The 49980-nt window shown below is 53.9% G+C and carries 52 protein-coding genes and 2 pseudogenes; 21 read left to right on the forward strand and 33 right to left on the reverse strand.

Features of this window, described 5'->3' with window-relative positions; all coding sequences use genetic code 11:
* The 3 genes from C8R21_RS16690 to C8R21_RS11740 all read left to right on the forward strand — a co-directional run.
* Positions 1 to 106, forward strand: a 106-nt coding sequence (locus tag C8R21_RS16690) for an integrase core domain-containing protein (RefSeq protein ID WP_146162448.1), incomplete at its 5' end; no start/stop codon positions are given.
* Between the two features lie 76 nt (positions 107 to 182).
* Complete coding sequence (locus C8R21_RS11735; protein ID WP_107762908.1) at positions 183 to 2171, forward strand: multicopper oxidase family protein; 1989 nt, start codon at positions 183 to 185, stop codon at positions 2169 to 2171.
* A gap of 161 nt (positions 2172 to 2332) precedes the next feature.
* A complete protein-coding gene (locus C8R21_RS11740) occupies positions 2333 to 3214 on the forward strand; it encodes a c-type cytochrome (protein WP_258192376.1) in 882 nt (293 codons plus the stop codon).
* Positions 3215 to 3255: 41 nt separating this feature from the next.
* Here the strand turns inward: C8R21_RS11740 and C8R21_RS11745 are convergent, their stop codons facing one another.
* From C8R21_RS11745 to C8R21_RS11785, 9 genes are all read right to left on the reverse strand, one after another.
* Positions 3256 to 3921, reverse strand: a complete 666-nt coding sequence (locus tag C8R21_RS11745; RefSeq protein WP_107762871.1) for an ABC-type transport auxiliary lipoprotein family protein — start codon at positions 3919 to 3921, stop codon at positions 3256 to 3258.
* A complete protein-coding gene (locus C8R21_RS11750; RefSeq protein ID WP_107762872.1) occupies positions 3918 to 4859 on the reverse strand; it encodes an MlaD family protein in 942 nt (313 codons plus the stop codon). Before C8R21_RS11750 ends, C8R21_RS11745 begins: the two co-directional genes overlap by 4 nt.
* Before the next feature lie 3 nt (positions 4860 to 4862).
* On the reverse strand, positions 4863 to 5750 hold the full coding sequence (locus C8R21_RS11755; RefSeq protein ID WP_258192377.1) for an ABC transporter ATP-binding protein: 888 nt from the start codon (positions 5748 to 5750) through the stop codon (positions 4863 to 4865).
* Positions 5744 to 6901 carry an MlaE family ABC transporter permease gene (locus C8R21_RS11760; protein WP_107762873.1) on the reverse strand — a complete coding sequence of 386 codons (1158 nt, stop codon included), beginning with the start codon at positions 6899 to 6901 and terminating at the stop codon, positions 5744 to 5746. Before C8R21_RS11760 ends, C8R21_RS11755 begins: the two co-directional genes overlap by 7 nt.
* A gap of 9 nt (positions 6902 to 6910) precedes the next feature.
* Positions 6911 to 9526 (reverse strand): PEP/pyruvate-binding domain-containing protein, encoded by a 2616-nt coding sequence (locus C8R21_RS11765; RefSeq protein ID WP_258192378.1) that lies wholly within the window; start codon positions 9524 to 9526, stop codon positions 6911 to 6913.
* A complete protein-coding gene (locus C8R21_RS11770; protein ID WP_107762874.1) occupies positions 9516 to 11468 on the reverse strand; it encodes a S41 family peptidase in 1953 nt (650 codons plus the stop codon). The genes C8R21_RS11765 and C8R21_RS11770 overlap by 11 nt, the downstream gene beginning before the upstream one ends.
* 18 nt (positions 11469 to 11486) lie before the next feature.
* On the reverse strand, positions 11487 to 13067 hold the full coding sequence (locus tag C8R21_RS11775; RefSeq protein WP_107762875.1) for an amidohydrolase family protein: 1581 nt from the start codon (positions 13065 to 13067) through the stop codon (positions 11487 to 11489).
* Between the two features lie 63 nt (positions 13068 to 13130).
* The gene (locus C8R21_RS11780; protein WP_107762876.1) at positions 13131 to 13961 is read right to left on the reverse strand and encodes a uracil-DNA glycosylase family protein; all 831 of its coding nucleotides are present in this window, start codon (positions 13959 to 13961) and stop codon (positions 13131 to 13133) included.
* A 53-nt stretch (positions 13962 to 14014) separates the two neighbouring features.
* Positions 14015 to 14452, reverse strand: coding sequence for a hypothetical protein (locus C8R21_RS11785; protein ID WP_107762877.1), 438 nt, complete (start codon positions 14450 to 14452; stop codon positions 14015 to 14017).
* Between the two features lie 239 nt (positions 14453 to 14691).
* Between C8R21_RS11785 and C8R21_RS11790 the strand changes: the two genes are divergently transcribed.
* From C8R21_RS11790 to C8R21_RS11800, 3 genes are all read left to right on the forward strand, one after another.
* Positions 14692 to 15507 carry a potassium channel family protein gene (locus C8R21_RS11790; RefSeq protein ID WP_107762878.1) on the forward strand — a complete coding sequence of 272 codons (816 nt, stop codon included), beginning with the start codon at positions 14692 to 14694 and terminating at the stop codon, positions 15505 to 15507.
* Positions 15508 to 15598: 91 nt separating this feature from the next.
* Positions 15599 to 15988: a LapA family protein gene (locus tag C8R21_RS11795; RefSeq protein WP_107762879.1), complete on the forward strand. Its 390-nt coding sequence runs from the start codon at positions 15599 to 15601 to the stop codon at positions 15986 to 15988.
* Between the two features lie 96 nt (positions 15989 to 16084).
* Positions 16085 to 17323, forward strand: a complete 1239-nt coding sequence (locus C8R21_RS11800; protein WP_107762880.1) for a PA0069 family radical SAM protein — start codon at positions 16085 to 16087, stop codon at positions 17321 to 17323.
* Positions 17324 to 17534: 211 nt separating this feature from the next.
* Here the strand turns inward: C8R21_RS11800 and dnaQ are convergent, their stop codons facing one another.
* The 3 genes from dnaQ to C8R21_RS11815 form a co-directional block, all read right to left on the reverse strand.
* Positions 17535 to 18239: a DNA polymerase III subunit epsilon gene (gene dnaQ / locus C8R21_RS11805; protein WP_107762881.1), complete on the reverse strand. Its 705-nt coding sequence runs from the start codon at positions 18237 to 18239 to the stop codon at positions 17535 to 17537.
* A 120-nt stretch (positions 18240 to 18359) separates the two neighbouring features.
* On the reverse strand, positions 18360 to 18827 hold the full coding sequence (gene rnhA, locus C8R21_RS11810; RefSeq protein ID WP_107762882.1) for a ribonuclease HI: 468 nt from the start codon (positions 18825 to 18827) through the stop codon (positions 18360 to 18362).
* Positions 18824 to 19600, reverse strand: coding sequence for a class I SAM-dependent methyltransferase (locus C8R21_RS11815; RefSeq protein ID WP_107762883.1), 777 nt, complete (start codon positions 19598 to 19600; stop codon positions 18824 to 18826). Before C8R21_RS11815 ends, rnhA begins: the two co-directional genes overlap by 4 nt.
* A gap of 160 nt (positions 19601 to 19760) precedes the next feature.
* Between C8R21_RS11815 and gloB the strand changes: the two genes are divergently transcribed.
* From gloB to pgl, 8 genes are all read left to right on the forward strand, one after another.
* Complete coding sequence (gene gloB, locus C8R21_RS11820; protein ID WP_107762884.1) at positions 19761 to 20555, forward strand: hydroxyacylglutathione hydrolase; 795 nt, start codon at positions 19761 to 19763, stop codon at positions 20553 to 20555.
* A gap of 240 nt (positions 20556 to 20795) precedes the next feature.
* Positions 20796 to 21929 carry a transaldolase gene (gene tal, locus C8R21_RS11825; protein WP_107762885.1) on the forward strand — a complete coding sequence of 378 codons (1134 nt, stop codon included), beginning with the start codon at positions 20796 to 20798 and terminating at the stop codon, positions 21927 to 21929.
* A 50-nt stretch (positions 21930 to 21979) separates the two neighbouring features.
* Positions 21980 to 22885, forward strand: a complete 906-nt coding sequence (gene gnd / locus C8R21_RS11830) for a phosphogluconate dehydrogenase (NAD(+)-dependent, decarboxylating) (RefSeq protein WP_107762886.1) — start codon at positions 21980 to 21982, stop codon at positions 22883 to 22885.
* A gap of 496 nt (positions 22886 to 23381) precedes the next feature.
* A complete protein-coding gene (locus tag C8R21_RS11835; protein ID WP_258192379.1) occupies positions 23382 to 23819 on the forward strand; it encodes a hypothetical protein in 438 nt (145 codons plus the stop codon).
* Positions 23820 to 24318: 499 nt separating this feature from the next.
* Positions 24319 to 24510 carry a hypothetical protein gene (locus C8R21_RS11840; protein WP_133669155.1) on the forward strand — a complete coding sequence of 64 codons (192 nt, stop codon included), beginning with the start codon at positions 24319 to 24321 and terminating at the stop codon, positions 24508 to 24510.
* A gap of 371 nt (positions 24511 to 24881) precedes the next feature.
* Positions 24882 to 25358, forward strand: a complete 477-nt coding sequence (locus C8R21_RS11845) for a hypothetical protein (protein ID WP_107762887.1) — start codon at positions 24882 to 24884, stop codon at positions 25356 to 25358.
* 403 nt (positions 25359 to 25761) lie between these two features.
* Positions 25762 to 26166 carry a DoxX family protein gene (locus tag C8R21_RS11850; protein ID WP_107762888.1) on the forward strand — a complete coding sequence of 135 codons (405 nt, stop codon included), beginning with the start codon at positions 25762 to 25764 and terminating at the stop codon, positions 26164 to 26166.
* Between the two features lie 63 nt (positions 26167 to 26229).
* A complete protein-coding gene (gene pgl, locus C8R21_RS11855; RefSeq protein ID WP_107762889.1) occupies positions 26230 to 26946 on the forward strand; it encodes a 6-phosphogluconolactonase in 717 nt (238 codons plus the stop codon).
* A gap of 52 nt (positions 26947 to 26998) precedes the next feature.
* Here the strand turns inward: pgl and C8R21_RS11860 are convergent, their stop codons facing one another.
* Positions 26999 to 27640: a helix-turn-helix transcriptional regulator gene (locus tag C8R21_RS11860; RefSeq protein ID WP_107762890.1), complete on the reverse strand. Its 642-nt coding sequence runs from the start codon at positions 27638 to 27640 to the stop codon at positions 26999 to 27001.
* 323 nt (positions 27641 to 27963) lie between these two features.
* Between C8R21_RS11860 and C8R21_RS11865 the strand changes: the two genes are divergently transcribed.
* A complete protein-coding gene (locus C8R21_RS11865; RefSeq protein WP_107762913.1) occupies positions 27964 to 28392 on the forward strand; it encodes a hypothetical protein in 429 nt (142 codons plus the stop codon).
* A gap of 59 nt (positions 28393 to 28451) precedes the next feature.
* On the opposite strand, the gene C8R21_RS11870 is transcribed toward C8R21_RS11865, so the two are convergent.
* The 4 genes from C8R21_RS11870 to C8R21_RS11885 form a co-directional block, all read right to left on the reverse strand.
* On the reverse strand, positions 28452 to 29234 hold the full coding sequence (locus tag C8R21_RS11870; RefSeq protein ID WP_107762891.1) for an N-acyl homoserine lactonase family protein: 783 nt from the start codon (positions 29232 to 29234) through the stop codon (positions 28452 to 28454).
* Between the two features lie 55 nt (positions 29235 to 29289).
* On the reverse strand, positions 29290 to 29544 hold the full coding sequence (locus C8R21_RS11875) for a hypothetical protein (protein ID WP_107762892.1): 255 nt from the start codon (positions 29542 to 29544) through the stop codon (positions 29290 to 29292).
* Between the two features lie 84 nt (positions 29545 to 29628).
* Positions 29629 to 30678 (reverse strand): bile acid:sodium symporter family protein, encoded by a 1050-nt coding sequence (locus C8R21_RS11880; RefSeq protein WP_258192380.1) that lies wholly within the window; start codon positions 30676 to 30678, stop codon positions 29629 to 29631.
* Positions 30638 to 31342 (reverse strand): class I SAM-dependent methyltransferase, encoded by a 705-nt coding sequence (locus tag C8R21_RS11885; RefSeq protein WP_107762893.1) that lies wholly within the window; start codon positions 31340 to 31342, stop codon positions 30638 to 30640. Before C8R21_RS11885 ends, C8R21_RS11880 begins: the two co-directional genes overlap by 41 nt.
* 247 nt (positions 31343 to 31589) lie before the next feature.
* Between C8R21_RS11885 and C8R21_RS11890 the strand changes: the two genes are divergently transcribed.
* Positions 31590 to 32309 carry a hypothetical protein gene (locus C8R21_RS11890; RefSeq protein ID WP_107762894.1) on the forward strand — a complete coding sequence of 240 codons (720 nt, stop codon included), beginning with the start codon at positions 31590 to 31592 and terminating at the stop codon, positions 32307 to 32309.
* Positions 32310 to 32348: 39 nt separating this feature from the next.
* Here the strand turns inward: C8R21_RS11890 and C8R21_RS11895 are convergent, their stop codons facing one another.
* The 8 genes and pseudogenes from C8R21_RS11895 to C8R21_RS15930 form a co-directional block, all read right to left on the reverse strand.
* Complete coding sequence (locus C8R21_RS11895) at positions 32349 to 32801, reverse strand: sensor histidine kinase (RefSeq protein WP_258192386.1); 453 nt, start codon at positions 32799 to 32801, stop codon at positions 32349 to 32351.
* Between the two features lie 96 nt (positions 32802 to 32897).
* Positions 32898 to 33038: pseudogene (locus tag C8R21_RS16465) on the reverse strand (histidine kinase dimerization/phospho-acceptor domain-containing protein); the annotation flags it as partial.
* A gap of 12 nt (positions 33039 to 33050) precedes the next feature.
* Entirely contained in the window at positions 33051 to 33179 is a 129-nt protein-coding gene (locus C8R21_RS11900; RefSeq protein ID WP_107762896.1) for a HAMP domain-containing protein, read from the reverse strand.
* Positions 33180 to 33251: 72 nt separating this feature from the next.
* Positions 33252 to 33869, reverse strand: coding sequence for a PqiC family protein (locus tag C8R21_RS11905; protein ID WP_219906652.1), 618 nt, complete (start codon positions 33867 to 33869; stop codon positions 33252 to 33254).
* A gap of 26 nt (positions 33870 to 33895) precedes the next feature.
* The gene (locus tag C8R21_RS11910; RefSeq protein WP_219906653.1) at positions 33896 to 35551 is read right to left on the reverse strand and encodes a PqiB family protein; all 1656 of its coding nucleotides are present in this window, start codon (positions 35549 to 35551) and stop codon (positions 33896 to 33898) included.
* Positions 35544 to 36230 (reverse strand): paraquat-inducible protein A, encoded by a 687-nt coding sequence (locus C8R21_RS11915; RefSeq protein WP_258192381.1) that lies wholly within the window; start codon positions 36228 to 36230, stop codon positions 35544 to 35546. The genes C8R21_RS11910 and C8R21_RS11915 overlap by 8 nt, the downstream gene beginning before the upstream one ends.
* Before the next feature lie 3 nt (positions 36231 to 36233).
* Positions 36234 to 36902, reverse strand: coding sequence for a paraquat-inducible protein A (locus C8R21_RS11920; RefSeq protein ID WP_258192382.1), 669 nt, complete (start codon positions 36900 to 36902; stop codon positions 36234 to 36236).
* 171 nt (positions 36903 to 37073) lie between these two features.
* Complete coding sequence (locus C8R21_RS15930) at positions 37074 to 37244, reverse strand: hypothetical protein (protein ID WP_181258923.1); 171 nt, start codon at positions 37242 to 37244, stop codon at positions 37074 to 37076.
* A 150-nt stretch (positions 37245 to 37394) separates the two neighbouring features.
* On the opposite strand from C8R21_RS15930, the gene C8R21_RS11925 reads away from it, so the two are divergent.
* Positions 37395 to 37607 (forward strand): hypothetical protein, encoded by a 213-nt coding sequence (locus tag C8R21_RS11925; protein WP_107762899.1) that lies wholly within the window; start codon positions 37395 to 37397, stop codon positions 37605 to 37607.
* 80 nt (positions 37608 to 37687) lie between these two features.
* Here the strand turns inward: C8R21_RS11925 and C8R21_RS11930 are convergent, their stop codons facing one another.
* Together C8R21_RS11930 and C8R21_RS16470 are read right to left on the reverse strand one after the other, a co-directional pair.
* Complete coding sequence (locus C8R21_RS11930) at positions 37688 to 38722, reverse strand: sulfite exporter TauE/SafE family protein (RefSeq protein WP_107762900.1); 1035 nt, start codon at positions 38720 to 38722, stop codon at positions 37688 to 37690.
* Positions 38723 to 38840: 118 nt separating this feature from the next.
* Positions 38841 to 38972, reverse strand: coding sequence for a hypothetical protein (locus tag C8R21_RS16470; RefSeq protein ID WP_258192383.1), 132 nt, complete (start codon positions 38970 to 38972; stop codon positions 38841 to 38843).
* 24 nt (positions 38973 to 38996) lie between these two features.
* Here C8R21_RS16470 and C8R21_RS11935 point away from each other — a divergent pair, with 24 nt between their 5' ends.
* Positions 38997 to 41555, forward strand: a complete 2559-nt coding sequence (locus tag C8R21_RS11935; protein ID WP_107762901.1) for a cation-translocating P-type ATPase — start codon at positions 38997 to 38999, stop codon at positions 41553 to 41555.
* Between the two features lie 374 nt (positions 41556 to 41929).
* Here C8R21_RS11935 and C8R21_RS11940 read toward each other — a convergent pair whose 3' ends face one another.
* The 4 genes from C8R21_RS11940 to C8R21_RS11955 all read right to left on the reverse strand — a co-directional run bounded on the left by C8R21_RS11940 (position 41930) and on the right by C8R21_RS11955 (position 47931).
* The gene (locus tag C8R21_RS11940; RefSeq protein ID WP_107762902.1) at positions 41930 to 42268 is read right to left on the reverse strand and encodes a P-II family nitrogen regulator; all 339 of its coding nucleotides are present in this window, start codon (positions 42266 to 42268) and stop codon (positions 41930 to 41932) included.
* The gene (locus C8R21_RS11945) at positions 42265 to 45345 is read right to left on the reverse strand and encodes an efflux RND transporter permease subunit (RefSeq protein WP_107762903.1); all 3081 of its coding nucleotides are present in this window, start codon (positions 45343 to 45345) and stop codon (positions 42265 to 42267) included. The genes C8R21_RS11940 and C8R21_RS11945 overlap by 4 nt, the downstream gene beginning before the upstream one ends.
* The gene (locus C8R21_RS11950; protein WP_107762904.1) at positions 45342 to 46496 is read right to left on the reverse strand and encodes an efflux RND transporter periplasmic adaptor subunit; all 1155 of its coding nucleotides are present in this window, start codon (positions 46494 to 46496) and stop codon (positions 45342 to 45344) included. The genes C8R21_RS11945 and C8R21_RS11950 overlap by 4 nt, the downstream gene beginning before the upstream one ends.
* Positions 46497 to 46608: 112 nt before the next feature.
* Positions 46609 to 47931, reverse strand: a complete 1323-nt coding sequence (locus C8R21_RS11955) for a TolC family protein (protein ID WP_258192384.1) — start codon at positions 47929 to 47931, stop codon at positions 46609 to 46611.
* 199 nt (positions 47932 to 48130) lie between these two features.
* Between C8R21_RS11955 and C8R21_RS16130 the strand changes: the two genes are divergently transcribed.
* The 3 genes from C8R21_RS16130 to C8R21_RS11965 all read left to right on the forward strand — a co-directional run bounded on the left by C8R21_RS16130 (position 48131) and on the right by C8R21_RS11965 (position 49241).
* Positions 48131 to 48313, forward strand: coding sequence for a hypothetical protein (locus tag C8R21_RS16130; protein WP_107762906.1), 183 nt, complete (start codon positions 48131 to 48133; stop codon positions 48311 to 48313).
* Between the two features lie 172 nt (positions 48314 to 48485).
* Complete coding sequence (locus tag C8R21_RS15675; protein ID WP_146162486.1) at positions 48486 to 48773, forward strand: hypothetical protein; 288 nt, start codon at positions 48486 to 48488, stop codon at positions 48771 to 48773.
* A 267-nt stretch (positions 48774 to 49040) separates the two neighbouring features.
* Positions 49041 to 49241, forward strand: a complete 201-nt coding sequence (locus C8R21_RS11965) for a hypothetical protein (RefSeq protein ID WP_107762907.1) — start codon at positions 49041 to 49043, stop codon at positions 49239 to 49241.
* A 390-nt stretch (positions 49242 to 49631) separates the two neighbouring features.
* Here C8R21_RS11965 and tnpA read toward each other — a convergent pair.
* Positions 49632 to 49886, reverse strand: a pseudogene (gene tnpA, locus C8R21_RS11970) (IS200/IS605 family transposase); the annotation flags it as partial.
* Positions 49795 to 49980: hypothetical protein (locus C8R21_RS16695; protein WP_219906654.1), on the reverse strand; the 186-nt coding region annotated here is incomplete at its 5' end. The gene C8R21_RS16695 and the pseudogene tnpA, both read right to left, overlap by 92 nt.

The following is a 49980-nucleotide window of genomic DNA, read 5'->3' on the forward strand; positions in this document are numbered from 1 at the left end:
CTGGCGGCGGGACTACAACGAGAGTCGGCCTCACTCGACTCTCAATGACCTGTCGCCGGCTGAATTTGTACGCCGGGCGGGGCTTCCAAGTCCCGTCCCAGCTTAACCAACGCCGAAAACTAACTCTCGGAATGGTCCTGGAAACCCAAGCGGATCACCAACGCCGAAAACTAACTCTCGGAATGGTCCTGGAAACCCAAGCGGATCATCCCGGCGGGTCACTCAACCCAGAACTTGTCGACAAATTCCGGACACCACTCTTCATTCCACCGGCGATGCCTGCCGCTGGAAAAAAAGTCATTGGGGATGGACGCCATGTGGATTATTACGAAATTTCGGTAAAACAGTTTTCCCAGCAGATATTACCTCGCGGGTTTCCTCCGACGACCGTATGGGGATACGGTCCAGCCTTTCCTGGAAAGCGGCGATCTTTTGCTCATCGCGCCCCAGGTTTCACTATTGAGGCAAAATGGCGGGAACCGGTGATCGTAAAATGGATCAACGACCTCAAGGATGAGGCTACCGCCGGCTTCCTTCCGCCCTTGCTGCCGGTCGATCCCACACTGCATTGGGCAAACCCGCCAGGCGGTACAGCACATCGCGACATGAGTCCCTCTTTCAAGACTACACCCGCCTCCTATCGCGGACCTGTGCCGATTGTCGCCCATCTGCATGGCGCGGTTGGGGTTGCCGGCCATAGCGACGGCTACCCTGAAGCGTGGTACCTGCCGGCGGCGGCAGGTATTCCTTCGGAATATGCCATGTTTGGAACCTGGTATCAATTCTTCAATCGCGAGGCGGGCCTCGATGTGGGGGCCTGGGAGCCGGGCAGCGCTACGTTCACTTATCCCAACATGCAGACTTCGACACTCTGGTACCACGATCACGCATTGGGGATGACGCGCACAAATGTCTATGCCGGCCTCGCAGGCTTCTATATCATCCGCGGCGGCCCCGAAGGAGATGGGGCGATAAGGGATGCCCGAAGCGGCATGCGCGGCATTCTGCCTCGCTCCACTTCCCCGCACGGTCCAGCGCATCTTCCACAGCACAGGAATATCCGTGAAATTCCCCTCGTGATACAGGATCGGTCATTCAATATCGACGGCTCTCTCTTCTATCCTCATTCGCGGGCCTTTTTTGACGGGATTCCGGGGCCGTTCATTCCTGACACCGATATTCCACCTATCTGGAACCCGGAGTTTTTCGCCAATATGATGGTGGTAAACGGCACTACATGGCCCTTCCAGACGGTTGAACAGGCCCGTTACCGGTATCGGCTGTTGAATGCCTGTAACTCGCGTTTTCTCATTCTCGACTTTGACAGCATTCCCGGTATCGAGGTCTGGATGATAGGTGGCGACAGCGGTTTTCTTCCTGCTTCCGCAAACATGACGGCAGTGAATGCAAACCGCATTCTCCTGGGCCCTTCCGAGCGGGCAGATGTGATTGTGGATTTCACCCGGGTGCCCATCGGACGACATGTACTGAAAAATATCGGTCCGGATGAACCATTTGGCGGAGGAGTACCGGGCACCGATTTTCAAATGGCGGACCCTCGCTCCAGCGGACTGATCATGCAGTTTCACGTTACTCCCGCTCAAGGCAAGGACCATTCGACGCCGCCACAGTATCTGCTGCTTCCGAATACCCCTCCCCTCCCGCGAGAAACATTTGTCCGCCGCCTGGCGCTGCTTGAAAAGGAATCCTCAAGCTTCGGCGAGTCCCCCGCCGCCGCCTTTTTAGGTATCGTTCAGGGTGATCCTGGAGCGGGTCCGGCGCCCTGCATCGCCCGAGAATGGAAGGATCCCGTTACCCAGAACCCGGTAGTGGGGACAACGGAAATCTGGGAGTTCTACAATACGACGGAAGATGCGCATCCCATGCATGTCCACGCCGTGTCCTTCGAATTGGTCAACAGACAGGCCATACTTGTAAATGAAGAAAGTGGGACAGTCCAACTGGAAGCGGGATCATCTCCTGTATCCCCTGAACCCTGGGAGTTGGGGCGCAAGGATACGGTTATTGCCTACCCCGGCCAAGTCACGCGCTTGCGCATGACCTTCGTCAGAGAAGGGCAGTATGTCTGGCATTGCCACATCCTCGAACACGAAGACAATCAAATGATGCTACCGTATCGCATCAGTCAGACGAAACAACGAATAACTTAGCAGCTTGCAGACGGCAGACGGCAGACAATCGCGGACATGCGAGGCCAGGTGTCCCGGTTAAGGGATTTCTGCAGATAAGAAGAATCCGATGCAGGAAAAAGGTGTTTGCCTGGCAGCTGATTAAAAGGTATAACAGTTCAGTCCATCTCCCTGTCATGCATATGCGTATTCAAAGGACTGTGCAATATCTGTTGCTATCCGCAGGTTTTCTTGCGCTTCCCCTTCCTGTTGCATCGTTTGCAGCAAATCCCGATAAGGTGGAGTTCAAAAAAGAGGGCAAAGCTGTCAAGACTATCTCCGTGGATGATCTTCGCGCTATCACCCGTGAACGCTCGCTCGAGGTGTTCGAGCCGCATGAGCGGCGGAATCGGGTTTATCGCGCACTCCCCGCAAGAGCGATATTCGATGAGGTGTTCGGCAAGGATTGGGAAAAAGCACGGGAAATCGTCTTTACTGCGATCGATGGATTTCAGCCGAGCGTGCCTGTAAAAAGATTCCTGCATCATGATGGTTATTTCGCCTTTGCCAATGAGAACAAGGGACCATTCACATTGACCAACAAGCTGCAGAACGAGGAAGCTGTAACGCTCGGTCCGCTCTACCTGGTTTGGGATAATATCGGCTCAAAGGAGTTGCTGGAGACATGGGTATCTGATATGCCCTACCAGATCAAGACTATCGACCTCAAGATGAAAGAAGGGTTTCCGAACATGCTTCCACCATCTGGATCCTCAGAAGACGTGCAGCGGGGGTTTGATCATTTCCGCACGCAGTGTGCGGCGTGCCACACGATAAACGGGGACGGGGGCGGCAAGGCGCCGGAACTCAATTATCCGGAAAGCGTCGTGGAGTACATCAAGCCCGAATACCTCAAGCGCTGGATATTGGCGCCGCAAACCATTCGATACAACACCCACATGCCGGCGCTTGCGGAAGAAATTTCGAACAGGGAAAAGGTTGCGGGTGAAATTATTGTCTATCTCAAGGCAATGAGCGGGGCGAAACGGGCTCCGTCAGGAAATCCAGGGGACATTTCCAGGTGACACAGTAGAAATGCCTGAATGTTGTTATTCTGGCTCAAGACTCATTTTTTTGCTTCGGTTTGCAGGACCATGCCCTGCTGCACTGTCCAGTCGATGATCTCCGCGGCGAGTCTGTCGGCGCTCAGGCCGAAAGCCGTAATGATTTCCGATGTACCCCGGCTCTGCACGGGTTCGCTGATTTCGAAGCTGCGTGCTGCCACGATGCGATTGCGCAACGGCTGCGACAGGGTGGCGTAGAAGCGGATGGTGGCCTGCGGCCCGTCATTTGTGTACTCCACCTGGAATGCACTCAGGTCGCCACCAAGCTCCAGGTCGGTAGCAAGATTGTTGCTGCTGTTGCCGTTGCTGACGGAATTGAACCTGCCATCTGTCCGGAAAGCCGCTACCAGCCGGTTGCGCAGCAGAACCGGCGCGGGATCGCTCCAGCGAATGCCCTTGTACGAACTGAGCTGGTTACCCTGGCGCAGCGCCAGCACGCGTGGGCTGTCCGTGATATAGCTGCTGTAGGGTGTTGCAAGGCGCAGCGTCCAGGGCAGGGAGTCGCCGGACGAATGGGAGGCAGACTCGGCAGCAGGCAGTAGGTAGATTTCCAGGTTTTCGGTCGCAGGCAATATCGAGCATGAGGACACGAAGAGAAGTATCGTCGCTATCCCGAAACAGCGGAGCAGGTGCAGACGGAAATAGCTCGCGCCCAGCGGTGGGTTCATGGTTCAAGCTCCTCGATTTTTTCCCGCCCTGTGAGGTAGGCAGCAGGATTCTCATCGAGCCGGCGTACGGTTCTTGCCAGTGCAGACATGGTGTAACGTAGTTCCTGCAGGGCAGGCCCCAGTTCGTTCATGCCCTGCATGCCTCCGCTCAACGCCGCCTGATTCTCCAGCAGCAACTGATCCACGGACGCGCTGACCTTCGCCAAAGAAGCTGTGGCGCGATCGAGGTTGCCAAGAGTTGGAGCGCCCTTCTCGCTCACGAGGGTGTTCGTTGCCACTATCAGTTGCGTAGCTTCCCGCAGGGCGGAATTCGCCTGTGCGCTGGCGGCAGCCAGTTCGCCCACGATTCCCCGCACGTTATCGTTCTGGCTGGCGATCACCCCGGTCGTCTGCTCCAGGTTCTTCAGCATCCTGCTCAGCCGCTGGGCATTTTCCTGGGAAAGAATCTCTTTGGCCCGCATCACCAGCTGGGTGACATCGGCCATCATGTTGTCGCTGTGCTCCAGCAGTTTGGCGATGGGCGATGGGGTGGCCACGATGACCGGGTCCTTGTGGTCATCCTTTGCCGCGAGATCGGGGCTGTCGGGCGATCCCCCACTGAATTCGATCACCGAATTGCCGGTGATACCTGTTAGCGCAAGCCGTGCCTGGGTATCCTCTTTGATCGGCGTGTTGCCCTGCACGCGCACCCGCGCGATCACTTTGCGAGGGTCTCGCGGGTCCAGCGCGAGATTGATCACGTCACCGACCGTGATGCCGCTGTATTGAACGGCGCTGCCTATGGAGAGACCCCTGACTGCTTCATTGAAGACCACGGTGTAGTAGCGCTGCATGGAGTCGCCCGAGGCCTTGCTCAGCCACAGGGTGAACAGCAGTGCGACCGTTACCGTCATAACGGTAAAGAATCCGATCAGTACATGGTGCGCGCGCGGTTCCATTGGCTATCTCCTTATCTCTCTGGCTCTGACCACCGTATCGCTCGTCTCCGCCGCATGGCTGGCGGCGCGTCCGCGTGGTCCGTGAAAATATTCCTGCACCCATTCGTCCTCCGCGGCTTCGACCGTTTCGAGCGGGCCCGCCACGAGAACATGTTTCTGCGACAACACCGCAACGCGGTCGCAGATCGTATAGAGCGTATCGAGGTCGTGGGTCACGATAAAGACCGTGAGGCCCAGCGCATCGCGCAAGGTGATGATGAGCTGGTCGAATTCCGCCGCGCCGATGGGATCGAGCCCGGCGGTGGGCTCGTCGAGAAAGAGGATATCGGGGTCCAGCGCAAGCGCGCGCGCCAACGCCGCCCGCTTGATCATGCCTCCCGACAGGGAGGATGGATATTTCGTGGCTGCATTCGCCGGCAAGCCGGCGAGCGCCAGCTTCACGATCGCCAGGTGCTCGGCATCGGCCCGGGTGAGGCCGGCATTTTCGATGAGCGGGAGCGCAATGTTTTCCACGACGGTCAGAGAGGAAAACAACGCCCCGCCCTGGAAAAGCACACCGAAGCGCTGCTCCAGTGACCCACGCTGTTCGGGTGCGAGCTGGAGCAGATCCGTACCGAGAATACGCACGCTGCCCGCAGCGGGTGTTTGCAGGCCAACGATAGAGCGCAGCAGGACTGATTTGCCCGAGCCGGACCCACCGATGACGCCGAGGATCTCGCCGCGATGGACGTCGAGATCCAGCTTGTCGTGCACGAGCTGCTTGCCAAAACGGTTGGTCAGACCCCGCACCTGGATAATCGCTTCACGGCTTCGCGCCGAAGTGTCGGTTGCCTGGTTGTCAGGACTCGCCAGCCCGGCTTTCCGCGGAAACAGCGCTTCGTCCGTCACCATCCCATCTCCATGAAAAACAGGGCCGCCATTGCGTCCAGAAAAATAACGACGAATATGGAATGTACCACACTGGCTGTCGTATGCTGTCCCACGGACAAGGCGCTGCCGCTGACCTTGAGCCCTTCGAGGCAGCCGATGACCCCGATCACGAAGGCGAATACGGGCGCCTTGGACATACCTACCAGGAAATGCCGCAGCTCGATCTGATCCTGAAAAATGGTGAGGAACATCGCCAGTGAAATATCCAGTTGCAGAGCGCAGACCAGCGCGCCGCCCAGGATTCCCGAGATCATCCCTACGAAGGTGAGGATAGGCAGGGATACGAACAATGCCAGCACGCGCGGCAGCACCAGCAGGTTGGCGGGGTTCAGGCCCAGCACGCGTGTTGCGTCGATCTCCTCGTTGATCTTCATGGAGCCGAGCTGAGCGGTGAACGTGCTTGCGGTGCGGCCAGCCATGAGGATGGCGGTAAGCAGGACGCCCAGCTCCCGCAGGAAGGCGAAGGTCACAAGATTGACGGTGTAGATGCTTGCCCCGAAATTGGCCAGCACGGTTGCGCCCAGAAAGGCGATTACGGCGCCCACCATGAAATTGAGCAGGGCGATTATGGGTACGGCATTCAGGCCGGTTTCGTGGATTTGCGCCACGACCGATGTGATGCGCCAGCGTGCCGGATGCAACAGGCCCCGGGCCAGCGCATCGAGCGTGAAACCCATGAAGCCCAGCAGTGCCAGTATTTCCAGCCGGAAAATATCCAGCGCAACTCCGGCGTGACCGAATATATCGATAAAGGCGCCACGCTGCCGCTTTTCGGATGCCTCGCCGGCAGCCTCCATTGCGTTGGCTACCGTTAGCAGCAGCGCGCTCCGTTCGCGGCTCAATGCCGGGCTGGAAACGGCAAGCTCTCCCGCGAGTTCCGCGCCGAGCAGTTCGTAAAGGCGTGCGGCACCCGCGGTATCCAGTGCCGCAAGCCCGCCCAGGTCTACGTTGCGCCGTGCTGAGGCCAGCCCCCCTGAACGGTGCCGGAGCAGGGCGATCTGCTCGCCCAGCGCGGCATAGTTTTCGAGTGTCCAGTTGCCACGCACATTCAGCCGTGGGGGATTTTCAGAAGCATCCCAGAGCAGGAGTTCTGAATCGGTGCCAGATGTCATGGCGGTCCGTTACTGTCCATTTCGTTCAAGCAACGTCACCACGCCACTCATGCCATCGACTTCCACTCTATCCCCATCCTTCAGTTCGGCCAACACTCCTGTCAGGTTAACGACGGCGGGGATAGCAAACTCACGGGCAACGATTGCTCCGTGCGAGAGATAACCGCCCGTCTCTACAACCAATCCTGCCGCTCTTAGGAAAAGCGGCGTCCAGCCGGGATCAGTGGAGGGAGCAACCAGAATATCACCCTGCTGCAATTTGTAGCCGTCGGACGGGTGGAGCAAAAGGCGCGCTTTACCTCTCGCCAAGCCTGTGCCGGTCGGTATGCCCTGGTAGCGAGGTGAATTATTTGAGGCTGTGGCTGAGGCGGACTCATGTGCCTGCCAGCCCTGCCTTGAATACCTCGAAGCCTCGACCAGAACATCCGGTGCTGTTTCCCGCGACCATTGTTCGAAAAGCCTGTTCCGTTCGCTCACGCGAGCTCTTACGCCGGCCTCGGGAATATCGCCATCCAGCACACGCAATATCTCGGAGAGCATGAGTTGAAAAATATCCGCTTCCTGCACCAGCACTCCCCGTTCAACCAGATAGCGTCCGGCTGCGAGCAGCAGATTGCGTCCCGGCTCCATCAGTGCTGTCAGGGCGCTGCGTGCAGCTTCACGCTGGTTGCATTCCTGCGTCGCTGCTTTTGCCAGTTTCAGGATAAATGCGCGTTTCCAAAACGGGGTGCCGGATCGGATGCGCGCCAGCGCTTCAGCCACGGCTGCTTTCTGCCGAGCTTGCAATGCCGCCTCGTCCACCTCGGCCAGTTGCTCCAGTTGTGATAATAAATATTCCGGCGCCTCCCGCCACCTCGGATTCCGGAAGTAACTTTCATACAATCCACGATGCCCGTAACGCTCAAGAAACTCATTGAAGGCATCCTGAAACCTGGGGTTCTCCGAATGCAGAAGATGACTGGAAGCTTCCACACTCTCCTTGTTTTCCCGCCACAAACGCGCCAGAGCCATGAGCTCATACGACTGGCGGGCGGTAACGCTCGGCTCTCCGCCTGCGAGCAAAGCAGTAGCCAATGCATATCCTTCACCCGGAAAACACTTATCCAACTGCTCGACCAGCATTGTCAGGCTTCCGCCACCTGAGCCCTGCAAGAAAAACAGATCGGCCGCACTACGGGCGACGTGAAAATGACGGAGAATTTCAGCGCGCAGCCCTGTCGCGTCCTTGGGAAGCGGCTGCTTGCGCCATTGAGCCGCCTCGGCCATGGCGCGCTCTACAGCCCGCTGGCCGCGGCGGCGCTGAGCTGGAGAGCGCAGCATATAACGCAACGCCCTTCGCAAGCGTGCAAAGCCGTCGGCAGGACTTGTGGGCAGCAGGGTGATTTCCGGCTGCCTGCCGCCGATCAGCGCATTCGTCAGCTCGGGAATCACACCCAATGCATCGAAAACTTCCCATTGCAACAGGGAAAGCTGTAAATAAAGGCGGCCGTGGAAAAGTCCCGCACGCTGCAATCCTGGCAGCAATGGATAACCCGCCAGAATGTAACCCTGTGTGAGCAGTTCGTTAACAAGCCTGCGTGCGTTGCACCAGTCTATCGGGGATAGCGGCTCCGGGACTACTTCGCAGGTGTTGCCACGCGTCCAGTAGGTCGGCTGCGTTTGCAGCGCGGGATAGGTGTAATGGGGCCGGGCAGTCACTGGCCGGGCCTGGGTCAGCCAGAACCGTTCGCCGTCCCATACCCATTCCAGGTCATAGAATGGATGGGTGAAGTCCAGGGCCACCGCTGCGTCCCGCAGCATTTCAGCCAGGGTTAGCGCTTGATCGGATGAAAGAACGGATCCCGTTGCTTCGGCGGGGGATGTCGCGACCATTGCCGTTCCGCCTTCCGGCCGCGCGACTGCCTTGGCCGCCTTGCTGCCGATCTGCTCGTGCAACAATACCCAGTGATCATCGAGCAAATCTTCGCCAAAAACATATTCATCGCCCGTTGCCTGTCCCCCGACCAGCGATTCACCCAACCCCCATTGCGCGTGGATGACGAGCCTGTCGTCACGTCCGGTAATCGGATCACAGGTGAAGGCGATGCCGGAAGCAATGGCAGGCAGCAGCGGCATGACGATTACTGCCATGCCTGGCATGGATGCGTCCTGCCCCAGTCTTTGACGATAAGCAATAGCGGTGAGGGAGGATAACGAAGTCCATACCTCCTGGACCGCGAGCTGTACCTGTTCGATACCGCACACATTCAGGCAGGTACGGTAAATGCCCGCGAACGAGGCCGTCGCTGAGTCTTCACCGGCAGCCGAAGAGCGTACTGCCAACGGCTGATTCAACCAGCCACGGGCAGCAAGAACCTTTTGCAATGCTGCCGACAATTCGGGAGGGATCGCGGGAGGGATCGCCTCATCGTCATGCAAGGGTCGCCATCCAGCCGGGATAACCAGTCCCTCCGGCACCCGCAGCCCCAATTGCTTCAACCGTGCGAGATGCCATGCCTTGCCGCCTACGGTCGCTGCATCCGCAGCTAAAACACTTTGCCAGTCGAGGATTTCCAGTTGCGTGGTTTGCGTGGTCGTGGGGACTTCTCCAGTCCCCCCTTGTGAATACGCCACCTCAGCCGGCATTTAACCCCAGCCTTCGCCGCTGGCAGATTTCGCCATTGCGACGACCAACAAACTCGATTATTTCCGCATCAGGCCGGGGCAGTTGATGGGCTCCATCGCTGATACGGCGCACTGCTTCAAACGGGCGTCCGTTCATGTAAGTTTCCAGTTCATCCAGCCCTCTTGTTGTTATGCTCACGGTACGCTCGTCAATCTGCACTTTCATCACTGTACGCGGGATTCCGGAAAGAAGGCCGGCGCAAAATGCGATCAAGTCCCGGTTTTCTTGGAGCAGATCGTCAAGTGTCATTTCATACGCGATTCCGGGAACGCCCAGGTCTTCGATCGGCAACCCGTCAGCAGCCCCGCAGCGCAGCGCCCGGCGGATTGCGAGAGTGTATCCCACGTCCGGGGGCAGTACACTCAGCTCAAAGGATGTTCCCCGCAGGGCTTCGCGCAAGTCAAAATGCGTCCAGACATTTGCTCCGCCTGCACCGGTCGCTTCTCCCACGCAAACTACCGGACCTATTTCATTATCCACGAAACCCGCGGCGAATAAGTCACCCGCTGAATAAGTATTTGGATCGACAACACATACGACAGGTCCGCCGTATTTCTGGCCGATATCGTTACACCAGGCAGGGTCCGTCAACGGCAGGGGTTGCGAGTAAGGTTCGCCTGTTGCGATTGCTGCCTCAAGGGAAGGCAGCCATGCTTCAAACTCCATACGATTGAAAGGACTGGATGCCATGGCCCGCGTCATGGGGGAAGCAAGCAGGCTGAAGCGTGCCGGTTTTATAGTGTTTGGGGTAAAGAGCTGCAGTAAGCGCTCCGCTGCCCAGATCAGCCCGCCGGGATTACCCCGCAGGTCAAGAATCAGGCCATTGTCAGGCAATATATCCAGCAGGCGCATTACCTCGGCGATGAATGCATCGTCATCCTCGACATCGAAGCTCCAGATACGCAAATAGCCCAGATCACCGGATGAGCTGTTTTTGACGATACGCGCTGCCAATGCATCCTGAAACCGGGTTCTTATCCACTTTACCCGCTTCTCGTCGTGTGCGATGGCAGTGCCGCTACGGTCGGCCTCCCATACGTTTCCGGAAAACATGAGCTTCTTCGTGCGGCGCACGGCTTCCGCCGCCGGATCAGCGGCAATATAGCGCGATGCTCGCGAACCCGGCTGATGGTTGATTTGGGCGCGCTCGGGCTGAACGACCCGCCACGGGATTCGTGTCTCCCGTAGCGTTCCTCGGGGTGGGGCGCGGTAAGCGATATCCACTGCCATCTCGTCCGGCGGCGGTCCGCACTCCAGCGCGCGGAAAGTAAGAGATTCCAGGGCTCTTGCGCGCCGCGCATCCGGGCGACCACCGGTTTCCCGGTCCGCATGCAGATCGACGGCGCGAGCAAAGGGTATGCTGTTCCAGCTCTCCAGAATCACGCCTGATTTAAATCTGGCATCCTTTATCAGCTCGGGTGCTGATACTTTTGATACGACAAAGGTGGGGGCGTCATAGGGACCATACTGCTCCACCAGGAAAGGCAGCGCTGCTACCGCTCCCTGTTTTGCGGCAGGCCCTGAGTAGCGTGTGTGCGCATCGCGCAAACCCGAGATGATCGAGGTCAGCGCCAAGTGAAACTCTCCTTCCGATAACGCGACCACTTGCGCGCGCAGCAGTTGCAATGCCTGTACCGGATCAAGCGCGTAGGCGGCGCGTTTCTGGGGAAGATGACAATAGACACCGCCGATCACGGCAATCAGTGTATCAATAATCTGTAAACGTTCTCCACCGTCCAGTACCTGTGCTTTGGGAATCCGAAAATCAGGTCGCCGTCCCCGTCCCCCTCCCCTTTCCCTTCTCCTCGGTTCGCCGCCTGGAGATTCGCCAAGCAGGAAATCGCTTAGAAGCTGCCCTGTCTGGGCCTGAAGAAGAGAGGCAGCAGCGTGCTGATCATCCATGCGAATCAACCCTGAAAATCAGCTGTAAAACTCGCTGAGCCCATCGAGCAACCCCTCGTGAAACCCGCGCCCGTGAATCGAGGCAAAGAATGCTTCGTCATGCTCAAGCGGCTGGATGGGCGGAACAATGATCTTCGATAAATCTTTTGGCAAGCCGCCTACAGGTACCCGACCAGTGGGCATATCGAGAGCAAGGCGTAATGGTGGCGGCGCGCCGGTGCGAATGGCGGCAAATGCAAGGCGCCGCGCGCTTTCGATCGTTGCCTTGGGATCATCCCGGACTTCTTCCAGCCGTTTTAGAACATCCTTATAAGACCACGGCTCATCATTACCCTCAAATCGGGTGAGGGCAAGACGCCGCGTTTCGCCATTTACGGATATCCTGCTCGTTTGCGCTGCGCTCGCCTGCTGCATGAGTTGTTCAGTTCCATAAAGCGGCTTTCCATTTACCACCACCAGACGCACGTCCGCTTCGGTAGCGCGAAGAATGCTTTTGAAGGGGTCGGGCCGCGAAGCCGCTTCCGCATCGGAGGCAATTACAACCAAATCCCCCAGTGCTCCGGGTTGCAGTCGCCCCGCATGCCGCTGCCATGCTTCGGCCAGCACATCCCCCGGATTGGCGGTAATCATTTTGACGAGATCGAAGGGAGAGAATCCCCATCCTTTCGCTTCGCTTACCAGGGAAGCGACCTTCAATTCACCGAGTACGTTTCGTGTCCCGGATGGGCCCCAGTCCGATCCTATGCAGAGGCTGATCCCCCGTCCCAATGCTGACGGAACATCAGTGGTCGTGCCATACAGCCACAGGTTCGAGAATGGGGACCAGACTATTGCACCCGGATCGCTCCAGGTATCGTATGAAGCGGAGTCGACAGCATTGGTATGAATGGCGACCAGCCTGCGCTGCAGGCATCCCGCAGCGTGGGCAGCGCGGTATTCACGCTGGACGATCGAATCGGGACGACCTTCTGCACAATGGTAAATGAAGGTTGCGCCCTGCCGCATGCTGATAGCGCGCGCGCCAAGTTGCTCGGGTTTGAGGGTGAGCGTCGATGCAAGCACTTGATGACGTCCGATTTCTCCACCGAGCGTTTCATCTTCGATATTTCGCACCAGCCAGCCGTCCAAAGGGCGATTGCTGGGTGGAGAACCTTGTATGCTGGTGGTGCCGCCAACCAGTGCGCGGATTTCCGCGTAGGCGAGCAATTCTGCGGGTGCAGCCTCGATAAACGCATACGCCGGCCAACTGATGCTTTCCGCGTAAGTCGGCCGTGTAGGCCAGATGTCATGATGCTGGAACGGTACTGTGCGATCGGGCTCGGTCCAGAGGGGTAGCGGCGCGTAGGCGAGATGGCTATGCAGGTCAATAAACCCGGGAACGACGAGATCATTACCCACATCCACCACAGGAGCATTATCGAATTCAGCAGAGCGCCCTGAATTCGTTATAGTCACTGCACCTGCTGTACCCCTCGATACCGCAGCAATACGGTCGTCATCGCCGATCCATACCCTGCCCTGGAAGCTTGCATTCTCGCTTTGGGCAACCTTCCGATCCTTGGTCAATGGAACGATTCGACCGGCAACGATCAGGCTCATATGCTGAAGGAATGTGTATTCAACGAACGAAAGGCTAAATCGTAATATATTTAATGAGCCGGGCTACGTTTGAGTCGGCAGCACCCCTTTGGGCACACGCACTACAATGGTACGGCGCTTGTCCAACACGGTCTCGCCTTTCCGGTCTGCCCAGCCCTCTTCGGTGCGCATCCATGAGGGCAGGCCGGGTGGGAGATCATCCGGCGGGATGTCTGGAAGGTCCTCCGGACCAAATGCGCTGCCATACAATTCCAGCCCGCCCGCCACATCCGGATTTTGTATAGCCGGCTTGAGTGCCCGCAACCCATCGTTCCAGTTCTCAAGCATTTTCGTCGTTGCGGCTTCCTGTTCCGCGCGAGTGTGAGCGGAACTCTGCGGCCAGGTAGGGTGCGTCAAGTGCTGGAAGGGTGGCGAAGAGCCAAACTCCGCCGCAGCGGCTGAAGCAAGCCAATCCTGCCAGGCAGTATTAGCAAGTCCACCAAATGCGATTACAGCCTCGATCGAGCCGTTATGAAGAATCGCCGCAATCCACCGGTTGCGGTAAGCGGCAATCAACGGGTTTGCGATATGGCGTGTTCCTCCGCCTTGGCCATATACGCTGTAGAGGAAGGTATTGATGAAGACGTAGCTTCGGATGATACCGAGCCGCTTCAGAAATCCTTGTGCGCGCTTTCCGGCCGTGCCGACAAGAACCCGACGTACGATTGCCTCATGCTGCGCCGGATCCTGCCCTACGATAAGGACGCGCGCGCTTCCATCCAGCCGTCCCCGGTGAAAAATGGGGCCCCATTCCGTCCGAAAGTCATCTACAGGATAAACGTCCTCTCCAGGGTACTCCGATACCAGTTTGACAAACGGTTGCTTGTAATACCCGCGATCAAACGGAATAGCCATGAAATTTTCTCCTGGTTAGCCTCCAGCCGAATGGGGCGCCCGTCCCGCAGGCGCTAGCGACCAGCCTGGGTCTGTTGCGCCAGTTCTGTGAGCTGGTCCAGAAGTGCCCTCTTCTGATTTCCCAATTCGGCATAGCGCGCATATAACTGATTCAGGTCACGGGTGTATTGCTGGATGCGTTCCGTGCGCTCCCGCTGCAGACGGACATTGTCATCATAACTTGCCGGCGGCGCATCCTTTACTCCGCCCATTGTCAGATAGCCCTGCACTGCGAGCGGCTGGCTATCCTGTATTTCGTTGCGCCGCAACTCCTGGATCATCTGGAATTGCTGGTAAACAGCCTGTTGTTCCTGGCTCAGGTGATTCAAAGCCATCTCAAGCTCTGCCATCCTGGGATCAGGTTTTGTGCTGGAGCTCGGTGCAGTCTGGGCGTATACCGGACCTGTCACTCCTGAAAAAAGCAGCAGCAGCGCAAGGATGACAGGTTTCATGTTATCCGGGTAATTCCGCATGAATATTATGAGTCCGCGATCGCCAGTTCATGGAGATCTCTGCCGATACTCTTTTGGCATTTTGCTCGACTGAATGGCATTTCATGCCGTCGCCACGCCTTACTGTTATCCATTGTGCTTAAATTGAGAAAGGGAAAGGCTATCAGCAACAATTTCAGCTTCCATCTTCAAGATAGCATGTATATAGAACCTGAATTGGCTTCGAGGAGAATTATGACATGAATGAACAACCATTCCCCTTGCGGGACAGGATAGCGGACGAACGCCACACGCTTCTGCAGCAGCTACAGGATTGGCTGGAGATACCCATGCTGGTACTCGCTTTCATATGGCTTGCATTGATGGTGGTGGAGATCGTCTGGGGACTCAACCCCCTGGTTGAATCCGTGGGATACATCATCTGGGTAATTTTTATTCTCGATTTTATTTTGGAGTTTTGGCTGGCGCCGGAAAAACTCGACTATCTTAAAAAGAACTGGCTCAGTGGAATCGCCCTTATGGCTCCTGCGTTGCGCGCCCTCCGGCTCGTTCGCATCGTGCGGCTTGCGCGCCTCGGCAGGATTGCGGGAATGTCGCGTGGTCTGAGGTTGCTGCGGGTATTGAGCAGCGTCAACCGCGGCATGCGTGCGCTGGGGGCCACCATGCGCAGACGAGGCTTTGGTTACGTCCTCTTATTGACACTGATCGTTACCCTCGCTGGAGCAGCAGGAATGCATGGTTTCGAGAATAACCCGAATAATAATCTGGAGGGGGGCCTCCACAGCTATGGCGCTGCCGTGTGGTGGACAGCTATGATCATGACTACCATGGGTTCCGAGTATTGGCCGCAGACCGTGGAAGGTCGGGTGCTATGCTTTTTCCTTGCGCTATACAGCTTTGCCATGTTCGGTTATGTCACCGCGACACTGGCTACTTTTTTCGTGGGACGGGACGCCGAAAATCCCAATGCGGAAATTGCAGGAGCTGAATCCATCGCTGCGCTTCGGGCGGAGATTGCCGCCCTGCGTGAAGAAATTCAGGGATTGCGTAAATGATGGATTGGTTTTCTCGACATAATATGTTTAGTGTTAAGCTTATTCCTGTTTCCGCCGATCCCCGACCGACCAACCATTGCGGGAAAAAATCATGCAATATTATTTGATATTCGCTATTGCTCTCGCCATTCTCGCTATCGCATTCGCTCTGCAAAACGATATGAGTGTGACAGTGACGTTTGGCATATGGAGCTTCGATAGTTCGCTCGCCATGATGCTGGTGATTGCAGCGGGCATAGGAGCAACCATTTCAGTATTGCTCTCGTGGCCTAGCTTCATCAAGAATCAATGGGTGAGTACCCGCCTGCGCCGACAGGTGAGCAAACTGGAGGAAGACAAGGCTGCCCTGGAGCAGCGCAATACGCAACTCGAAGAAGAACTGGCAAAATTCACCCCTGAGCCCATCCCCGAGGCACCTCCGCGCCATCTCGGACTGAAATCAATGCTCCTCGGAAACGACAAACCAAACGCAAGCGAATAGCATATGCCTGGCGATCGAGCCGATTTCATCGCTTCCTGACCATGGCCATAAAACGTCTATTTCTATTGCATTCCCATGTCCGACTCTGATTCACACATGGAAGCTGAACCGCCATTTGTGCAGCTGCCCTTGAAAGCAAAAAAAGGGAGAGGCGCGGTGTCCAACCTTCAGGGGCGGTACGAGCAATGGACGCGTGAAGCCATCGATGACGGCTGGGGAAATGGCGGTATCATCGGAACCGGCGACAGAGACAAAGCTGAAAATGATGAGCCGGATACAGCTTTGACATGGAAGACCCAAGTCATCGAGGAACATGCCAAAACCATACTGAGCCGCAATCAATCGCCGGATGTGCCGTTCAGCGTTTCGCTCAATCCTTATCGCGGATGCGAGCATGGCTGCATCTACTGCTTCGCGCGTCCCACCCACAGTTTCCTGGGCTTGTCGCCCGGGCTGGATTTCGAGAGCAAAATATTCGCCAAGATCAATGCGCCGGAGCTTTTGAGACGGGAACTGGCAAAACAATCCTATGTGCCGGAACCCATCGCGCTCGGCGTCAATACAGACGCATACCAGCCTTGCGAGCGCGACCTGCGGCTGACACGGCGTGTGCTGGAAGTGCTGCGCGAGTGCGAACATCCGGTCGCGCTGATTTCCAAGTCATCGCTGATGGAGCGTGACATCGACCTGCTCTCCGACATGGCTTCAAGACGGCTGGCTGTGGCCGCGGTGACAATCACCACTCTCGATCCCGCGGTTGCGCGCACGCTCGAACCTCGGGCAACCGCTCCGGCACGTCGTCTGCGGACGATTCGCACACTGACCGATGCCGGAATTCCGGTCGGCATCAGCGTTGCCCCAGTGATTCCGTTTGTCACAGAACCCGATCTGGAACGCATATTAACCGCAGCAGCAGAAGCTGGAGCAGTCAATGCAGGCTATGTCATGCTGCGCCTGCCATGGGAGATCAGCCCGCTGTTCAGGCAGTGGCTGGAAGCGCATTTTCCTGATCGCGCTGCCCGGGTCATGAACCGCCTGCGCGACATGCGAGGAGGCAAGGATTACGATTCGAGCTTCGGCAAGCGCATGCACGGCGAGGGCATCTGGGCCGACCTGATTCAGCAGCGATTCGACAAAACGGTGGAGCGCCTTGGGCTCAGTGCGCATTCACGCCGATTCAAAGGACTGGACAGCGCGCGTTTCCGACCGCCTTCTGTCAGTCCTTCTGTCAATCCAGTAGCTGTCCAATCACCCATGAGCGAAAAATCGAAGGGAAAGTACCGGGAAGCAAAAACGGGAGAGCGAAAACCAAACGATCAGCTTGAGCTTTTCTGACGGAATACTTTCCAGGTTAACAGTAGGAGAGCTTCGTTCAATCTACCTTTACTCCCGGGCAAAGCCCGGTCTACTTTTTCACTGCCGTGGCAGGAGGTCGGACTATGCCCGACAATACATTTATCGCTCGGCAGAACTGACTTACTTCCCGAAGCCGGTTTACTTCCTTTTTGTTTCGCCGTAGCCATGCTTGCTTTGTATCCTCAAAGCACTACACTTCTGCCGGATCAAGCCGCATCCAAAGGCATTTACCCTTGCTTTCCTTTTCGATCATTTCCAGTTGACGGGCATGCGCTTCCAGTTCTTCGGCGCTGGCGGGCAGAACAACCAGTTGCAAATCATGTAAATTGATATTGAGATCAAGCGGCGATGGCGCTTCGAGTTCCATGAGAAGGCTCTCCTGCCCGCGTGTCATGGCAAGATAAACTTCCGCGAGCAGTTCCGCATCCAGCAGCGCACCGTGCAGCGCGCGCCGCGAGTTATCCACCTCGTACCGCTCACACAGTGCATCCAGGCTGTTCCTTTTACCGGGAAACAGCTCTTTCGCCATTTTCAGAGTATCGGTCACCGAGTGGCAGCATTCGCAGAGAGCCGGCAAGTTGGTACGTCCCAGCTCATGGTCAAGGAATGCGACGTCGAACGCTGCATTGTGCATGATCAGTTCGGCGCCATCGATGAACTCGAGCAGTTCGTGCACGACGTCAGCGAATCTTCGCTTGTCCAGAAGAAATTCGCTGGTTATTCCATGCACCTGCAAGGCGCCTTCCTCGATCTCGCGTTCCGGATTGAGATAATGATGGAAGCGGCGTCCTGTCAATCGCCGGCTCATCATCTCCACCGCTCCGATTTCGATAATTCGATGACCCAGCTTAGGCTCGAGTCCTGTGGTTTCCGTATCTATGAAAATCTGACGCATCAACCAGCCCTTCTCTTGTATTGCGGATGATCACTCCGGTTTAACTCTTCCCTCTTTGTCTTACAGAAAATCACTTCCGGCCGAATGACTTCCAGACGATGGATCGGAGTGACTACCCGTCTAATTTGCGGAAACACCGCGCAGTGCCATCTGCACCCCCCGGTTGGCCAGCATATCGGCATATTCGTTGCCATCATGGCCCGAATGCCCCCGCACCCATAGCCATTCTATTTTGTGGCGCTGCGTCAGCAGATCGAGTTCTCTCCACAAATCATCATTTTTTACCGGCTTTTTGTCGGCGGTACGCCAATCGCGCTTTTTCCAGGCGTGTATCCACTCGCTGATACCCTTCTGTACATACAACGAGTCGGTGTGCAAGCGTACTTCACACGACTTGGTCAGCGCTTCCAGCGCTCGAATGACAGCGAGCAGTTCCATGCGATTATTGGTGGTCATTTTCTCTCCACCGAATAATTCGCGTCTGTGCCCGTTGTATTGCAGCAAGGCTCCCCATCCGCCTACTCCCGGATTCCCCTTGCAGGCGCCATCGGTAAATATTTCGACTACCTCGGCAAGTTTCGCTTTCACTTCTCGCCTTGTAAAGTTTCAATGCGTGCAGCCCTGCGCGGCTCATTCGCGGCGGCTGTGCCTTTGATCTTGCGTGCAATCGGCGACATTGCCCTTCTCCGCGCCCGCACTTCTTTCCATTCAGGTTTGATAACGCGCATGCCATGAACACGCTTGACTGCGGTGAGGAAATAGACGCCACCGGAGAAGCGCCCCCAGCGGTCTCCTGCCTCTTCCATGAAATGAAAGCGCGTCAGCCATTTCTCCTGACTGAATGGGGGTGCGTAGCAGCATTGCCGGTCTTCTGTAATTTCAAAATCCAATAATGTCAGCCAGTCCTTGAGCCGCGGCAACGCGATGAAATTCCCCCGCCACGGAAAACTCCCCTCTCGCGGCGAGCCGAACAGACCTCTTATGCCCCAGAGGCTGCGGGGATTGAAACCGGAAACAATCAGGTTGCCTTCCGGCATCAATACCCGCTGCACCTCACGGAGTATCTGATGAGGATTGGAGCTGAATTCGAGCATATGGGGCATAAGCACGAGGTCGGTGCTGTTCGTTTCGATCGGCAGAAAGTCAGGAGCGGCAAGAACGTCGGCTCCTTTTTCAGGGGCCGCACAAAACTTGAGTGGGATGCGGTTTGTGTGCAGGAAATCGTATTGCGGAAACCCGATCTGCATGGCGTTGTAACCGAACACGTTTGCCACTGCCTTATCGAAATATTTTTGCTCCCGTTCCAGCAGATACTGACCCAGGCAGGTTTCAAACCACTCGACTATACTTTTGGTTTGCATATTTAACGTCAACTGGCGTTCAACCAGGGGTGTCTATGACTCGATCATGTAAAATCGCTCAGCTCATGAATCAGCAGAAATATCTGCCTGACTTGTTGCTCACCCTTCGGGCACCTCCGCCGGCTGCTAGCCGCCCCAAAATACCTGAATAGCGCCTATCATGACTACTACTCCCAATATCGTTCCGATTCACGCTTTCAAGGACAATTACATCTGGCTCATCCGCGATCATTACCATGCTGCCGTTATAGACCCTGGCGATGCGTCCCCTGTCCTGGATTATCTGAGCCGCGAAAAGCTGAAGCTCATCGCCATTCTCAATACTCATCACCATCCCGATCACGTCGGCGGAAACGCTGAACTGTTGCGGGAATTTGCCGTACCGGTCTTTGGTCCGGCGAAAGAATCGATTCCGACGCTCACTCATCGTCTCAAGGAATGCAGTGATATAGAAAACGAAGAAGGCTGTGTATATCTTCCGGAATTCTCACTCAGCTTCCGCGTGCTCGATATCCCTGGTCACACCTCCGGACACATCGCCTATTATGGCGCAAACATGCTCTTTTGTGGTGATACCCTGTTTGGTTGCGGGTGCGGACGGTTGTTCGAAGGTACAGCGCAGCAAATGGTCGAATCCCTGGAAAAACTGGCGGATTTGCCCAGGGACACGCTGATCTATTGCGGCCATGAATACACGCTCAGCAATATCCGCTTCGCAAGAACAGTCGAACCCGGCAATCAAGCACTGGCGAAGCGGGAAGTGGAAGCCGAAAAGTTGCGTAACGAAGGCCTGCCCACCCTGCCCTCCACCATTGCGCTGGAAAAAGCGACCAATCCGTTCCTGCGCTGTACTGAAGCGGAAATCATCGAAAGCGCCAGCGTCCATGCAGGAAAACCGCTAAACGACCGTGTCAGCGTATTTGCCGCCATCCGGGAATGGAAAAATCACTTTTGACCTTATCTTTTTCTATACGCCGGTTCTCCAAGAGCTTGTCCCGAAAATAAATTTGAATGGTAAAGCAATTGCGTTGTCCTAACTTTGTGCTTTACTTGGGGAACTCACTACAATCCCTGCACGCACGCAAAAAACAGCAAGATTAGCGCGCTCCCGTCATGGAATACTGGATTTCCGAATCCATGACGTAATCCACTCCGCCGCTCACTGCAGCGGCGCTACGCTTTCGGAGGACAATACATGAACCCGTTGGAACAGCTATTGCAATGCGGACAATCCGTCTGGCTGGATTCGATCAGCCGGGATTTCATCAAGAGCGGGCAACTGCAGCGCCTGGTAACCGGGGACAAGCTGCATGGCCTGACAAGCAATCCCACTATTTTCGAGCAGGCAATCGGGCACAGCGATGCTTACGACAATGCGTTGCGCCAGCTATTGCGGGCCAATGAAAAACAAACCGAAAAAGCCCTGTTCGAGGCGCTGGCTATCGAGGATATTCGCATGGCCGCAGATGTGTTGCGGCCCGTATATGATGAAACTCATGGTGGAGACGGATACGTCAGCCTGGAGGTATCACCCCACCTGGCACGTGATACCGGAGGCAGTATCGCGGAAGCTAAGCGCTTATGGCAAGCCGTAGAGCGGCCCAACCTCATGATTAAAATCCCCGGTACCCACGAGGGAATTCCAGCAATCGAGCAACTGATAAGCGAAGGCATCAACGTCAATGTCACCCTGATGTTCTCTCTGCGCCACTACGATGCCGTGGCACGTGCGTACATCGCGGGACTTGAACGCCGTGACGCCTATTCACCCGGCGGAAACAAGATATGGCCTGTTTCGGTCGCCTCGTTTTTCGTCAGCCGGGTGGATAATGTAATCGATCCCATGCTGGAAAAGATCGGGACCCAGGAAGCGCTCGCCTTGCGCGGGAAAATTGCTATTGCCAATGCCAAACTTGCCTATCAACGCTTCCGTGAGACATTTTACGGAGAGCCGTTTGATTCCTGGCGCAAAAAAGGCGTGCATGTTCAGCGGCCATTGTGGGCCAGCACCAGCACAAAAAATCCCGCATATTCAGATGTGCTGTACGTCGAGGAATTGGTCGGCCCCGATACCGTCAATACGCTACCACTCAAAACGCTGGAAGCATTCCGCCATCATGGGCGGGCTAGCGAAACCCTTGAAAAAGGACTTGCACAAGCTGAAGCCGACGTCGCACAGCTTAAAAAACTGGGGATCGATCTCAACGCAGTTACCGAAAAACTTCAAAATGATGGGGTGGATTCGTTCGCTGCATCCTACGACAAGCTGCTTGCCTCACTGAAGAAAAAGCGCCAGGAGATTCTCACTACCAGCGACCAGACAGCCTGAACCGGTTCAAGATTATTATTCAGCAGAGAACAATTACCAAGGGAGGGGTCATGGAACTGGGAATGATTGGATTGGGCCGAATGGGAGGCGCGATGTCGCAACGGCTGATGCAGGCGGGACACCAGGTGGCCGGTTACGCTCGCAGCACTGATACGATGAAGCAGTTGGAAGAAAAAGGCCTCATCGCCGCCTCCTCGGTGGAGGATCTGGTCAGCAAGTTGAAGCCGCAGCGCATCATCTGGCTGATGATTCCGTCAGGAAAACCGGTGGATGAAACCATCGGCATTTTGATGCCGCTGCTGGAGGCTGATGACGTTATCATCGATGGCGGAAACTCGGATTACAAGGATACTCTGCGCCGGGCAGAAATGCTCAAAACACACAAGATTCACTATGTCGACGCGGGCACCAGCGGCGGTGTATGGGGTCTTGAAAACGGCTACAGTATTATGGTGGGCGGCGAGGATGCCGTGGTGGCACGCCTGCGACCCCTCTTTGAAACTCTTGCTCCCGGCCCAAATAAAGGATGGGGTCACGTTGGTCCATGCGGCGCGGGTCATTTTACCAAAATGGTCCACAATGGTATCGAGTACGGAATAATGCAGGCTTACGGCGAAGGTTTTGCAATCATGCACCATAAGGAAGAATTCAAGCTGGACTTGCACCAGGTGGCGGAAATTTGGCGCTATGGCAGCGTGGTTCAATCCTGGCTGCTCGATCTGACCGCCGCTGCGCTGGGAAAAAACCCGGGCCTCGACGGCATTGCACCCTATGTTGCCGATTCCGGAGAGGGACGCTGGACAGTAGCTGAGGCCATAGACCTGAACATCGCCGCGCCTGTCATTACCTTGTCGTTGTTGCAACGATTGCAATCGCGTGATTCTGATTCATTCTCCGACAAGCTGCTGTCTGCGCTGCGCAACGAGTTCGGCGGACATGCGATGAAGAAGGAGTAGTTGCATCTTTCAAATTCCCGAAATCCCCGAAAAATCCCTGAAATCCCCGGATCGTGGAAGGAGAGTCCGAACCGTCTCCAGCGGGTGGACTGTTTAGCTCCTTGCTTGATAGTCGGCTTCTTCGTCCACGCCAGCACTCTTTCTCAATATGAGGTTCGACGTCCCGTCGAGCCTGGACGTCCCGCCTCTCTCACTCGGTTTTCCGTCCCAGTCACGGTTGGGCGAGCGCTCTCCTCTCCTTTCCCTCAGCCCTCCTCGGACCCTTCACCCCCTTCGCCCGAAGCAAAGTATCAAAGTATCTTCTGCAAGCTCAGGACATCCCTATCGAAGAACTGAACGAGTCAAACAGGATAAGGCTTAAAAAGCCCCAACGATAAATCAACAAAAGTTGACAAGTATCATTCCGGGATTCACATATTCTTCACATGTAGAAGCTGGATATTGATAACCCAATTGATCCGGTTATTCCATGAATGATGACGCCTGAAGAGGTGTGATGATGAAGATCAATAAAATTGTCGCCACATTTTCCCTGCTCAACTTTATGTTTATGGCGGCAATGAGCTTGCCTGTCCAGGCAGCCGCCGAGGTGGAAGGTTTTGATGTCGATGCAGCGTCGCGTAACGCAGTGACCAGAAGTGATCATGAAGCCGTCGCCAGGTATTACGACAACGCGGCCGTAGAGACGCAGGCAAAAGCACACGAGCAGAAACGCCTGCTCGAGCAGTATGAGAATAAAAGCTACCTCTATGGCAGAGAAGCCGAGGACATGGTGGCCCATACTTACGCCTTAGCACGCAAGTATGAGAAGGAGGCGCAAGCCAATACCAGGGAAGCGGCACTGCACCGGCAAATGGCTTCGCAGATTGAAGAGAACGACTTCACCCAAAATGACAGCCTTCAAAAGCTGAGCACGATTTCCGACTTGCATTAGGAATCAGGATCTGTTCCTGCCTGGGTTAATCCAAGAGTAGTGTAATCAGAAACGGCAATGTATGGATGGACATCCGTATATTGCTACCAATATTTCATACCTTCAGGCTATCTTACCCCTCGGGGTTCCGAGTCAGGCTATCTTACCCCTCGGGGTTCCGAGGATACTTCCCTCCCTTTCTAAATTGTTGCGGAATTTAAACCGTAACAAAACTCGCTGTACCTCTCTCAATAAAATCGGTTCCTAGGCAACCCTGGAACAACGTCGCAATAAACACCTTCTGATCAAGCAGAAAGACATGCCCAAATCATTCTTCAGCTGATCGAAAAACGGAAATTACCGCAAGATTGACAGAGCTCAACCAAAGCAGGCTTTTATCAAAAAACGCTTTACAAACGTAAATTCTTCACATATTCTTCACACATGCTTCACAAACGTAGTAGAAAGTAACAAAAGTAGCTTTAAAAATAACCTTTTTCGCTATCGATTTCGGGAGGGTATGATGATTAACGGTAGAGCACTTGGCATTTTCTATTCTATGAGCCTGACTGTTGCGCTGGTTTTTGCTGCGCTTAATGCTGCGGGTGTCACCACTGTTAAAGAAAACAGCTATTCCATCGCAACTATTGATGAGAACAGTTACAAAGTAGCCACCTTACAAAAACCCGTAGCACTTACAGAAATTCGCTGATAATTTTCCCAAAATAGCATAGCAACAAACGCGCCGATGCAACGTTGAGTGAATTTTCTCCATATTGCATCGGTGTCCCTCCTCGTAGCATTCCCTTAAGTAAAATCCGTGCGCTCTTGCTATTGGATGCGCACATTTCATTCGAACAACTGATGCAGGCATCGGGTCTATTCCCTATCTACCCCTGTTGCCCTGAGCACAGGCACAGCCTGTACTCTTCTCTTGCACGAATGGCTTTAAACATAAAAAAATTGACGAAGTGGCTTACATAAATTAGCATTAAATAATGCCACTATTTTTTCGCCTGTTAAAAGCAACACCCACTTGATATTCAGCAACACCCACTTGATATTCCTGTTCCTGGTAAAACAATGAGACAGACTTGCGCCCTGCTTGCCGTATTGATTTTACTAGCGCCAATCACCCACGCGGCTGACCGTTCTGATACCCGGATCACCCGGACCATTAAGCAGAATGATGAGCAGAATTCAAATGCACACGAGGCAGTCGAGAGATATTTCGAAGACGAGCTCATGAAAAAACATGAGACGGTTGCCAAGTACTACGAAGATGAAGCAAGAAAGTCGCAGGAGAAGGTAAAGGAACTGGAGATGATGCTTGCGCATTACGAGGAAAAAAGCTATCTGTACGGAAAAAAAGCGCAGGACTTGCAAGCGCATACTGAGGCCCTGGTAAGAAAATATAAAGAAGCTGCAAAGGCAGATACAAGAGAAGCTGCCTCTCACCGTCAAATTGCTTTGACGCTTAAAGAAAAAAATCATCCTGCGTCAAAAACTCAAAAGTTGAGCATTGTTGAATCCTATGGCTCAACTGTTTTATCGAAATAAGAGTAAGTGAAGGTAAGAGCACACGGAGAAATTCCGTAGCGGCAGCATAGCCACATAACTCCCGCTTTTCCTCTCCGTCCATCTTCACGGATGGCAAGCAGCCCTGCTCCAGTCCCTCAAGATACCTCCCCGGGATTTCTTTACCGACTACTCATTGGAGTTGGCTGAAATTCCGCGAAATAATGATGATCGGGGAGGTACCCGATACCCGCAAAAATTGTTTGTTTGTCCTGTCACCTGCCGATCCGGCTTCCAGTCATGATATGCTGGGCAAGTTACCTGGAATATGGTCATACAATAGCTACAGCCGGAACAGTTCCGCAATAATTCCGTGAAGCGATGAGTCCAGGCAAATAAGAAGCGAACGCGCTAGGCCTTCGATATCCAACTTCTCAAGGACACTATGCAAAACTTCCTCCGAAATGATGATTTAGGCAAATTGATTCTGCGCCTGACTGTAGGGGTATTGATCCTATTTCACGGGTTGCACAAAATACTTAATCCGGAATCCCTTGATTTCATCAGCAAGCAACTGACGGGCATCGATTTACCACCGGTACTGGCTTACGGAGTTTACCTCGGTGAAGTCGTCGCGGCACTAATGGTGATCTTCGGTTTTTTCTCGCGTCTCGGCGGTTTGCTGATTTTCGGTAACATGATTTTTGCGCTTTTATTGGCCCACTCTGATCAGTTATTTACGTTCACTAACACGGGAGGCTGGGCGCTTGAATTGCAAGGGTTTTATTTATTTTCGGGTCTTGCGATATTTTTCCTGGGCAGCGGAAGATGGGCCATACGCCAAGACTGACGAAGCCACCCGCATCAATGTTCATTATGGTTACACATCAAAATAACAAAGGAATCTCTACTGATGGAATCAACCGATCTCCAACAATACAGATGGCATGAATACGCCGACCTGGCAACCCTCCAGGATGCAGCCGTGGCTGCTATCCTGGATAGCGCCGCCTCTGCCATTCAGGAGCGTGGACGCTTTAATCTCGTTCTTGCCGGGGGTGAATCGCCTCGCGAAATCTATCGGAGATTATGCAGCGCGCCAGCGGATTGGTCTCTCTGGCATATCTATTATGGAGACGAACGTTGCGTGCCGCCCACTCAGGAAGAACTGAATTCCCATATGGCAGAAGAAGCATGGCTTAGCCATGTGCCCATTCCTCCGGCCCAGATTCATGCCATCCCCAATGGTCCCCGCGCAGATAAAGCTGCGGAAGCGTATGCACAAACACTGCGCGGTGTGGGTTATTTCGACTTGACGCTGCTCGGACTCGGTTCGGATGGCCATACCGCAAGCCTGTTCCCGGGTAATGATTGGGGAATGGCGCCGGATTCGCCTGACACACTAGCAATATTCAACTCCCCCAAGCGTCCCCCACAGCGCGTGTCGCTAAGTGCGACACGTTTAAATCGTTCGCGAAGGATAATATTTCTGGTAAGCGGTGAATCAAAGCATAAGGCAGTAGCAAGATGGCGCGCCGGGGGGAATATACCGGCCAGGGCTATAATGGGGGAAAACGGTGTGGATATACTCGTGGAATCGGCGTTACTGTTACCGGTGAAAGAACAATAGGATTAAATAAAAAAAGAAAACAGAAAATGGAAGCAAAAAAAAGGAGTAGAAACTACTCCTTTTTGGATACAAACCTGAATCGACATAATTCTCCCCCGCGAGCCATACATTCATGTTGCTCAACCTTGCTGTCGGTAAAAGTCTCCATGAGTCCGCGATCCAGATGACAGATTTCCATGTCTTTTGCCGCCATCTGGTGAAATACGCAATTATCCGCTTCAATCACCTTTTCGCCGTTTGGTAAGGTAGCACTTTTCGCGTTGTAGCCAAGCTGATCCATTACTTCTGTCAGCTTGTCAATTTTTTCCTCCTTTGTATTCAAGTCCGGATATTGACCGCGTATCTGCTCTGCGATACTTGCACCGATTTCAGACAAGCGCTTACCCATGTTTTCAACGCCTTCTTCGCGCCGAACCGAGGCCAATACCAGTTGGGCCAGCCAGGAATACTGACGGGGAAAACTCTCCTTGCCAAGTTCGGTAAGAACGTAAAGCTGTTGAGGTCTTCCGCCTCCTGACGGGCGCGTATTTCCAGCCGTTATCAGACCTGCACCCTCCAGAGAAGAAAGATGTTGCCGAACTGCATTTCTTGTAATCTCCAGCCCTTTTGAAAGTTCATCCACACTCAGGCCTGGCCTGCTTCCACGCAAAAGCTTAAGCAATTGCTTCTGCCGTTCACCTATCGTATTTAGCATCTGTATACCTCCTTCCACCCCCGTCATAAGAATTACCGGCTTCATTATAAACCACTGACATTCTGTGTCTTGTCTTAAGACACTTTAAACATAAAATAGTTGACAAAATAGCTACGATTCCTTATAATTTCTTCAAAAATAAAGAATAATCGGTGTTTGGTCCGCTTTGATTCTGTTTTGATTCTGTTTTACCTCCCAATTTCAGGCGAAGTTGTCCGAAATTCTGATCTACCCTACTCTCCTGTTTTTTGTATTCCACTGTTTTTGTAATCTTTTCGCTATCTTTTGGCATTAACCGCATTGATTTTAAAGGAAAGCGCAACGTGACAACAAGGAGAATTTTCGCAGTTTTATCCTTCGGTTTACTGGCTGCATGTGCGCAAATGAGCCCGCATGAGGCCGTCCAGAACACGAATATTCGCAGGGTGGCGCAGAACGCCAGGACTCCCAGTGATCATGATGCGTTGAGCAAGTATTTTGAGAATGCGGCCAAGGAAATGCAAACCAAGGCTGACGAGCAAAAAAAATTACTCGAGCATTATGAAGAGAAGGGTTATCTCTATGGACGCCAGGCGCAGGATTTGAAGTCGCATACCGCAGCTCTCCTTCACAAATACGAAGCAAATGTAGATGAGAATATCAGGGCAGCTGCCACCCACCGGCAAATGGCGATAGAGCAAGCGAAAGGTGAATTTGCCACACGTGAAGGGCAGGTTGTGAACGCAGAGAGTCGTGCGCACTCCTCGAAGTAAGCAGAGGGCGCAGTAAAAACATCAGGAATCACCTTGCCGGGGTCCGTGAACCGTCTTTTTCAGCCTCTCCAGGCCGGGAAACGCGGCAAGCTCAGGAAAAAATCCATATCATGATTAGGCCAGAGCTGGCCCTTTTCCCTGCTCTCCAGCGCCTTTAACTTGCGGATGCTGGCCAGCGCCAGGGACGCGTTATCCTGCCAGCAGTACCCCGGCGCAATTTCCTCCACCAGATTCTCTTTCAGATCGGCAGCGTCTCCACACAGGATGACTGGCGGTCCCTTTTGAAGCTCGATGAAGAGCGACATATGTCCAGCCGTGTGTCCGGGACTGCTGATCGCACGCACTCCCGGCGCTACGAGATATTCGCCTGTCTTGATTTCCCACTGATTTGAATTGACCAACTCGTCGGCAAAAACGCTTCCATCCGCTCCCATGCGCGCCGCATCAAGCTCATCCGCCTGGACATGGACAGTGCAACTTGGCAAATCATGGAGCCCGCCGATGTGATCGAAGTGTAAATGGCCTATAAACACGATGTCCACATCCTGTGGCCCGAGGCCCAGTCTCTTCAGGTAACGGGGAATGCGCTGCCCTTCCTGCATGTTGGGCGGTTCAACCAGAGGGCGCATGGGATCAAAATGACGTGCGCGCAAGATAGGATCGGAAATCTTGCGGTAGTCGCAGCCTGTATCATAGAGGATGCGTCCGTTCGACGTTTCGATCAAATAAGCAAGAATGGGCGCCGCGATAAATTCCCCGTGCCCACGGTTACGCGTCGAAATGGTCTTTTCATAACGGATCGTTCCCGTCAGCAACGGCCAGACTTTTATGGTACGAGGCATATCGGTTCATCACGTGGATCATCTCAGCTGTGAGATGAAAGTAAATCGCCGGCAGCTAATAATCACCCTGCTGAGAGGACGCCTCTTCCGGATGGCCGGAACGATGTCCAATACCGGATATCAGATGAGCGGAAAAATTCATGGCGAAAGGCACGAACAGCATGGCTGCGAGCAGCACCAGAAGCGCGACGTGGCTGCCCATGCTGATTTCTCCCCGCGCCATTTTTCGGAAGAACCACACGACCAGTAGAAAGAAACCTGCCAGAGCGAGGATGGCGAGGATGCTGGTCGTTACAAAGCCGCTATCCATCTATCACTGTCCTCTCAGCTCGCTCTGTCTGCACTTGATGAGCACTATATTACTGCAATTTCCTGCACGGTCACGAAAATAGCACTATTCCTCCTGCCGTACGGAGATTGTCAGCGGTACAGGCGGAATGAACTCTTCCTGGGCTGGAACGGGGTTTTGACGCCACAACGCCGCGAGCACACTGCCCAATAGCGAATGCATTACGGCGGAAACCGCGCCCACGACGGGTGCAAGCGGCAACAATGGAAAAGCCTGTCTGGCCAGCACGACGGCAAGTCCCGAGTTTTGCATTCCCACCTCGATTGCAATCGTACGTGCGCTGTTACCATAATAGCCAAACAGGCGGGCAAAGTAATAACCGAACAGAAAGCCTGCCCCATGCAATAGCGCAGTCGCCAGGATAAGCTCTCCGCTATAGGCAAGAATAGCCTCTGCATTGGCGGCAAATATCACTGTGCAGATAAAAACCACACCCGCCACTGAAAGCAGCGGAGCAACGGGTAGAACCCGCATGACCAGCCGAGGTGCCCACCGGTTGAGCAGCACGCCCAGAAAGACAGGAATAATCACGACTTGAAAGGTCTGCTTGAACAACAACCAGGCATCGACCGGCACGAGAGCGCCCGCGAAAAGCTGGGTCAGCAAGGGTGTGAGCACAACGGCTGCGAGCGTGGAGCAGACTGTCATGACGACTGAAAGTGCTACATCTGCGCCAGCGATGTAGCTGATCAGGTTTGAAGCGGTACCACCCGGAGCGCACCCCACCAGGATGAGTCCTACCGCGAAATGAGGCGGCAGGCTCAACGCTTGGGCTACTATCCAAGCCGTCAAGGGCATGATGGAATACTGCGCAGCGAAGCCGATGGCTACCGCTCGCGGGCTCCGCGCGATGCGACGAAAATCTTCTATGGATAGCGTAAGCCCCATGCCCAGCATAATGCAGGCAAGATCCGCAACCATCAGGGGCCCCTGGTTGAACGAAGCCAATGTCTCTGGCGCATACAAGGCAAACAGCCCCGAGAGAATCATCCAGAGGGGGAACAGGAGGGTCAACTTCTGCAACATGGAGGCTGGTACCCTGGTATAGCTGCTATCAGTCGTTCCGAGAAAATAGAAGCGTATGATGCTGGGCATGGCGACTGATCAGCCGGGTAGAATGAAGCCCCGCTTCTCCGGCCATTTCCCGTAGGGTGGAAAGGCGTTCAGGATAATCGTGGTCGCGAACGTGCGCGCATGCTTCTTCCAGTTGCTCCGGCGGCACGCTCGTCCACTTTTCCCGCATGAAATTGAGATAACCTTCCAGAAAATCCTCCTGAGCCTCATTTTCTTCACGCACCACATCCACCAGTATCAGCCAGCCTTCTTTTGAGAGGCAGCGTCCTGCTGCCTGGAAAAACCGCGTCTTTTCATCCAGACTCAGATGATGGATGGCAAACCCGGAGAAAATAACGTCCCACGTCTGATTCACAGACTCGATGGTTTGCAGGAGCTCCCCTTGGATCAGGCTGGTTTCTCCTGGCAATCCTGCGAGGTACTCCCTCGCCTCCGTCAACGCCGCCCCGGACAAATCCACGCCCTCGTATACCAAGGGAGGAGAGCGTTTCAGGCAAGGCGCAAGATAGCGGGCGCTGCCACAGCCGAGATCCAGCAGGCGATACTCTCCCCCATCAGCACGGGATCTCAAAAGCTCCCCAACCCCGGCATAGATCTCCCGATGAAACATGTAGTTGTGCTCTGTGATCAGATCATAGAGCGACCAGGACCGGGTGAAGATGGCGACAGGTTCAGCGGATAGCATGACACGGGAAGGCTCGTTGCGATGGTAAAATTTCGACCGATTTTCACAATAGACGGAAGAATCCCTTTATTTTAACCTTTTGAAAATGCATTGGCGACGACCAACTCTTGAAGACACCTTCGCACCGGCACGCTCATACCCGCATTTTTACTAAAATATAATGGGAATCTGCGGTAAAGCCGCAATGGAGAGGCAAAACGAGTCCCCCAGGCGGGAGGCGGCGCTTTCTTGATTACGAGGAAATGGAATGAACATACCAGCTGGATTCGATAAAGAAGCTTTGCGATACGTAGCCGACGCTCTTGAGACGGAGTCAAAAACTGTTGAAGTAAACAACGGGACAGATTATCCATGCCGTCCAGAGAGCGCCCCTGCGCAGGCGGCTCGCTTTATCCGGGCTGTCATTGCCGACGCCCCGATGCCTCCAGTGCATTCAATTGCACCCGAACCATTCCACACCGCGAGCCCTCCTGATCAGGAGGACCAGAACATGGACTGGTGGCAAGATGCCATCAGAAATGCAATGGGAGCCACGCACGAGCATTATCAGGAACGGAAGGAGAACGCTTCGACACTGCAAACACAGGACAGCGAGCGTGAAATGTGGGAGCTTACAAGCGAGCGGGACGATGCTACGGAATGGGCTGATAAACTGGCTTATGCGATAGCGGAACGTCTTGGTGTCGATATTGGCGAGATCAGCAACGCAAGCAATCCATGGCAGAAGGCGCTGGATTATTGCGAAATGCCAGCTCAGGAGATTGATCCTCACGAGCACATGATAAGACACATTGCTTCTCATGATAAGTTGAATGCTAGTGAGGCTAATGACAAACTCAGGAGAGCGGCTGAGGAAGTTGTTAACTTCCTGGATATGGACGTTAACGAGGAGCAGCTGGTAGATGGATTGAAGCTACTTGAAGGCGCTATTGAAAACCTCCGCGACGCACTGGAGGAGAAATCATGAAAATCGAGTAACTGTCAGATGAAGTCGCGACTACTACACCTATTCTTCTGCATACAGAATATTCCTGCCACTGTCTTGATTCAAATTTTCATCAGACCTTATGGACGGCAAGTGAATCTGAATACTGAGTCCTTCATCCGGCTCGTTTCTCGCTACGATTTTTCCGCCATATAGCCGAACAGCCCGATCAGCGATGGCAAGCCCAAGCCCGTTTCCACCTGTCGAGTGATCCCGGGCTTCTTCCAACCTGACAAAGGGTTGAAAAAGATGAGGCAGCATGTCTTCAGGTGCACCCGGGCCGTGATCCCGAACCTGAACAACAATTCCATCACGACAGGCTGTATCTCCCAGCATGCTTATTTCAACTGCCGTAGCAGGTTTTGTATATTTGATGGCATTGCGTACAACGTTTTCTATCGCGCTGTGCAGAAGCCGGGGACTTCCCCATACGACCGCTGGGAAAGTATCCCTTAATTCTATCCGGCAGCCCATAGCTGATGCTTCGAATTGCGCATCCTCCACGAGTTCTTCAAGCAGTTCCCGTATGTCCACCTTTTCGGCATGATCGGAATCCACTCCTGCTTCCAGGCGGGAGAGTTCGAGTAGACGGCCGATGAGCTCATTCAAACGTTCTATTTCCGCCTCCATGCGGTTCAATTCCTTTTCAGCCTGCCCGCCTGACCGCTGCCGCGCAAGCTCCAGCGCAGCCTGTAGCCTTGCCAGAGGAGAACGAAGCTCATGTTAGGCATCGCTCAGCAATTGCCGCTGGGCGCCAAATACCCTCTCGAGTCGCTCGGTCATCTTGTCAAATGCACTTGCCAGTTCCCCGATCTCGTCGCGCCGGCCAGCAGAACGGCTTGGCCGTCGCAACCCTCAGCAGTCCCTCTAAGTAGTCCTTCTAATATGGGGAAGAGTGGTAACAGAGTAGCGGCCACATCAAAGTCAAGGCGCTTCTTTCCGCACTGCACACGTTGGAACACGGCCCATATCCAGCTCGATCACGTTCTTAGAAATGTCTGTGACTACGCCTGCTACTGCGCGTTGCACACCCTCTACAACACCTTCGACACCTGCGGCAACGGGCTCCGTAATCACCGCATAACATGCGACGCTTCGAGCATCGACAGGACGCGTAATCGTCCAACTGAATCTCGCCTTTACGCTGTCATCGATTATTGCGTCGAGCTGGCTAAGCTCAATTGCGATTCTGTAGACGATTTGATCGGGAGTACGACCCCTGCCTGCTCTGTTTACGGCCCCGGTCAAGTTAGCAATACCAGAGGCGAACGCATCTCGCAGTTCATAGTTGAAGGGCGATGACCAGCGATCTTGTTCAAGGATGAAAAGCGGTGTTTCCGGACCAGAATCTCTGGAACGTACAACCAATTGCGGGCGCGCAAGCCGTTCTGGAACATTGACTGGCAATATGTCAATGAAAATCGGGGTAGACAGATCTCGTGACAGGGCCTTTATCTCGGAGGACTCCGATCCGATCGACAGCGTATAAAACCGCGTCTCCGGAACCGATGCACAGCCAGCGGCCAATGATGCTACCATCATAAAAAATGCGCTTCGCCCCAGGCTCGTCATTGCTTATCTTCCCGCTTGCCGCGAATTATCGATTCAGGATGACGCTCCAGATAATCCGTTACAACCCTGAGTGAAATCGCCGCGCGCGATAATTCCTGCAATGTCTGACGTAAATCCTGCTGCAGAGGCGCTTCTTCGGACAATGTGCGCCCCGCAGCATTTAGAGTCTCGTGCACGTCCTTCATTGCCACGGCTATTTCGGGCGCCACATCATTATTCAACGTCTCCGTCAGCTGTCCAGCCCTGTTCAGCGTTCTTTGGAGGGTTTTTAACGACTCCTGTAATTCGCTGCCAATTTGATCGAAAGGTACCTTGTTCAATTTTCGCGCTATCTCGGAAATCTGCGTTTGAGTTTCCTCTGCCGTATTGGGAATGGTGGGTATTGCCAATAGCGCCTGGGAAGCTACATCGGCTTTGCGCTTCGAAACGTCTCCTTTTTTTGTGACGACGCCAGGAAAAAAATCGAAGGCAATATAAAGTTGTCCGGTAAGGAGATCGGCGCTTCGCAACTGCGCGCGCAAGCCGCGATCGATCATGAACTGCAAACGCTGTTGGGCTGTATACGTTGGTTCTTTTCGAAACTGTGCATATCTCCGGCCCAGCCGCTCCGGATAAACCTGAACCAGGACGGGCATAGTGAATTCGCGCAGCCTGGGGTCATAATCAATGCCTATCGATTTAACCTGTCCCAATATCAACCCCCGGAAACTCACTTCTGCACCCGGTCTTAGACCACGCAGGGATTGTTTGAAATTAAGCAATATTATTTGCGCGTCGCCATCCGGCTCCTTTAACGCTTCAGTCTGATTCTCAGCCAGGATAAAGGCCGTGTCCTCCTTAACGAGAGTGCCGGGATTGTCATCGAGGGATTGGAAGGAAAGACCGCCGAACAGAACAGTATCCAGTGATTGCGACCTGATCTTTAACCCATCGGCATTAAGTTGCACGTCGAAGCCACTGGCATGCCAGAAGCGGGTATTGATACCCACAAATCTGTCATAGGGCGAGTTAATGAATATCCGCATGATGATGCCTTTGCCATTTTCATCCAGATCATATGCGGTCACTTGCCCTACTTTGATCCCATGGAAATAGACAGGCGAACCTATATCCACCGAGCCGATATCGGCCGCATGTAAAAAATACTGCTTTCCGGAAGCGCCGCGGGTCACTATTGGCGGCGTCTCAAGTCCCACAAATTTGTTTGCCTGCTCGGCTGAAATGCCCGCATCCGCTCCGATGTAGGTCCCTGATACCAGGGTCGCAAGCCCGGACACTTGCAAACCTGAGATACGTGGACGCACGACCCAGAAACGGCTGTCGGCTGCGGTGAAACTTTGGGCTTCCTTCTTCAATCGCACGGTTACCGAAACGTGAGTGCGGTCTTCGCTGAGCGCGATTGACTGAACGGTGCCTATCTCGACTTCTTTATACTTGACCTTGGTTTTGCCTGCCTCGAGTCCTTCGCCGGAGAGGAATGTAATGGTGATCGCTGGACCGCGCTGAATCCAGGCCTGAACCAGAAGCGAAACTCCGATAACCACGGCAAGTATCGGAACCAGCCAGATTAACGAGGAAACCCAGTTTCGCTGACCCACCTTCTTTGGCAAAGGAACGCCTTGCGCGGGATTACCCCCCTCGCCTTCATTCATATGATCTTCCGGGCTCATGTTCGGTCACGTCCCACATCAAACGGGGGTCAAAGCTGATCGAAGCAAGCATGGTCAGTACCACCACTGCGGCAAAGGCAGCGATACCCTCCCCCGGGTGCACCGTGGCAAAGCCTTTGATCTGTATGAGTCCGGTCATCAGCGTTACTACAAAAACATCCAGCATCGACCACCGCCCAATTACCGCGATAACGCGATAAAGTTTCGCTCGTAGCAAGAGGTGCCGCTTACTGTGGTCTTGTACTGCGATCAATAGCTGAGTAAGGACCGCCAGCTTGAATAAAGGCACGAGAAAGCTGGCAGTAAAAACAATAAGCGCCAATCCCCAGGAACCGGAATTCCAGAAATAAATGATGCCGCTCATGATCGTGTCTTGCTGTTCCTTTCCGAGGAAAGGAACAGTGATCATGACCGGTAATATATTGGCCGGGACATACATTATGTAGGCGGCGATCACTAAAGCCCAGGTGCGGCGGAGACTGTCAGGTTTACGCAGGTGCAATCCTGCACCGCAGCGCCCGCAGCGGTCATGAGCCTTTACATCTTCCCATAAGGTCGCACAATGAGGACATGAGACCATGCCCAGCTTCGCCGCAGTCTTTACGGGCACTCCGCTCCCCGGCGACTGGCTGGCTGGTTGAATGGTTCTATTTGCTGGCACGCTTTATTTCCCTTGTTTCTTGTAACCACATCTGCTGATATAGAGACAGCGCGGGTCAAACGAAAACACTGCCGTCAGCAGGAAAGCAAGGGCACCAAATGCCCACAACGCAATGCCAGGCAGTACGGTTGCCATACTCGTCAGTTTGACGAACGCAACGATGACACCGAGCAGAAATACCTCCACCATTACCCATGGTCGCAAGACCTGAATCAGGCGTCCCGATAAATTAAACGTTGTTGGGTGTCCGAATCTTCTAAATCTGATTGGGAAGGTAAGCAAATAAATCAAAGCCAGAAGTTGAATCAAGGGAAACAGAATTGTTGTAGCCAACACCAGCAATGCCACGAAGAGCATCCCCTCACCTCTCAAGGAACGGACCGAGCCTATAAGCGTTGCGTGGCTGAACAAACCACTCCGCAATTCCAGTTCAAGGATTGGAAAGACGTTTGCAATGAGGTACATACACAAACCGGCGATCGCCAGTGGTAAAACATGCTTGCGCTGAGCACGCCTGTCGCGTTCCAGCTCGGCGCCGCAACGACGGCAGAATGCGACTTCGCTGCGGCCCAGCGGTAATTTGCGGTAAACCGCATCGCATTCTTCACAAGCAATCAAGTCAGGTACTTCCCGCATGGTTAATTTATTGAAGTTTGTCTTTCGTTCATACAATGTGGACTCCAAACGGCATTCCTGAACGATGGCTTCTCGGAGTCGACATATCCTATTTATATACTGTAGTAGTTAATCTGATGGCTTGCACCGGTGCCGATGAGAGACCAAACGGGCGGACTGGATGATAGATCGCGCCAGCTTTTATCCAGGGATGACCAGACCAATTCCTCAAGAAGAAGCCGGATGAGGATATTGATAAGGCATGATCCGCACAAACGAATAGAGGTATAGAGGCGCGGCAAGTCGGAAACTGATGATTATCAGCTCTACCAGGCCTTGAGTCATCTTGAGTACGTCGAGACCGAGATCGCCTTGAATTACCGCCTTATTCAGCACCATCGGATAGATCGTTTCCTTTCTCCAGCGCGTCAGTCAAGCCATGCTCAATCGTTAATTTCAAATGTTGGCCCCGTGAAGCTTCACCATCTGCATTAATACTGCAATAAACCGCCGTCAAAATAGGAGCTTCGATACAACCGGGAAGGAGTTATGCCTAACTACGCCGTCTATATGAGAATGCATACAGGACATGTCAAACGAGTAAGAAACTTTTTCAGCAATTATCCCCACGATCTTTTGAAGCGCTATTTCCATCAAGGATCACTCACAGGCTTTCCAGAAAATACCGTATTCTGGATAAACCCTGAAGGCCCTAGTATCGGCTTTGCGCCGCGCCCTGAAGTACGAAAAGCAGCTGATTAAGAAAAGACAGAAACAAAAAAACTGACTGAGTCAGGATCTGGTTTCAAAATGAGCATTGCTCAGTCGCCCTGCTGACGCTCTCAGCCGAACTCGATTTTCTTAATCAAACGGTTTTGTCCATCAAAATAATAGACCTCATAGGATATCGAGGTCAAAGCATAGACTTTTTCGATAACGACTTTTGCGGCTTCCTCCTGCATGGACTGGACGTAGTGTTGTCGTTCGAGCGAAAGAGATGACAGGGGAACGACTTTTTCGAACTCTAATCCTCTGTTGTAATGAAACTCCACCGAATAGATCAATTTCTTCCAGGCCAATCTGGCCTCTAGTTCTTCAGCCAGAAAAATCACTCTAAGATGAGGATCATTTGCAAGTTGGATATGAACAACCGCGCTGTTCAGCATTAATACGCCAGAGATCACCATGGCGCTGTAGCCAGCCCGCATGAATAACCCTCTAGATACCCTGGGCAAGACGAATTTCATGAAGCTAGAGGATAGAACGGCAGCTAGCGCAACTATCAGGCCGATTCCTATGGCTTTTAGCTGAAACAAACCCAATGCAGCATAAAGATAAAGCTTGATCAAATGCAATAAAACTTCATTCGCAGCACGGGTTGCAATAATTTCATGACTGTCCAGCCCGTAGCGAAAATAAAAACGGTTAAACAGGACACCCACCGCACCGGTCAAACCAGAAATAAAACCAGCCAGAAAACCGACCATTCTGAGATGCCATGGTGGAATAGGAGACAATACGACGTGCTTTCGTTCCTGTTTTCTAAAAAACCAGGGAAGATTAGAGATAAGAAATATGCTCATGCACAACTCTAGATACATCGGCTCCAGATAACTTAGCATTTCTACGCCTAAAACCACTCCTACCATAGCTGTTGGCAAAAACAGTTTAGCCATATCCCAACGAATGGCTTTAAAAAATATCCAGATTCTGGAAAATGAGCTTGTTACGGATCCGAGAGTAAGTGCGGCTGGAACCTGATTTACTGGAAGAGAATAGCCAAGAATAGGAATCAGTAATAATCCGGCCCCTCCTCCACAGAATGCGCTGAGTGAAAATGCCAGGAAAGCGGCAAGAAAGAGGTAGAGATATAACATGATAGTGAAGGAAGCCGATAAAGGGACGGGATGGGCTTAAGCTAAGTGTAGTACGATCACGCAATTCACGGGCGGGGGAGGATCATCATATGGTTTCCAGTTCCACCCGACGCAGGCGTCATACCGATATAACCGGAGTTACTTCGAGCAGCTTGTCGAGTGCAACGCGCTGATTGTTGGTGAGCGGTGCGGCCAATAGCTTGAAGACTCCCCGCTCAGCTTCCGGGCAGAGCGCTAGTCTTAATGTCACATAATTCCACTAGCTATCTTTCGTATGGATAAGCCACCCGAAGTTGATCCGCTGACCGGCTTGACTCACGATGAAGCCGTCCGGCGCCTCGCCGAGAATGGATATAACGAACTTCCTTCGGCAAAGCCGCGCAATGTGCTCGCCATCGCAATTTCAGTGGCGCGTGAGCCCATGTTCATGCTTCTGGTCGCCTGCGGCACAATCTATCTGCTCCTGGGAAGCAAGCAGGAGGCCCTGATGCTGCTTGGCTTCGTATTCGTTGTCATGGGTATCACTTTTATTCAGGAGCGCAAGACCGAACGGGCGCTGGGTGCGCTGCGCGATCTTTCCAGTCCCCGTGCGCTCGTTATCCGCGGAGGAAAGCAAGAGCGTATTCCTGGCCGCGAAGTGGTTCGGGGCGATCTCATCATCCTGTCTGAGGGGGATCGTGTTCCAGCGGATGCCATTCTTCTGGAATCTGCTCACATGTCCATTGATGAATCGGCGCTCACGGGGGAATCTGTTCCCGTACGTAAGCGTGCGAGTGACATCCATTCCCAGAAAATGGGTGTGCCAGGCGGGAATGATTTGCCATTTATCTTTTCCAGCACGCTTGTCGTGCAGGGAAAGGGGATGGCGGTAGCTACCCGGACAGGCACTGACACCGCCATTGGTCAGATCGGCAAGGCGCTCGCGAGCATAGAGCAGAAACCAACACGCTTGCAAAGCGAGGTTGCGAGTGTGGTGAAGCGAGTATCCTGGATCGGTTTTGCGCTGGCGAGCATTGTTGCGCTTTGGTATGGCGCCACTCGAGGCGACTGGCTGAATGGCTTTCTCGCCGGGCTGACGCTTGCGATGGCGCTTCTTCCCGAGGAATTGCCGGTTGTCCTCACGGTCTTCCTGGGATTGGGCGCGTGGCGCATATCGAGGGAAAAAGTGCTCACTCGGCAAATTCCTGCAATCGAAATGCTCGGTGCGGCCACCATCCTTTGTGTTGACAAGACAGGGACTCTCACCCAAAACCAGATGGCCATTGCACGGATATTCAGCGCAGGCCAGGTCTTTGATGCTGCGGGAAAAGATTCATTCGGTCTGCCGGAAACATTCCATGAAACCCTTGAATTCGCCGTTCTGGCAAGCCCCCGGGAGCCGTTCGACCCGATGGAGATCGCAATCCGCCACTCCGCGCACAAGCTGTTGGCCCATACCGAGCATTTGCATGGAGATTGGCGGCTGATGAGCGAATATCCTCTCTCGCATGGCTTACTGGCCATGTCCCGTGTCTGGCAGGCTCCTGATCAGGTGAACTATATCATTGCCGCGAAGGGATCGCCCGAAGCGATCATCGACCTGTGCCATCTTGATGCAGATTCTGCACGAGGAATTATCACTCAGGTCAATAGCCTGGCTGAGCAAGGCTTGCGCGTGCTGGGAGTCGCCAAGGCTGAATTCAACCAGCAGCGGCTACCTGATCTCCAGCATGATTTCACGTTTCAGTTCCTCGGTCTGATTGCCTTGGCGGATCCCATCCGCCCGCAGGTTCCTGCTGCAATCGAGGAGAGCCAGGCCGCCGGGTTGAGGGTCATAATGATTACCGGCGATTATCCGGCCACGGCAATGAATATTGCGCGGCAGATCGGGATTCAATCGCCAGAAAATACGATCTCAGGGTCTATGCTGGATAGCCTGAGCGATGCCGAACTTCAGGAGCGTATCCGGGCAGTAAATATCTTCTGCCGAGTCGTGCCCGAACAAAAGCTACGCATCGTGAACGCACTCAAGGCGAGCGGTGAAGTCGTGGTCATGACCGGTGATGGCGTCAATGATGCGCCCGCACTAAAGTCGGCGAACATCGGTATTGCCATGGGGAAGCGCGGGACGGACGTCGCGCGCGAGTCTGCCGCGCTCGTGCTGCTAAACGACGATTTTTCTTCAATCGTCTCGGCAGTGAGGCTCGGGCGGCGTATTTTCGACAATCTGCAAAAGGCCAGCGCTTTCATTATTGCTGTCCACCTCCCGATCGTTGGCCTGTCTGTCATCCCCGTGATAATGGGCTTACCCGTAATTCTCATGCCAGTGCATATTCTATTCCTGGAATTGATCATCGACCCGGCATGCTCCATCGTTTTCGAGGCGGAGCGCGAGGAGGCGGACATTATGCGGAGACCTCCGCGACCCCCGGACACTCCGCTTTTCGATCGTGAACTGTTGATCCTCGGATTTGGGCAGGGCCTGGTTCTGCTTTTGATCGTGCAGGCGATATTCAGCTTTGCGCTCTATCGCGGGCTCGGAGCCGATGAGTCGCGAGCAATAACTTTCATGACTCTGGTCGTCGCCAGCGTGGGTCTGATTTTTACAAACCGGTCTCGATCAAGGTCGGCATTTGCCTCCCTTAAATCGCAGAATGCGGCTCTTTGGTGGGTGACAGGAGGAGCAATGAGCGCCCTTGGGCTGGTTGTCTTCGTTCCGGCACTAAGCGATCTGTTCTCTTTCGGCAGGCCACAACTTCCCGAGGTCGCATTTTGCCTTTTTGCCGGCTTGGCAACATTCGGCCTATTTGAAACCATGAAGCTGATCCAGGCACACAAGCAAATATCCGCGTGACCCGGGCGCTTGAGCAAGCAGGTGTTCGAATCTGGTATGCGGAACGTCCATCTGTTCGCTGGTAGGTGCTGCTTACGCCGCCGGGGACTTAGATCGCTTCGAGCAGTGGGTGCCTGGATTGGGTGTCAGGGAAGTTATCGCATATATAGGCCTAGGCTTAAGCAGCGGGTTGCTCAAGGGCGAGTGGCTGATGAGCTTCTTTCGACGCCACTTCGCGGATCGCCCTGTATAGCACCTGGCCATGCCCTTCGCTGCGGTGGCTACATCAGGCCGTATCGGTGCGGAGATCGGGATGCGAACCTCGTGACTCCATTATCCCGAGAATTTGAGCTCATACTCATATCGGGCATGAATACAACATCTTTTGATGACCGTTACTTCGGTCTGGAAGGGGGATCTTTCTGATGACGTTCTTCGCTGCTGATGTTTCCACTTCCACCCACATCTATGATATAAATTTTGCCTGCGCCGCGCTGATAGGTGTTAGCGGCCTGCATAACCGTGCTGAAAATATTGTCCACTTGCTCATCGGAAGCAAAAATTTCGATGCGTTTTTTCGGCATATAAGGATCGAAACTGCTATCGGCGACCCGCCCTCTGCCAAAACCGTAGCAATCCGAGACGCTCATGCCTGGGAAATCCGGAATTTCAAGTAACGCCTGCGTTACCTTGGATAACATGAAGGGTTCAATGTATGCGCGGATTTCTTTCATGAGGGCAGTGGGTTGTGATTTTCTTCAAAATTCGAGTAGAGAGCAGGAAGCATGGTCAGGGTAAGAATGGTGGAACTCATGAGGCCGCCGATAATGACCGTGGCGAAAGGTTTGACAGCCTCCGCTCCCACGCTGCTGGAAAGCGCCGCAGGCAACAGCCCCAGCATTGCCACGAGGGCCGTCATCACGACAGGCCGCAAGCGGCTGACGGAGCCTTGCAGAATGGCTTCATGTGGAGGAAGCCCCTCCCGTCTGAGCAGGTTGACTTTAGATATCAGGATCGTCCCATTTTGCACGGCGATGCCGAATAAGGCAACAAAACCTACCGCCGCCGATATACTCAAGTGAATGCCTGTCAGCAAAAGGGCGACCAGGCCTCCGATCAGCGCGAACGGCACATTCATGACAATGAGCGATGCTTGCTTGAGAGACTGGAATGTCCAGAACAGCAAGAGGAAAATAAGCATCAAACTCACGGGGACAATAAAATAAAGGCGTTTCATTGCACGCTGCTGGTTCTCGAACTGGCCGCTCCAGACAATGTCGTAACCTGGCCCGAGCTGAACCTGTTGCGCGACCTTCTTTTGCGCCTCCGCGACGAAACTGCCCTGATCACGTCCGATCAGATTACATTTGATGGCGATACGCCGCATGTTGTCCTCCCGGCTGATGCGGGAAGCGCCCTGATTGACCTTGATCTCGGCCAGTTCGGCCAACGGAATGCGCCCGCCATTAGGCGATAAAACCGTTATATCCTCGATAGCGCCCACTGAATCGCGCGTCACCGCAGTCAACCGCACAGTGACGTCGAAGCGTCGCTCTCCTTCAAGAATTTGCGTTGCGGCCTTGCCCCCGACGGCCATGGCGATTACATCTTCTACGTTGGAAATATTAATACCATAGCGGGCAATTTTAGCCCGGTCTATGGAGATAACGAGCTGAGCCAGTCCTGATTGCTGTTCAGCCGCCACGTCAGTAGCACCCCTTATGGTTCTCAGAATTCCTGTAATCTGGTTGGCTTTCTCCTGGAGGATCTTCAGGTCCTGGCCAAAAATCTTGATAGCGATTTCGCCCTTGACGCCGGAAATCGCCTCTTCGACATTGTCCTGGATCACCTGGGAGAAATTAAGCAGCAAGCCAGGGAACACTTGCAGGCGCTTATCCATGGCCTTGACCAGGTCGTCTTTCTTGCCATACCGCCAGGTTCCCTTCGGCTGGAGATCGATGAGAAGTTCCAGGTTATTAAAACCTTTGGGGTCAGTGCCATCCTCCGGGCGCCCAAGTTGTGTGAGCACGGACTTGACCTCAGGGAATTCGAGTATGCTTGCCCGTATCTTTTCCTCCAACCGTTTTGCCCTGTCCAATGAAACAGGCGTGGGCAAGGTGATGGTCAGCCATATATTCCCCTCATCGAGCTTGGGCATGAATTCGGTGCCGATCAGCGACGTGGAAGCCAGTGACAAGGCCAGCACGATTCCGGCGACGGCAAATAATTTTCTGGGCTTAGCCAACACCGCTTCCAGTAATTTGTGATAGCGCTGTTCCATGGCGTGCACCAGGGGATTACGCGTCTCCGTGAGATTTGGCCCCAGCATATAACTCAATAGTACCGGTATCAGGGTCAGGCTGATGATCAGCGAGCCCAGCATGGCGAAACTGAGCGTGTAGGCCATCGGAGAGAAGATTTTCGCCTCAACCCGCTGGAAGGTGAAAATCGGCAGAAAAGCGACGATCACGACAGCTTGGGAAAACAGCATGGGCCGCGACATCTCCGCTGCGGTGATGAGCATAGATTGGCGCATGTGTGCAGCAGTAGCCTTCTGTTGCGTCTCCAGGGTTACCTTGACCATCACCGCTTCAACCAGCACGATTGCGGCATCCACGATCAGACCAAAGTCGATCGCGCCAAGCGAAATGAGATTGGCGGAAATATGCCAGGTTTCAATCAGGATAAACGCAAACAGTAAGGACATCGGAATGACGATGATAACGACCACGGCAGCCCACACCCGGCGAAGAAAGATAACCAGAACCGCTAAAACCAGTGCGACACCCAGTGTCATGTTGTGCTCGACCGTGTGAAGGGTGTGCCGCACCAGTTCCGTGCGGTCGTAAAAGGGAATGATCTTGATGCCGGGCGGCAGTCCGTGATTATTGAGAAATTCGATTTTGGCCTTGACGCCTTTCAATACCTCATTCGCGTCCTTGCCCTTGATAAGCAGGACAATGCCTTCAACCACGTTGTCATGCTCGTTGAAACCAACCAGCCCCGTGTGCGGCGCAGGGCCGATGATCACATCGGCCACATTCTTGACAAAAACAGGCACGCCCTCCTGGTTGCTGGATACGACAATGTTGCCGATTTCTTCCAGCGATTTCAGCAGGCCCGCGCCGCGAACGACCAATGCTTCGCTGCCATGATCGATGTAGCCGCCGCCAATGTTCGCATTGTTGGCGTTGATGGCCGTATAGACATCGGTGACCGTGAGCTTGTAATTCTTGAGCTTGTTCGGGTCCACCTGAACCTGGTATTCCTTGATGCCACCGCCGAAGGCCACTACATCCGCCACGCCATGGACGGAGCGAATCGTGCGTTCGATCACCCAATCCTGCAGCGCGCGCTGTTCCACCAGGGGAACGCCAGGCGCCTGGATACGGTAACGATAGATTTCGCCTATACCGGTTGACAGAGGCCCGAGCAGAGGCCTGGTGTCCGCTGGCAGGCTGACTGATTTCAACCGCTCTAGAACCTGCTGCCTCGAAAAATAATCCTCCGCGGCATCGTCGAAGGTCAGGGTAACCACCGACAAGCCAAAAATGGATACTGAACGTATGTTGATCAGGTCAGGCAGGCCGTTCATTTCCTTTTCGATCGGCAGGGTGATGAGTTTTTCCACCTCTTCGGGGGCCTGTCCTGGGTATTGCGTCACGACCTGGACGAAAACATTCTGTACGTCCGGGAAGGGTTGTATCGGCAGACGCTCGAACGAAAACAGGCCGATGGCCGCCAGCAATCCCGATGCAATAAGGACCAGCAGGCGCTGCTGCAAGCAGAACGCAATGATTTTATAAGTCATGGGTGGCTTTCCCCGGTTTGATGCTCGGCGTCCTGCTCGATGCGCAACAGCAGGGCACCATGCACGACCAGGCCCTCACCCGGTTTCAAGCCCTCGAGAATGACGGCGCGGTCCTTGAGACGCAGGCCTACTTTAACCGGACGCTTGCGGTAGTGATAATCGCCGATATTCACATAGACCCAGTCGGACTCGCTCTCGGTAAATAGTGCCGTTAATGGCACGACAATTGCGAGATCGCCCGGATCGCTTTGGACATCGATGGTGGCAAACATGGAGGGTAGCAGGCGGCCATCCTCATTAGGCAGAATACAGCGCACTTTTACCGTACGCGAGCTTTCGTCCACCACCTGACTGATGTAGCTGACAGTCGCATTAAAATTCCGGCCGGAATAGGCAGGCACTTTTAGCACAGTCTTCGTGCCTATGTGGATCAGGCCGATATCCTTCTCGAAAACATCCATCTGCACCCATAACTGGCGCAGGTCGGAAATGACAAACAGCGGGGCAGCAAGGTCCGGCCTGACTTCCATCCCAGGATTGATAGTGCGTTCCGTGACCGTTCCCGGGATGGGTGCGTGCAGGGAAAAGCGGTTATCCATTCGTCCCGGACGCGCCCCCAGGTTTGCAAGCTTGAGTCTGGCCCGTTCGGCCTCGCTGCGCGTGCGTGTCAAATTATCTTCGGCCTGCTCGTGCTCCTTGCGCGGCGCAATGCCGTTATCATACAACTCCTGTAACCGCTGAAAATTCCTCTCGGCGAGATTCAGATCGGCCATGGCGGCCGCATAAGCGGATTGCGCTTCTCCAAGGTCCGGGCTATCCAGCACCGCCAGTGTGTCGCCTTTGCGAACCGATGCTCCCAATGGGGCAATGTCGCCGATTACGCGTCCGGCAATCGGCGAGGAGACACGCGCAGTGCGGATTTCGTCATAGGTAATCTTGCCCGTGACGGAATCCATCAATGGCCGCTGAACGAGTTCGAGAACGGCCTCCTCGATATACTGACGCTTGGGCGATTCCGGCCGCAATATCACTTCGTCCGCGGGAGGAAGAACAACCGTGTGTTGCGGTTCGCTGTTGTTTTGCTGCTGGCAGGCCAGCAGGGACAGGCACAGAAATCCTGTCGAAAGCTGAATAACAAGGTGTAACTTCATTTCATATTCAAGCCGTTCAGGCGCTGTGGATCAGCTTCATGGAGGAATAATGCAGGATGCGGACTGTCAGGATCAGGCAGATGGGATAAACGGCACGTCAGGCTGCAAAGGGTTATTTACCGAAATTCACCTGCTGCGAACGCGCCGACCCCCAATCATCCTGGTTGCTGCCGGATTGATAGCGCGGATTTCCGATTTCCTCACCGTATGCCATCAGCAAATCAGCCCAGGCTTTGCTGCGGTTTGCCAGCGCGGTGTAATAATCCAGCATTATTGCTTTATAACTGCGCTCGGCATCGATCAGATTCAGGACGCCCACCGCACCCTTCTGATACGCGAGTTCCTGCGATTTGCGCAAGGTTTCAATCCTCTGGACGACGGAGGTTTCAAAGCGCTTGGCTATGGCGTCGGTGCTTTGCCACGACGAAAAGGCCTTCATGACTTCAGCACGCACGCCCTGCTCGGCCTGAGTCAACGCCAGTTCAGAGCTCGAAACACCTACGCGCGCCCTGGAGATTTCACCTTTTTGCTGATAGAACAGGGGAATCGGCATGCGGACGCTGAAGCCGCCGGTACGAGCGAACTGGTTACCCTGATCCTGGTCATACCAGGCGCCTATGGTCACATCCGGAATCACCTCCCGCTGCGCCAGAGTCAGCACTTTCCTGGCTTGGGCGATGCGCGTCCGGGCGGCGCGTATATCGGGCCGCCGGTCCAGCGCCCGTTGAATCAATTCATCCCGGGGGATCATCGTGATCTCGGGAGCTGCCTTGGGCCAGGCTTCCACTGCACTGATCTCTATGCTGTTTTCCGGCCAGGCCAGCAGAAGAAGGAGATCGGCGCGCGCCTGATTCAATGCCGCCTGTGCCTGGTCCAGATCACCCTGAACCTTCAGATTTTCCACTTCGATACGAATAAAATCCATCGCGGCGACATCACCCACGCGCAGCCTGATGTCATTGACCCTCAGGATCTCGCGATAGTGTTCAAGGTTATCCTTGACGACCGCGATGGTTTTTTGCGCCAGCAGGAGAGTGTAAAAACTGCGCCGCACTTCGTTGGTCAGTGTGCGCAAAACATCCTGCACGTCAAAATTCACGGCCTCGGTGGCAAGTTCGCTGCTTTCTATCCGCAGGCGCCGTTTTCCCGCCGTCACGATGAGTTGTTCGATCATTGGTATGAAGGCCGGCACCGCCAAGCCGCGGCTTTCCCGCGCGAATGCCTTCGGGGCCAGTTCGGAAACAGCGAAGCTGAACACCGGGTTGGGAATTGCGGCGGCAATGATCTGCTCAGCCTCGGCAATATTAATGTTGAGCCGTGCCGCAATCAGGCTGAGATTGCGCTGATAGAACAGTGCGATCGCCTGTTGTTCGGTGATGGAAAATCCCTCTTTTGCAGATTCTGCCTGAATCGGGAAAGGAGCCGCGTGAAGCATTGCTGATATACACAAAAACAGCATGATCCCCAGAACAATTCGTACTGCAGGCAACACATTGCTCAGAAGATTAAGCACATCGATTCGCTCACGATCAACTTGTACTCCGGAAGGCATATCTACTCCGGGAGGCATATCTGAATATTACTTATTGAGCCGGCAAGTAAGCAGTACAAACGTCATACCGGCAGAAGCCGGTATGACGTCAAAGCGGGCCATTATTGGTCGGGCTGGATTCCAGGCCAAGCCCGAAATGACGGAATTCATCGTATTTTCTGGGCGGATCAATAAACACGACGATGTGCCTATCTGTCCGGATATCTCGCACTACGAAAATGCATTTCGTACGCCTTCAAGCATGTTCAAAACCTCTACGAGATGATACGTGACAGCCTCTGGTACCGATGGAATAACCTCCATCTGGTGAGGATCAGGTACAACTAAAAGAGCACAGCCCGGTATGTCATATGATAATCAAATGTTCTTCACGAGTGTATTTTCTATGAGACTTTTGCTGGACGAAGATGATGATGCACTCTGCTGCCGGTTGAAATATGCGCGCGCACGCGAGGAGCGGCAGAGTTTTTCTTGGGGATTATGCGAACTGGAAACGGGGGAAAGTGGAGAAATATTCTTGTGTATCCGTCATTTACGCGCATCCGTCGTGGCTATTTCAGGGACATGGTGCCATGCGGGCGGTCCTTGAACTGCTCGCTCGCGGACAACTAGTAACCGCGGAACTGGCGAGCAAGGTGAACGTAGCGAACAGCGTCAGCGTCGGGAAACCGGGATCGATGTACTCACAGGCAGCGGCAACCCGATGGATAACGCGACGCGCCTGATACGCACAGAAATCAACGACGTCCACGGAGAGGCTTACATCTCAGGCGCACTTGCTTATCCGAATGCGGCCCGCGTATGCTTCCTGCTTTCCCCTCCGCATCTGGATGCCTGACATATGTGACCTGCACGCAACTGCCAACCTTTGAAATACTGCGGGGAATATTGAAGGAGCGGGAAAATGGATAAGAAACACGATTACGGTTCAATTTTAAACGCCATAATTGAGGTGGCAAAGGAACGCGGAATGCAAAGTCCCAGCAGCGACTATGCCTTGGCGTGCTACGTTACTTGAAACGGCAATCTCGGAAGCAGAAGTGTGGGAGGTACCGCTCGCAGATATCGGACTGAAAGGATCGCGTCCACGCGTATCGGACGTAATCAACAAAAAAACCGCCAAATTCACTATCGATACGCTGGTGGAAATGCTGAGCCGGATCGGGAAACCAGTGCGGTTGGCGGTGGATTAAAATCTAACTTATTACTATCTAATATATTTAATGAATCAACCATTTAATTACCCTTGGGGATCAAAATCAAGAATAAATTGCGCAGGGGATAACATTCGAAATAATGCAGCCACCTTCGAAGACTACCCAATCATCGAATGCTGGTGTGCTGCTCATCGCAATGTACTTAATACCTTTCAAGCGATACGATGCGCCCTAATTCCATGAATGGCCGGGTATGTGGCTAATACAAGACCCGCAAGGGGAATACCCCCGCTATACCTTGTGCGAGGTTGAGAGCCCCGGGGCACCCTTTTAGGCAATAACTCTCACTCAACAACCACCAGCTAAAGCTGGTGGGTTAGTGTTACGGACTGAAAGTCCGGATACGCGTCGACTGAACGACGCGTCCTAATCGGATTCTATCTTGAAATCATCGTCAGGCCTCGGCTCGAAATGATGCTCCAAATACTGCTTGATCATCTCCTCTGTCATTTGCCCCACTGTGGCACAAAAGTATCCTCTTGCCCAAAAATGTTTTCCCCAATACTTCTTCTTCAGATGCGGAAACTCCTCAAACAGCTTGCTCGACGTGCGTCCCTTGATTCGCCTCATAATCTCGCTTGGCGCCATGCTCGGTGGACAACTGGTCAGGATATGCACGTTGAACCGCCCCGGGTTTTGTAGAGGCTCCAACATCTGAGAGAATGGAGCTATGAAGAAACAGAACAAGTTTTCCCCCGAGGTACGTGAGCGCGCT

Origin of the sequence: Nitrosospira multiformis (assembly GCF_003050865.1) — a bacterium.
Classification (GTDB): Bacteria; Pseudomonadota; Gammaproteobacteria; order Burkholderiales; family Nitrosomonadaceae; genus Nitrosospira; species Nitrosospira multiformis_E.

Coding starts and splice junctions, on each gene's coding strand:
- C8R21_RS11735 (WP_107762908.1), top strand. CDS start 183: ATGGTCCTGGAAACCCAAGCGGATCATCCCGGCGGGTCACTCAACCCA.
- C8R21_RS11740 (WP_258192376.1), top strand. CDS start 2,333: ATGCGTATTCAAAGGACTGTGCAATATCTGTTGCTATCCGCAGGTTTT.
- C8R21_RS11745 (WP_107762871.1), bottom strand. CDS start 3,921: ATGAACCCACCGCTGGGCGCGAGCTATTTCCGTCTGCACCTGCTCCGC.
- C8R21_RS11750 (WP_107762872.1), bottom strand. CDS start 4,859: ATGGAACCGCGCGCGCACCATGTACTGATCGGATTCTTTACCGTTATG.
- C8R21_RS11755 (WP_258192377.1), bottom strand. CDS start 5,750: ATGGTGACGGACGAAGCGCTGTTTCCGCGGAAAGCCGGGCTGGCGAGT.
- C8R21_RS11760 (WP_107762873.1), bottom strand. CDS start 6,901: ATGACATCTGGCACCGATTCAGAACTCCTGCTCTGGGATGCTTCTGAA.
- C8R21_RS11765 (WP_258192378.1), bottom strand. CDS start 9,526: ATGCCGGCTGAGGTGGCGTATTCACAAGGGGGGACTGGAGAAGTCCCC.
- C8R21_RS11770 (WP_107762874.1), bottom strand. CDS start 11,468: ATGGATGATCAGCACGCTGCTGCCTCTCTTCTTCAGGCCCAGACAGGG.
- C8R21_RS11775 (WP_107762875.1), bottom strand. CDS start 13,067: ATGAGCCTGATCGTTGCCGGTCGAATCGTTCCATTGACCAAGGATCGG.
- C8R21_RS11780 (WP_107762876.1), bottom strand. CDS start 13,961: ATGGCTATTCCGTTTGATCGCGGGTATTACAAGCAACCGTTTGTCAAA.
- C8R21_RS11785 (WP_107762877.1), bottom strand. CDS start 14,452: ATGAAACCTGTCATCCTTGCGCTGCTGCTGCTTTTTTCAGGAGTGACA.
- C8R21_RS11790 (WP_107762878.1), top strand. CDS start 14,692: ATGAATGAACAACCATTCCCCTTGCGGGACAGGATAGCGGACGAACGC.
- C8R21_RS11795 (WP_107762879.1), top strand. CDS start 15,599: ATGCAATATTATTTGATATTCGCTATTGCTCTCGCCATTCTCGCTATC.
- C8R21_RS11800 (WP_107762880.1), top strand. CDS start 16,085: ATGGAAGCTGAACCGCCATTTGTGCAGCTGCCCTTGAAAGCAAAAAAA.
- dnaQ (WP_107762881.1), bottom strand. CDS start 18,239: ATGCGTCAGATTTTCATAGATACGGAAACCACAGGACTCGAGCCTAAG.
- C8R21_RS11815 (WP_107762883.1), bottom strand. CDS start 19,600: ATGCAAACCAAAAGTATAGTCGAGTGGTTTGAAACCTGCCTGGGTCAG.
- gloB (WP_107762884.1), top strand. CDS start 19,761: ATGACTACTACTCCCAATATCGTTCCGATTCACGCTTTCAAGGACAAT.
- tal (WP_107762885.1), top strand. CDS start 20,796: ATGAACCCGTTGGAACAGCTATTGCAATGCGGACAATCCGTCTGGCTG.
- gnd (WP_107762886.1), top strand. CDS start 21,980: ATGGAACTGGGAATGATTGGATTGGGCCGAATGGGAGGCGCGATGTCG.
- C8R21_RS11835 (WP_258192379.1), top strand. CDS start 23,382: ATGATGAAGATCAATAAAATTGTCGCCACATTTTCCCTGCTCAACTTT.
- C8R21_RS11840 (WP_133669155.1), top strand. CDS start 24,319: ATGATGATTAACGGTAGAGCACTTGGCATTTTCTATTCTATGAGCCTG.
- C8R21_RS11845 (WP_107762887.1), top strand. CDS start 24,882: ATGAGACAGACTTGCGCCCTGCTTGCCGTATTGATTTTACTAGCGCCA.
- C8R21_RS11850 (WP_107762888.1), top strand. CDS start 25,762: ATGCAAAACTTCCTCCGAAATGATGATTTAGGCAAATTGATTCTGCGC.
- pgl (WP_107762889.1), top strand. CDS start 26,230: ATGGAATCAACCGATCTCCAACAATACAGATGGCATGAATACGCCGAC.
- C8R21_RS11860 (WP_107762890.1), bottom strand. CDS start 27,640: ATGCTAAATACGATAGGTGAACGGCAGAAGCAATTGCTTAAGCTTTTG.
- C8R21_RS11870 (WP_107762891.1), bottom strand. CDS start 29,234: ATGCCTCGTACCATAAAAGTCTGGCCGTTGCTGACGGGAACGATCCGT.
- C8R21_RS11875 (WP_107762892.1), bottom strand. CDS start 29,544: ATGGATAGCGGCTTTGTAACGACCAGCATCCTCGCCATCCTCGCTCTG.
- C8R21_RS11880 (WP_258192380.1), bottom strand. CDS start 30,678: ATGCCCAGCATCATACGCTTCTATTTTCTCGGAACGACTGATAGCAGC.
- C8R21_RS11885 (WP_107762893.1), bottom strand. CDS start 31,342: ATGCTATCCGCTGAACCTGTCGCCATCTTCACCCGGTCCTGGTCGCTC.
- C8R21_RS11890 (WP_107762894.1), top strand. CDS start 31,590: ATGAACATACCAGCTGGATTCGATAAAGAAGCTTTGCGATACGTAGCC.
- C8R21_RS11895 (WP_258192386.1), bottom strand. CDS start 32,801: ATGGGCTGCCGGATAGAATTAAGGGATACTTTCCCAGCGGTCGTATGG.
- C8R21_RS11905 (WP_219906652.1), bottom strand. CDS start 33,869: ATGATGGTAGCATCATTGGCCGCTGGCTGTGCATCGGTTCCGGAGACG.
- C8R21_RS11910 (WP_219906653.1), bottom strand. CDS start 35,551: ATGAATGAAGGCGAGGGGGGTAATCCCGCGCAAGGCGTTCCTTTGCCA.
- C8R21_RS15930 (WP_181258923.1), bottom strand. CDS start 37,244: ATGGTGCTGAATAAGGCGGTAATTCAAGGCGATCTCGGTCTCGACGTA.
- C8R21_RS11925 (WP_107762899.1), top strand. CDS start 37,395: ATGCCTAACTACGCCGTCTATATGAGAATGCATACAGGACATGTCAAA.
- C8R21_RS11930 (WP_107762900.1), bottom strand. CDS start 38,722: ATGTTATATCTCTACCTCTTTCTTGCCGCTTTCCTGGCATTTTCACTC.
- C8R21_RS11935 (WP_107762901.1), top strand. CDS start 38,997: ATGGATAAGCCACCCGAAGTTGATCCGCTGACCGGCTTGACTCACGAT.
- C8R21_RS11940 (WP_107762902.1), bottom strand. CDS start 42,268: ATGAAAGAAATCCGCGCATACATTGAACCCTTCATGTTATCCAAGGTA.
- C8R21_RS11945 (WP_107762903.1), bottom strand. CDS start 45,345: ATGACTTATAAAATCATTGCGTTCTGCTTGCAGCAGCGCCTGCTGGTC.
- C8R21_RS11950 (WP_107762904.1), bottom strand. CDS start 46,496: ATGAAGTTACACCTTGTTATTCAGCTTTCGACAGGATTTCTGTGCCTG.
- C8R21_RS11955 (WP_258192384.1), bottom strand. CDS start 47,931: ATGCTTCACGCGGCTCCTTTCCCGATTCAGGCAGAATCTGCAAAAGAG.
- C8R21_RS16130 (WP_107762906.1), top strand. CDS start 48,131: ATGACGTCAAAGCGGGCCATTATTGGTCGGGCTGGATTCCAGGCCAAG.
- C8R21_RS15675 (WP_146162486.1), top strand. CDS start 48,486: ATGCGCGCGCACGCGAGGAGCGGCAGAGTTTTTCTTGGGGATTATGCG.
- C8R21_RS11965 (WP_107762907.1), top strand. CDS start 49,041: ATGCCTTGGCGTGCTACGTTACTTGAAACGGCAATCTCGGAAGCAGAA.